This is a genomic window from uncultured Jatrophihabitans sp. (assembly GCF_964252635.1).
GTDB lineage: Bacteria > Actinomycetota > Actinomycetes > Mycobacteriales > Jatrophihabitantaceae > Jatrophihabitans.
In genome coordinates, this window is sequence record NZ_CAXUNP010000001.1 from 56820 (window position 1) to 101960 (window position 45141).

42 protein-coding genes (1 of these 42 cut by a window edge) are annotated in these 45141 nt (G+C 70.5%); 25 read left to right on the plus strand and 17 right to left on the minus strand.

Going from position 1 to position 45141, the window contains the following annotated elements; all coding sequences use genetic code 11:
* Nucleotides 1–353, minus strand: partial view of a glycosyltransferase gene (locus ACFFCA_RS00245; protein ID WP_375480901.1) — the beginning only. 886 nt of this gene lie to the left of the window's left edge; 353 of the gene's 1239 nt are visible here — the first part of the coding sequence; it begins with the start codon at nucleotides 351–353; its stop codon lies off the left edge, out of view.
* The gene (locus ACFFCA_RS00250) at nucleotides 353–1462 is read right to left on the minus strand and encodes a glycosyl hydrolase family 8 (protein ID WP_375480902.1); all 1110 of its coding nucleotides are present in this window, start codon (nucleotides 1460–1462) and stop codon (nucleotides 353–355) included. The genes ACFFCA_RS00245 and ACFFCA_RS00250 overlap by 1 nt, the downstream gene beginning before the upstream one ends.
* 324 nt (nucleotides 1463–1786) lie before the next feature.
* On the opposite strand from ACFFCA_RS00250, the gene ACFFCA_RS00255 reads away from it, so the two are divergent.
* The 12 genes from ACFFCA_RS00255 to ACFFCA_RS00310 all read left to right on the plus strand — a co-directional run bounded on the left by ACFFCA_RS00255 (nucleotide 1787) and on the right by ACFFCA_RS00310 (nucleotide 14472).
* Nucleotides 1787–3460 carry a GspE/PulE family protein gene (locus ACFFCA_RS00255; RefSeq protein WP_375480903.1) on the plus strand — a complete coding sequence of 558 codons (1674 nt, stop codon included), beginning with the start codon at nucleotides 1787–1789 and terminating at the stop codon, nucleotides 3458–3460.
* Nucleotides 3461–3714: 254 nt separating this feature from the next.
* Complete coding sequence (locus ACFFCA_RS00260) at nucleotides 3715–4848, plus strand: type IV pilus twitching motility protein PilT (protein WP_375480904.1); 1134 nt, start codon at nucleotides 3715–3717, stop codon at nucleotides 4846–4848.
* 61 nt (nucleotides 4849–4909) lie between these two features.
* Nucleotides 4910–6157 (plus strand): type II secretion system F family protein, encoded by a 1248-nt coding sequence (locus ACFFCA_RS00265; protein WP_375480905.1) that lies wholly within the window; start codon nucleotides 4910–4912, stop codon nucleotides 6155–6157.
* Nucleotides 6158–6294: 137 nt separating this feature from the next.
* Nucleotides 6295–6750: a prepilin-type N-terminal cleavage/methylation domain-containing protein gene (locus ACFFCA_RS00270; RefSeq protein ID WP_375480906.1), complete on the plus strand. Its 456-nt coding sequence runs from the start codon at nucleotides 6295–6297 to the stop codon at nucleotides 6748–6750.
* A 104-nt stretch (nucleotides 6751–6854) separates the two neighbouring features.
* Nucleotides 6855–7319, plus strand: a complete 465-nt coding sequence (locus ACFFCA_RS00275) for a prepilin-type N-terminal cleavage/methylation domain-containing protein (protein WP_375480907.1) — start codon at nucleotides 6855–6857, stop codon at nucleotides 7317–7319.
* Nucleotides 7320–7412: 93 nt separating this feature from the next.
* Nucleotides 7413–7880, plus strand: a complete 468-nt coding sequence (locus ACFFCA_RS00280; protein ID WP_375480908.1) for a prepilin-type N-terminal cleavage/methylation domain-containing protein — start codon at nucleotides 7413–7415, stop codon at nucleotides 7878–7880.
* Complete coding sequence (locus ACFFCA_RS00285; RefSeq protein WP_375480909.1) at nucleotides 7874–8587, plus strand: type II secretion system protein J; 714 nt, start codon at nucleotides 7874–7876, stop codon at nucleotides 8585–8587. Before ACFFCA_RS00280 ends, ACFFCA_RS00285 begins: the two co-directional genes overlap by 7 nt.
* 350 nt (nucleotides 8588–8937) lie before the next feature.
* Entirely contained in the window at nucleotides 8938–11337 is a 2400-nt protein-coding gene (locus ACFFCA_RS00290) for a hypothetical protein (protein ID WP_375480910.1), read from the plus strand.
* A 61-nt stretch (nucleotides 11338–11398) separates the two neighbouring features.
* The gene (gene pilM, locus ACFFCA_RS00295; protein WP_375480911.1) at nucleotides 11399–12445 is read left to right on the plus strand and encodes a type IV pilus assembly protein PilM; all 1047 of its coding nucleotides are present in this window, start codon (nucleotides 11399–11401) and stop codon (nucleotides 12443–12445) included.
* The gene (locus tag ACFFCA_RS00300) at nucleotides 12442–13290 is read left to right on the plus strand and encodes a hypothetical protein (protein ID WP_375480912.1); all 849 of its coding nucleotides are present in this window, start codon (nucleotides 12442–12444) and stop codon (nucleotides 13288–13290) included. Before pilM ends, ACFFCA_RS00300 begins: the two co-directional genes overlap by 4 nt.
* A gap of 1 nt (nucleotide 13291) precedes the next feature.
* Complete coding sequence (locus ACFFCA_RS00305; RefSeq protein WP_375480913.1) at nucleotides 13292–13933, plus strand: hypothetical protein; 642 nt, start codon at nucleotides 13292–13294, stop codon at nucleotides 13931–13933.
* Nucleotides 13934–14082: 149 nt separating this feature from the next.
* Nucleotides 14083–14472 carry a prepilin peptidase gene (locus ACFFCA_RS00310; protein WP_375480914.1) on the plus strand — a complete coding sequence of 130 codons (390 nt, stop codon included), beginning with the start codon at nucleotides 14083–14085 and terminating at the stop codon, nucleotides 14470–14472.
* Here ACFFCA_RS00310 and ACFFCA_RS00315 read toward each other — a convergent pair.
* The 3 genes from ACFFCA_RS00315 to ACFFCA_RS00325 form a co-directional block, all read right to left on the minus strand.
* Nucleotides 14459–15298, minus strand: coding sequence for an aldo/keto reductase (locus ACFFCA_RS00315; RefSeq protein WP_375481041.1), 840 nt, complete (start codon nucleotides 15296–15298; stop codon nucleotides 14459–14461). The genes ACFFCA_RS00310 and ACFFCA_RS00315 overlap by 14 nt on opposite strands.
* A gap of 47 nt (nucleotides 15299–15345) precedes the next feature.
* Nucleotides 15346–15888 (minus strand): PH domain-containing protein, encoded by a 543-nt coding sequence (locus tag ACFFCA_RS00320; RefSeq protein ID WP_375480915.1) that lies wholly within the window; start codon nucleotides 15886–15888, stop codon nucleotides 15346–15348.
* A 1422-nt stretch (nucleotides 15889–17310) separates the two neighbouring features.
* On the minus strand, nucleotides 17311–18102 hold the full coding sequence (locus ACFFCA_RS00325) for a biotin--[acetyl-CoA-carboxylase] ligase (RefSeq protein ID WP_375480916.1): 792 nt from the start codon (nucleotides 18100–18102) through the stop codon (nucleotides 17311–17313).
* Nucleotides 18103–18179: 77 nt separating this feature from the next.
* Between ACFFCA_RS00325 and ACFFCA_RS00330 the strand changes: the two genes are divergently transcribed.
* The 3 genes from ACFFCA_RS00330 to ACFFCA_RS00340 all read left to right on the plus strand — a co-directional run bounded on the left by ACFFCA_RS00330 (nucleotide 18180) and on the right by ACFFCA_RS00340 (nucleotide 21902).
* Complete coding sequence (locus ACFFCA_RS00330) at nucleotides 18180–19790, plus strand: acyl-CoA carboxylase subunit beta (protein WP_375480917.1); 1611 nt, start codon at nucleotides 18180–18182, stop codon at nucleotides 19788–19790.
* Nucleotides 19787–20017 (plus strand): acyl-CoA carboxylase subunit epsilon, encoded by a 231-nt coding sequence (locus ACFFCA_RS00335; RefSeq protein ID WP_375480918.1) that lies wholly within the window; start codon nucleotides 19787–19789, stop codon nucleotides 20015–20017. Before ACFFCA_RS00330 ends, ACFFCA_RS00335 begins: the two co-directional genes overlap by 4 nt.
* Nucleotides 20018–20303: 286 nt before the next feature.
* The gene (locus ACFFCA_RS00340) at nucleotides 20304–21902 is read left to right on the plus strand and encodes an APC family permease (RefSeq protein WP_375480919.1); all 1599 of its coding nucleotides are present in this window, start codon (nucleotides 20304–20306) and stop codon (nucleotides 21900–21902) included.
* A 97-nt stretch (nucleotides 21903–21999) separates the two neighbouring features.
* Here ACFFCA_RS00340 and ACFFCA_RS00345 read toward each other — a convergent pair whose 3' ends face one another.
* Entirely contained in the window at nucleotides 22000–22779 is a 780-nt protein-coding gene (locus ACFFCA_RS00345; protein ID WP_375480920.1) for an enoyl-CoA hydratase/isomerase family protein, read from the minus strand.
* A gap of 10 nt (nucleotides 22780–22789) precedes the next feature.
* Nucleotides 22790–23362 (minus strand): methyltransferase domain-containing protein, encoded by a 573-nt coding sequence (locus ACFFCA_RS00350; protein ID WP_375480921.1) that lies wholly within the window; start codon nucleotides 23360–23362, stop codon nucleotides 22790–22792.
* A 113-nt stretch (nucleotides 23363–23475) separates the two neighbouring features.
* Between ACFFCA_RS00350 and ACFFCA_RS00355 the strand changes: the two genes are divergently transcribed.
* Nucleotides 23476–24168 (plus strand): response regulator transcription factor, encoded by a 693-nt coding sequence (locus ACFFCA_RS00355; RefSeq protein WP_375480922.1) that lies wholly within the window; start codon nucleotides 23476–23478, stop codon nucleotides 24166–24168.
* 9 nt (nucleotides 24169–24177) lie between these two features.
* A complete protein-coding gene (locus ACFFCA_RS00360; RefSeq protein ID WP_375480923.1) occupies nucleotides 24178–25332 on the plus strand; it encodes a sensor histidine kinase in 1155 nt (384 codons plus the stop codon).
* Nucleotides 25333–25354: 22 nt separating this feature from the next.
* On the opposite strand, the gene ACFFCA_RS00365 is transcribed toward ACFFCA_RS00360, so the two are convergent.
* The gene (locus tag ACFFCA_RS00365) at nucleotides 25355–26152 is read right to left on the minus strand and encodes an S-methyl-5'-thioadenosine phosphorylase (protein ID WP_375480924.1); all 798 of its coding nucleotides are present in this window, start codon (nucleotides 26150–26152) and stop codon (nucleotides 25355–25357) included.
* Between the two features lie 43 nt (nucleotides 26153–26195).
* Between ACFFCA_RS00365 and ACFFCA_RS00370 the strand changes: the two genes are divergently transcribed.
* The 3 genes from ACFFCA_RS00370 to ACFFCA_RS00380 are packed head-to-tail and all read left to right on the plus strand — an operon-like array spanning nucleotide 26196 to nucleotide 28343.
* Nucleotides 26196–27341 (plus strand): acyl-CoA dehydrogenase family protein, encoded by a 1146-nt coding sequence (locus tag ACFFCA_RS00370; RefSeq protein WP_375480925.1) that lies wholly within the window; start codon nucleotides 26196–26198, stop codon nucleotides 27339–27341.
* 3 nt (nucleotides 27342–27344) lie between these two features.
* Nucleotides 27345–27950 carry a Maf family protein gene (locus ACFFCA_RS00375; RefSeq protein ID WP_375480926.1) on the plus strand — a complete coding sequence of 202 codons (606 nt, stop codon included), beginning with the start codon at nucleotides 27345–27347 and terminating at the stop codon, nucleotides 27948–27950.
* An 18-nt stretch (nucleotides 27951–27968) separates the two neighbouring features.
* Entirely contained in the window at nucleotides 27969–28343 is a 375-nt protein-coding gene (locus ACFFCA_RS00380; protein WP_375480927.1) for a nuclear transport factor 2 family protein, read from the plus strand.
* Between the two features lie 26 nt (nucleotides 28344–28369).
* Here ACFFCA_RS00380 and ACFFCA_RS00385 read toward each other — a convergent pair whose 3' ends face one another.
* A complete protein-coding gene (locus ACFFCA_RS00385; RefSeq protein WP_375480928.1) occupies nucleotides 28370–28585 on the minus strand; it encodes a hypothetical protein in 216 nt (71 codons plus the stop codon).
* A 209-nt stretch (nucleotides 28586–28794) separates the two neighbouring features.
* Between ACFFCA_RS00385 and ACFFCA_RS00390 the strand changes: the two genes are divergently transcribed.
* Nucleotides 28795–29862, plus strand: a complete 1068-nt coding sequence (locus ACFFCA_RS00390; RefSeq protein WP_375480929.1) for a threonine aldolase family protein — start codon at nucleotides 28795–28797, stop codon at nucleotides 29860–29862.
* Nucleotides 29863–29947: 85 nt separating this feature from the next.
* Here the strand turns inward: ACFFCA_RS00390 and ACFFCA_RS00395 are convergent, their stop codons facing one another.
* From ACFFCA_RS00395 to ACFFCA_RS00410, 4 genes are read right to left on the minus strand one after another with little or no spacing between them, the layout of a single operon-like run.
* Nucleotides 29948–31531 (minus strand): adenylate/guanylate cyclase domain-containing protein, encoded by a 1584-nt coding sequence (locus ACFFCA_RS00395; protein ID WP_375480930.1) that lies wholly within the window; start codon nucleotides 31529–31531, stop codon nucleotides 29948–29950.
* Between the two features lie 49 nt (nucleotides 31532–31580).
* The gene (locus tag ACFFCA_RS00400) at nucleotides 31581–31757 is read right to left on the minus strand and encodes a hypothetical protein (protein ID WP_375480931.1); all 177 of its coding nucleotides are present in this window, start codon (nucleotides 31755–31757) and stop codon (nucleotides 31581–31583) included.
* Nucleotides 31754–33280, minus strand: coding sequence for an acyl-CoA carboxylase subunit beta (locus ACFFCA_RS00405; protein ID WP_375480932.1), 1527 nt, complete (start codon nucleotides 33278–33280; stop codon nucleotides 31754–31756). The genes ACFFCA_RS00400 and ACFFCA_RS00405 overlap by 4 nt, the downstream gene beginning before the upstream one ends.
* Nucleotides 33277–34431, minus strand: coding sequence for an acyl-CoA dehydrogenase family protein (locus ACFFCA_RS00410; RefSeq protein WP_375480933.1), 1155 nt, complete (start codon nucleotides 34429–34431; stop codon nucleotides 33277–33279). Before ACFFCA_RS00410 ends, ACFFCA_RS00405 begins: the two co-directional genes overlap by 4 nt.
* 74 nt (nucleotides 34432–34505) lie before the next feature.
* On the opposite strand from ACFFCA_RS00410, the gene ACFFCA_RS00415 reads away from it, so the two are divergent.
* Nucleotides 34506–34925 carry a MerR family transcriptional regulator gene (locus ACFFCA_RS00415; protein ID WP_375480934.1) on the plus strand — a complete coding sequence of 140 codons (420 nt, stop codon included), beginning with the start codon at nucleotides 34506–34508 and terminating at the stop codon, nucleotides 34923–34925.
* A 79-nt stretch (nucleotides 34926–35004) separates the two neighbouring features.
* Here ACFFCA_RS00415 and ACFFCA_RS00420 read toward each other — a convergent pair whose 3' ends face one another.
* On the minus strand, nucleotides 35005–36237 hold the full coding sequence (locus tag ACFFCA_RS00420; RefSeq protein ID WP_375480935.1) for an MFS transporter: 1233 nt from the start codon (nucleotides 36235–36237) through the stop codon (nucleotides 35005–35007).
* Between the two features lie 249 nt (nucleotides 36238–36486).
* Here ACFFCA_RS00420 and ACFFCA_RS00425 point away from each other — a divergent pair, with 249 nt between their 5' ends.
* Nucleotides 36487–38247: an acetyl/propionyl/methylcrotonyl-CoA carboxylase subunit alpha gene (locus ACFFCA_RS00425; RefSeq protein ID WP_375480936.1), complete on the plus strand. Its 1761-nt coding sequence runs from the start codon at nucleotides 36487–36489 to the stop codon at nucleotides 38245–38247.
* Between the two features lie 99 nt (nucleotides 38248–38346).
* The gene (locus ACFFCA_RS00430) at nucleotides 38347–41355 is read left to right on the plus strand and encodes a peptidase (RefSeq protein ID WP_375480937.1); all 3009 of its coding nucleotides are present in this window, start codon (nucleotides 38347–38349) and stop codon (nucleotides 41353–41355) included.
* Between the two features lie 106 nt (nucleotides 41356–41461).
* Here the strand turns inward: ACFFCA_RS00430 and ACFFCA_RS00435 are convergent, their stop codons facing one another.
* Nucleotides 41462–41821 (minus strand): hypothetical protein, encoded by a 360-nt coding sequence (locus ACFFCA_RS00435; RefSeq protein ID WP_375480938.1) that lies wholly within the window; start codon nucleotides 41819–41821, stop codon nucleotides 41462–41464.
* Nucleotides 41822–41846: 25 nt separating this feature from the next.
* Nucleotides 41847–43247 (minus strand): NAD(P)H-quinone dehydrogenase, encoded by a 1401-nt coding sequence (locus tag ACFFCA_RS00440; protein WP_375480939.1) that lies wholly within the window; start codon nucleotides 43245–43247, stop codon nucleotides 41847–41849.
* A 100-nt stretch (nucleotides 43248–43347) separates the two neighbouring features.
* Here ACFFCA_RS00440 and ACFFCA_RS00445 point away from each other — a divergent pair, with 100 nt between their 5' ends.
* Complete coding sequence (locus ACFFCA_RS00445; RefSeq protein WP_375480940.1) at nucleotides 43348–43839, plus strand: gamma-glutamylcyclotransferase family protein; 492 nt, start codon at nucleotides 43348–43350, stop codon at nucleotides 43837–43839.
* A gap of 148 nt (nucleotides 43840–43987) precedes the next feature.
* Here ACFFCA_RS00445 and ACFFCA_RS00450 read toward each other — a convergent pair whose 3' ends face one another.
* Nucleotides 43988–45127: an amidohydrolase gene (locus tag ACFFCA_RS00450; RefSeq protein ID WP_375481042.1), complete on the minus strand. Its 1140-nt coding sequence runs from the start codon at nucleotides 45125–45127 to the stop codon at nucleotides 43988–43990.
* Nucleotides 45128–45141: the final 14 nt, after the last annotated feature.

Genomic DNA, 45141 nt, shown 5'->3' on the forward strand with positions numbered 1-45141 from the left:
TCGATCAGGGCGCCGACCTTCTTGTGCTTGTTGTCGGGCATGTCGACGACGTCGACGTCACCGAAGGAACGGGCGATGGCCGCGGTGCGGTCGGTCGAGTTGTTGACGATGACGACGATGCGGTCCGGCGGCAGCGTCTGGCGCTGCAGGTCGGTGATGACGTCGGCGATCCCGGCCTCCTCGTTGTGCGCCGGCACGACGGCGACCACGCCGCTCGTCGGGCGGCCGACCGGCTGCGCCGTCATCGCCTGCGGCGTCGTCTCCTCCGGCAGGGGGACTCGCACGACGCGGCGACGCGGCGTGCCGAGCCGGTTGGCGGTGCTGGGCGTGGGCCCGGGCAGGGTGGCGGTCATCAGCAGGTCTCCTTCAGCGATCCGAAAAGCTCCGGGGCGAGGGCCAGCCAGGCCGCGCCGTAGTAGGTCGGGTAGTGCCGGTCCTGCGCCGCAGCGGCGGCGAGAGCCGTGGCCGCGCCGCGGCGGTCGCCGGCGGCGGTGCGTGCGGCGTACAGCGCCACGTCGGTGAGCGGGTGCCGCCAGGTCACGAGCGGCGCGCCGCTGAGGGTGCGCTCGCCGACCGCGCCGGGCGCTCCGAGTCGGCGCGCGTACGTCGCCGCGAGAGCCCGGTCGGACGCCGAGCACGAGGCCGCCAGCCGGATGATCAGGCGCGGGGCGTCGAGCCCGTACTGCACCGGCTGCGAGCCGTCGGGTGCGCCGGTGGCGGTGGCGTCGCCGGCCTGCGCGTCGCCCGCCAGCGTTGCCCAGTCCGGCGGCAGCGGGAAGCGGGCCGCCAGGGAACGGTCGAGGCTGGCCGTGGCCGCGGCGACGGGGGTCCAGCCTGCGTTGCCGGTGAGCCGGGCCAGCAGACGGGCCTCACCGGAGACGACGTAGCTCGGGTTGAGCGTCGCCGGGTCGGCGGTGGCCCAGGTACCGGCCACCACGAGGGCGCCGGGCGACGCGGTGACGGTCTCGTAGGTCAGTACGGAGTTGGCGATCGCGGTGCCGGCGGCCGTCCACGCCGGGCGGGCGAACAGGCGGCCCGCCTGGAGCAGGGCGATCGCCGCGTCCAGGTCGGCGTCCGGCGCCGGGTTGCGGTCGACGACGTGCCCGCTCGCCCAGTGGAAGGCGAGCAGGTGGTCCGGACGCTGCAGGTGGGCCTGGGTCCACGACCAGATGACCTGGAAACGGGTGCGGTCGTGCTGGGCGACGGCGATCAGCATCGCGTAGGCCTGTCCCTCGGACACGGTGTCGCCACCCTGGTCACGACGCACGACCCGACCATCGGCGGCGACGTAACGCTGCAGGAACGTGCGTCCCGCTGCGTCCGTCGCCGCCGACGCGTGCGACGCCGGAGCGGCGCACCCGGTCGTGGCCACGACGATGCCCGCCGTCGCGGCGATGCAGGCCAGGGCCTGAACGCAGTGACGACTCCCCCGAAAAAGGGCATGCCGGGCTGACCGTGCCATCAGGGTTTCCCTCCCCCATGGAAGCCGTGATCGACGCTCGGCTGCGTTAGATCGACGTTATCTTCCGTGGAAGAGGTTGCACGAACAGACACTTGACGGCAAGTTCACACGGCCCAGGGCGCGTCGGAACCACGGGCATTCTGTCCGACTTCCTGCGCATTCGAGACGATAAATCCGGGACCATCGTCCCGTTCGGAACGGGTTGTTCGGCGTTCAGCACCACCGACCCGGCATCACAACGGTCGATCCGGCGAAACCTGGTTCGGGACTTCCGTCCCTGGGTATTCTGCGAACTAACACCGATCAACAAACGCAGGAGGACGGGTGTACCGGACACACGCACCGATCCTCGATGCCCTGCGTTCCCGCGGCTTCGACCAGGACCGCCTGTCCGCCGCGGCGGCTGCGGCCGACAGCTCCGGCCGCGCCCTGCACGACGTCCTGGTCGACGGTGGCATGATCACCGAGCTCGAACTCGCCGAGGGCCTGGCTCTCGCCTACGGCCTGCGGACCGTCGAACTCGGCGGCTACCCGATCGACCCCGCCGCCTCCGCACGCATCCCGTTGGGACTCGCCCGCCGGCATCGGGTGCTGGGCATCGCCATCGAGGCCGGCGAGCTCGTCGTCGCCGTCGCCGACCCCGGCGACGTCCTGGCCCTCGACGACGTGCGTGCCGCCTCCGGCCTGCCGGTCCGCGCCGTCGTCGCCGCCCGCGACGAGCTGGCCAAGGCCATCGAGCGGATGCAGCGCGCTGAGAACGACCTCGACGACGTCGCGGCCAGCCTCGGTGTGGACGCGTCGTCCACCCTGATGAGTGCGCTCGACTCCGTCGGGCAGGAAGCGCCGATCGTCAAGTACGTCAACCAGCTCATCGAGCGGGCGGTCGACCACCGCGCGTCCGACCTGCACCTCGAGCCCACCGAGGGCGACCTGCGCGTCCGGTTCCGCATCGACGGGGTGCTGCACGAGATCGAGACCGTGCCCAAGGGCATCCAGTCCGCGCTGATCAGCCGCCTCAAGATCATGGCGGCCATCGACATCACCGAACGTCGCATCCCGCAGAACGGCCGCATCACCCTGCAGCTCGGCGCGCGGTCCGTGGACCTGCGCGCGGCAACCCTGCCCACGGTGTGGGGCGAGAAGGTGGTCCTGCGCATCCTGGACACCGGCGGCATCGACCTCGACCTGAAGCGGCTGGGCTTCTCGGCCCACAACTACGAGCGCTTCTCGGGATCGTTCGCGAAACCGCACGGCATGCTGCTCGTCACCGGCCCCACGGGGTCCGGCAAGTCCACCACCCTGTACGCGACCCTGACCGAGATCAGCAAGCCCGAGGTCAACATCATCACCGTCGAGGACCCGGTGGAGTACCGGCTGCCGGGCGTCAACCAGGTGCAGGTGAACCCGAAGGCCGGCCTGACGTTCGCCGCTGTGCTTCCCGCGATCCTGCGGTCGGACCCGGACGTCGTGCTGATCGGCGAGATCCGCGACAGCGCCACGGCGCAGCTGGCCATCGAGGCCTCGCTCACCGGCCACCTCGTGCTGTCCACGTTGCACACCAACGACGCCCCGTCCGCGGTCACCCGCCTCGTCGAGATGGGCATCGAACCGTTCCTGGTCGGCTCGTCCCTCGACTGCGTCATGGCCCAGCGCCTCGCCCGTCGCCTGTGCCAGTGGTGCAAGCAGGAGTACGCCCCGACCGAGCACGAGCTGACCCTGGCACGCTGGCCGCACGAAACGCTGGGCACGCCCACCCGCCTGTGGCGCCCCGTCGGCTGCCGCTCGTGCGCCGGAACCGGGTACCGCGGCCGCGTCGCGCTGCACGAGGTCATGCCGGTCAGCGAGCAGATCGAGCGACTGGCCGTCGAACGGGCCTCGGCCCACGACATCCAGCGCGTCGCCCTCGCCGAGGGCATGCAGACCCTGCGGACGGACGGCCTGTCCAAGACCTTCACCGGCGACACGTCGCTGGCCGAGGTGCTGCGCGTCGCCGTCTGAGCGACGCCGCCTGACCGACGCCTGACCGACGCCGCCTGCTCCACCTCGACACCGACCCGTCGCCGGGCACGTGCACCATTCGCGTCGCTCGACCCCTTGCGCGCCCGTCCGCCTTGGGGGCTTTTGTCACACCGCGATCCAGACACTCCCGGACATAAAATTGGTGTGAACTTTCCAGCGCGAAGTCTTGCGCACGTGAGATTCGTGTGTGTAAGTTTTCTGTTAGCACGTCACACACACCTCGGGGAGAAGTCATGGAGCTGTCGCCGCTCGGCACCAGCGTCTCCGTGCTGTCCCCTGCCCACCCTGCGTCCGCGGCGCCGGCCGACCTGGACGCCATGCTGACCACGATGGTCCGCTCGGGCGGCTCCGATCTGCACATCACCGTCGGCCTCCCGCCCATGATGCGCATCCACGGCGACCTGACCCGCCTGCCGGGCTACGCCGAGCTCACCGCCGCCGACACCGAGCGCATCGTGCGGGGCGTCGTCGACGCCGAGCAGTGGGCCCGCTTCGAGACCGACCTCGAGTTCGACCTGGCCTACGACCTCCCCGGCGTCTCGCGGTTCCGGATCAACCTGTTCCAGCAGCGCAACGCCTACGGCTCGGTCATGCGCTCGATCCCGCACGAGATCAAGCAGCTGCACGACCTGGGCATGCCCGAGCAGATCGAGCGCTTCGCCGCCCTGCCCCGCGGCCTGGTCCTGGTCACCGGCCCCACCGGCTCGGGCAAGACCACCACCCTCGCCGCGCTGCTCGACCTCGCGAACCGCACGCGTCGCGACCACATCGTCACGATCGAGGACCCGATCGAGTTCATGCACACCCACAACCGGTGCGTCGTGAACCAGCGCGAGCTCGGCGTGGACACGCACAGCTTCGCCGAGGCGCTCAAGCACGTGCTGCGGCAGGACCCCGACATCATCCTGGTCGGCGAGATGCGGGACCTCGAGACCGTGTCGACGGCGCTCACCGCGGCAGAGACCGGCCACCTCGTGCTGGCCACGCTGCACACGCAGTCGGCCGCGCAGACCATCGACCGCGTCATCGACATGTTCCCGGCGCACCAGCAGCAGGAGATCCGCGCCCAGCTGTCGACGGCCCTGCAGGGTGTGGTCACGCAGTCCCTCGCCCGCCGCCCCGACGGCAGTGGCCGCACGGTCATCTGCGAGGTCATGTTCGCGACGTCAGCCATCCGCAACCTGATCCGCGAGGGCAAGAACCACCAGATCCCGTCGTTCATGCAGTCCGCCGGCGGCGACGGCATGCTCACCTTCGACGCCCACCTCGCCCAGCGCGTACGCGAGGGTCTGATCACGTACGACCAGGGCCTGTCGCTCTGCCACGCGGTCGAGGAATACCGCCGTCTCGCCGGACGTGCGGCATGAGCGACGCTTGCGGAGCGATCCGGCGGAATTGCGTCTCTGCATGCCCGAACGGAGTAAGGGCATGAGCGCCACGAAGGTCAAGGAGAAGACGTACGCCTTCGAGGCCGTCGACACCAAGGGCAAGCGGTCGAAGGGCACGATCGAGGCCACCGACGAGTCGGCCGTCACCAACGCCCTGCGCAACCAGGGCGTCACCCCGCTGTTCGTCCAGGAGACGGGCAGCGGCCTCAACCGCGAGATCACCATCCCGGGCATGGGCAACAAGATCGGCCTCAAGGACCTGGCCATCTTCGCCCGGCAGTTCGCCACCATGGCGTCGTCCGGGCTGACCCTGCTCCGCTCCTTGACCATCCTCGAGGAGCAGGCTGAGAAGCCCAAGCTCGGGGCGGCGGTGCGCGACGTGCGCCGCGACGTCGAGGGCGGGCTCTCCCTGTCGCAGGCCATGGCCAAGCAGGACGAGATCTTCCCGCCGATCATGATCTCGATGATCCGGGCCGGCGAGACGGGCGGCTTCCTTGACGCGGCGCTCGACCGCATCGCCGTGAACTTCGAGAAGGACGCCCAGCTCCGCGCCAAGATCAAGTCTGCGATGACCTACCCGGTCATCGTCATCTGCTTCAGCCTGCTGATGATCGCCGGCGTCCTCGTCTTCATCGTCCCGATCTTCGAGAAGATGTTCAAGAACCTGGGCGGCTCCCTGCCACTGCCGACCCAGATCATGGTGACCCTGAGCCACAACGCCCTGTGGGTGCTGCCGCTGATGGTCGCCGCGCTGGTCATCAGCACCAAGCTGTTCCGCGCCAAGCTCAAGCGCGACGAGGCATGGCGGCTCGGCTTCGACCGATTCAAGCTGCGCTGGCCGGTCTTCGGCACGCTGTTCACCAAGATCGCGATCAGCCGGTTCAGCCGCAACTTTGGCACTCTGCTCGCCGTCGGCGTGCCCGTCATGCAGGCCCTGGACATCGTGGGCGGCACGACCGGCAACGCGGTGATCGGCGAGGCCATGAAGGACGTGGCCGAGTCGGTGCGCGCCGGCAACACGATGTCCGCGCCGCTGGCCGAGCACAAGGTCTTCCCGCCGATGGTCGTGCAGATGATCGAGGTCGGCGAGGAGACCGGGCAGATCAGCCCGATGCTCGACAAGGTGTCGGACTTCTACGACCACGAGGTCGAGACCGCCACCGAGTCGCTGACCGCCGCGATCGAGCCGCTCATGGTGATCGTCATGGGCCTCATGGTCGGCGTGATGGTCGTCTGCCTGTACCTGCCGATGTTCACGATCTACCAGCACATCCAGGGCGCCTCGTAACCGAGCCGCGACCGACAACTCCACAACTTCCGTACTCCCCAGTACGGAGCGACCTGGACGCCCCCATGCACGACGGTCGCACCCTCCGAACCAACCCCCGGTCCGGAGTTCCCCCACCAGAGTCCCCGGAGGCTCAGATGTTCCGTAACACCCTCTCGAAGATGCTCGACATCCGTGACCTCAAGCGGACCGAGCGTGAGGACGGTGAGGCCGGCTTCACCCTCATCGAGCTCCTGGTCGTCGTCGTCATCATCGGCATCCTGATCGCCATCGCCATCCCGCTGTACCTCAACTACACCAAGGGCGCGAAGGCCAAGGGTGCCGAGTCAGACGTCCGCGCGGCCGTCTCCGCCGTGCAGCAGTGCTTCACCGACAACAACAACACCCTTCCGGCTTCGGTAGCTGCACCGACAACGGCCGGCACCGACCTGAGCCTGACGTGCGGCAGCGCGACCGAGACGTCGACGGTGTCCTCCGGGACGAAGCTGAGCTACACGAACAACGCCGACGGCACGTACACGATCGTTGGCGTTTCGGACAGCGGCAAGACCTACACCTTCTCCAGCTCCACGGGCAAGATCGCCACCACCTGAGCGACGTCCGGGCGACGACACCACTAACTGCCCGGCCTGTCGGATACATCTCACCGCAACAGTTCACAGCCCACGCCCGTCCCCTCTAAGCCCCGGAGGCTCTTATGTTTCGCAACGCACTAAGTCACCTGATCGACATCCGCAACGACAAGCGCGCCGAGCGGGAGGACGGTGAGGCCGGCTTCACCCTCATCGAGCTCCTGGTCGTCGTCGTCATCATCGGCATCCTGATCGCCATCGCCATCCCGCTGTACCTCAACTACACGCAGGGTGCGAAGAACAAGGGCGCCGAGTCCGACGTCCGCGCAGCCGTGGCTGCGGTTCAGCAGTGCTACTCGGACGGGAACAACAACTTCCCTGCTTCGGGAGCCCAGTCCGGCAGCACGTTCACCTTCACCATGCCTACGGGTGTCACCCCGGCGACCTGCACCACGACCTCCACTGTCTCCGACGGCACGACGTTGTGCTACGGGCTGGTCACCGGCGGGTACAAGATCACCGGGGCCTCCTCGAACGGCAAGACCTACAACTACGACAGCACGATCGGCAAGGTCGTCCAGGGCAGCTGACCCACTCCTACGACCCGGTCGGAGCGGGAGGCGAATCCCGCTCCGACCGGCACCAACTCCATACGCCCCTCCGAACAACGATGGAGGTGACCCATGCCCCCCAGCCGGGTCCGCCCCCCACTCCGTCGAGCACCAGGAGCGAGCACCCGGCCCGCAGTTACCCCCACTGACCGCGTCGCCGACGACGGTGGATTTACCGTCGTCGAGGCTCTCGTCTCCCTCGTCCTCCTCGCCGTGGTAGGTACGGCAGCGACCACCGCGGTCGTCGCCGCCACCAAGACGTCCAAGAACTCCAACGACCGAGTCAACGCAGCCAACCTGGCTCAGCAGGACCTGCAGGCAGCGCGCGCGCTGCGCTACCCCGCCTACCCCGCCGCGGTCAGCGCGCGCAGCGTCGTCATCGGCAAGACGAGCTACACCGTGACCCGCACGGTGTCGACCCCCTGCCCGGCCACCATCAACTACACGAGCAACCCGTTCATGACGGTCACCTCCACGGTGACGTGGAAGCCCGCGACCCCGACCCAGACCGTGGTCATGACGACGGAGCTGGCATGTTGAGCCGGCTGCAGCGGCAGGACGACACCGCCGACGACGCCGGCATGACCCTTGTCGAGCTGGTCGTGGGCATGACGCTCATGAGCATCGTCGGGGCCATCGCCATGACGTTCTTCGTCGGCATGTCGACCCAGACCGCACGTGTCGGGGCCCAGACCCAGGACGCCGCCGCGGCCCGGACCGCGCTGAACCAGATCAGCACCGTGCTGCGGCTGGCGGACACGCCCACCGCGCGTCCCGGGTACTCCACCTCGCGCTTCCAGGTGCCGTCGGGCCAGAACCAGCTGACGGGCTCCGAGATCGTGTTCTTCGCCAACATCGGGAACGGACAGACGCCGAGCCGAGCGACCGACACAGCCAACGCCACAGCTGTCCGCATCCCGCCGACCAAGGTCGACATCAAGCTGGTCAACGGCACGCTGACCGAGTACACGTACGCACCCCTGAGCCTGAGCTACGGCACCGGCTACGACTGGACCACCAACTACCCCAGCACGCCGACGACCACCTCGGTGCTGCTGTCCGGTGTCGCGAACTCCACCGTGTTCGCGTACTGCTCGGACGCCACCGACATCGCACAGACGTGCACGTCGACGACTGCACCCGACTCGGTTGCCGTCGTGCAGGTGACGCTCACGACGACGCCGCTGCGTGGCAATGCAGCACAGACCGTGCAGTCGAGCGTTGCGATCACCGGAGCTGTGTCGTGATCGCGAACCGACTGCGCCGCTTGCGTGACCGCGACGAGGGCGGGTTCGCCCTCATCTTCACGCTGTTCGTGACCACGGTCATCATGCTGGCCGTCGCCACCACCCTGGCCACGACCACGCCAAACATCACCGCCGCGAAGCAGAGCCAGGACGTCGCCGGCGCGCTGATGGCGGCGCAGTCCGGGATCGACGACGCCATCGCCTACCTGACCAGCGTTCCGCAGTGTCGCTCGCAGACACGGATCTGCTCACAGGCCTACGGCACGAGCAGCGCCGCGCTCGCCACCTCAGGCACCCCTCGACCGACGCTGGGCAGCGGCCAGTCGTTCTCGTGGCGCCTGGGATCGTCGTTGACCGCCGACGGCTACGTACGCGTCTCGTCGACCGGCACGTCGACGGGCATCAGGCGCACACTGGTCGCGGACCTGTCACTCGCGCCGAGCATCCTGTCCTACGGCTACTACACCGACTACGAAACGCTCTCGCCAGCGTTCCTCACGGACTACAACAGCAAGCACAGCATTTACCTCAGCAACAGCACCACCTACAGCAAGGTGAGCAGCACGTACCGAGGAAGCACCTCGGTTCCCCAGACTGTGTCCTGGAAAGACCCGACGGGCACCCAGCTGTGTGGCGAGCATTGGTACCGCGAATCGGCCACGATTCCGGGCCGCGCCGCAGACACCACTGTTCCCACCCAGACCGGCTCCTTGATCACCAACCGGACATCCCCGTCCGCGACCCTCGGCTGCGATCTGGTCTTCACGACCGGAATGATCGAGGACGGCAAGACCTACACACGCGACGCCATCGACGTGAGTAACGGCAGCGGAAACGGACCAATCTTCAATCAGCCGGTCTACACGTTGTGGGGTTACAACGACGGTCACGAGAACTTCACCAGCCCGTCGAACGGAGGGCAACCCTGGCGTGGAGACAGCATCAGCAGCTCCTCCCTCTACAAGCCGGTTGTTGCTCCGTACGACCTGACCCTGCCTCCGACCATCGGTTCCGACGGGCTGGCTACCAACGCATGTGTCTATTACGGCCCCACGCGCGTGGTCCTGAACGGCGACGGCACGGCGACCGTGACCAGCCCGTCGACCACGGTGCGAGACTCGGGCAGCGACGTCAACTGCTACCCCTCCGGTTCGTTGGACAATGGCATTCGCAACTTTCAGATCGACTACGCGACGGTCGGCGGCAGCACGGTCTACGTCAAGAACCTGGGAACTGCTCCTGCGACCGGCTGGCCCGACAATCCGACGAAGCTCACCAACACGCCCGCGGCCAACAACGAGGTCTTCTGGCTCCCGGTGTCCGGTGTGGCCACGCCAGACAGCTCGACATCTGCCGCACCGAGTACGTGCGCGAACACGAGCACCCAGAAGTACTCGGCCGCAGTCAACGCTCAATGCGCCTGGACGAACGTCGCCACCAGCACGGACGCCAGCTCCACGACAGGGTGGACCGCCTATACGACCTCGAGCACAACCGGGACCAACTGCGCCAAGCCACCCGCGGCGACGGACCAGCTCCTGTTCCAGTGCGAGTACAACCACTCGACGTCCACATCGGCGCCGAGCACCAATGCCTATGCCGCCGTACGCAGCACGATGCAGTCGTTCCTCAACAGCAACTCGTGTGCGACCGGCCTGGCCGCAGCGTTCAAGACGTGCTTGCAGACCCAGGCGAACTCCGCGCTGTCAACGGCAAACACCTCGCAGCACCCGTTCAACTACACGTCCCCGGCGAACGGCGACCACCAGTACGCAGCGACGGTCACGCTCGGGACCCCGGTTACCGGCAGCACGCAGAACGTCGGCAGCGCGCCCGCCAACCCGACCGCCGGCGACACCCTCTTCAGCTACACCGGTACCCCCGGACAAGAGCAGTCGACGCTGACGCCCGTCACGACCACCGTTTATCGACAGACGTACTCGTCGACCAGCAAGAGCTGGTCGGCGGGCACCGCCCAATTCACCTTCACGACCACGCACAACGACTGGGTGATGACCGCGCAGCCTTCCGGAGCCAGCTATTTCCCGCAGCTCCCCGACGTCACGGACTACAACTCGGGCACGACCTCGGGCAGCCCCTCGGTCGCGGTCGGGTCGACCGGAAACCTTCAGCCCGGGGACCTGTACATCCAGGGCCGGAACAACGGGCAGTTGAGCGTGCTGGCCCAGAACGACATCATCGCCACGGGCGACATCACCGACACCGGGACCACCGGCAGTGACACCCAGGCTGTCGACCTCGTCGCCGGCAAGGACGTACGCAATTACCACCCGGTGTCCTGCGTCGACACGAATGCGACCGACATCAACAACACCAGTCCTGGCTGGTGTCCCAATGACATCAGCGACCTGACGTCGTCGTCGCTGCAGAACTCGGACGGATCGTTCACTGCTCAAGCACCGCAACTGCAGTACCAGAACATGACGCAGACCGGCGATCACACCATCGACGCTGCCATCTTCACGCTGAGCGGTTCTTTCCGAACCGACAATTACGACCGTGCGCCGTGGGTGGGCAACGTCCTCGTGAACGGTGGTCTCTACCAGTCACATCGAGGTGGCAACGGCACGACGCACACCTACAACGGCAACACGGTACGAACCGGTCTGTCGTTGAACTACACCTACGTCGACCTCGAGCGCGCGAACCTGCCGTACGCGCCGCCCGCGTCCAACAGTGCGAACCCTCGCCCCTGGAACGTGGTCAGCATCTCGGCCGGTGGCCCATGACCCACGAGCCGCTCGCACACCCCCGCCCCCACTGCACGTCGCACGACCTAAGGAGCCCGTCATGGCAACAACACCGGTGAGCATTGGCCTGGACATCGGGTCGCATGCCGTTCGCGCCGTCGAGGTCGCGCGCACGAAGGATCGTCAGGTGATCGACGCCTTCGGTGAGACCTCTCTGCCAGACGGCGCCACCAAGCACGGCGTGGTCCAGGACCAGCGCGCCGTGACCGGAGCCGTCCGCGAACTCTGGTCGGGCAAGCGTTTCCGCGCCAAGTCCGTCCGCCTCGGTGTCACCCACCAACAGGTCGTCGTCCGCGAGGTCGAGATCACCGATCTGCAGCCGAAGGACATGCGTCGTGCGCTGCCCCACCAGGTGCGCGACGTGCTGCCGTTCCCCGCCGACCAGGCCATCCTCGACTTCCGTCCGCTGGGTCCCGGCCGCAAGCCCGAGACCGTGTCCGGGTTGCTCGTCGCCGCGCCGAAGGAAGCGATCGTCGACACGGTGCATGCGGTGGAGAAGGCCGGCTTGCACGTCGAGAGTGTCGATCTGGCCGGCTTCGCCGTGCTCCGGGCCCTCGCTGCGGCCACCGCCGGACCGGAGGCCGTCGTCGACATGGGCGCCGAGCGCACCCTGGTCGTCGTCCACACCAACGGCGTGCCGCGGGTCGTACGTACGATCCCGCGCGGCGGCGACGACGTCACCGCCATGTTGGTGAACCGGCTCGGGGTGTCCCGCGATGAGGCCGAGGCGCACAAGGCGCGTGTCGGTACCGGGGCATTCGGCGCGTCCGACGGACCCGACGTCGCGGTCAGCGAGGTCGTCAACGACGCGCTCCGCCCCCTCGTGAACGAAATCCGCAGCTCCATCAGCTTCTTCCTGTCGGCACACCCGGACCACGCGATCGGTCGCCTGTGCCTGGCCGGTGGTGGCGCGCAGCTGCCCGGTCTGGACGACCTGATCACGCGCTCGCTCGACCTGCCGGTCGTCCACGGTGACCCGTTCCAGTACGTCACCACTGCACGACACCGCGACGAGGCCGACGCGCTGCGCCGGTTCCGTACCTCCTCGGCCGTGTGCGTCGGCCTGGCCTTGGGAGCAGCGTCATGACCATCATCGACACGCCGCCCCCACCCGCAGCGATCGCCCTGGCCCTCGACGCGCACTCCGGTCCGCTCGCCCGGATCAGCGCCGACCTGCTGCCCGACGAGGTACGCGCGCGCCGGCGCCTCGCGCATGTCAAGCGACGCATGGTCTTCGGCTTCGTGGCCCTCGCGCTCGTCATCGGCCTCGGCGACACCCTCGCTCGCCAGCAGACGAGCAAGGCCGAGGATGCGCTGGCCGCTGCCAACCAGCGCAACGGTGCGCTCAACCAACAGGTGACGCGCTTCGCCGCGGTGACCGGTGTGCAGGGCGACACCCAGCAGATCACCACCCAGCTCACCCAGGCGATGGCCGGTGACGTCCCGTGGGCCAAGCTCGTCGCCACGATGCAGCGGCTCGCCCCACGGGGTCTGGCGCTGACCGGGATGAACGCCGCGACCGGCGCCGGTGGCGCATCCGGCGCACCGGCCCCGACAGCGCCGGTCGCCCCGGGCGCGACTTCGTCGACCGCAGCACCTGTCGGCACCCTGTCCCTGACCGGCCAGGCTGCGAGTTACCGCGACGTCGCTGACTACGCCGGCGCCCTGGCCGGCGTACCCGGCCTCACCGGAGTGACGCCGACGACTGCGGCGACCACCGATACGAGCCACACGATCACCTTCACGATCACCGCGTCGTTGACCGCGGCGGTCCAGGGCGGTCGCTACGCCACCACCGCTCCGCGCACGGGCACAGCAGCGGCACCAGTCGCAGCGACGTCCGGCGCACCGACGGCTTCCGCGCCGTCCAACACCGCGGCCGCGCCACCCGCGGGACCGACCACCACCGCATCCGCTCCGGTAGGGAACTGACATGCCACGCACCCAAACCGAACGACTCTGGGTCGTCGGCGCCGCTCTCGTCGCGCTGATCATGGCCGCCGTCGGTTACTTCCTGCTCATCGGGCCCGAGCGCTCGCGTGCCGCCTCGGTGCGCAGGGACGCGTCGGACACGTCGTTCCAGACCGCCACCCTGCAGTCCCGGATCGCGAGCCTGACCGCCCAGAGCAAGCAGCTGACGACGTACCGTGCTGCGCTCGCGAAAGCACAGCGCGCGCTCCCGACGGCCGACGACCGGACGGCCACGCCGCAGCTCATCCGCGATCTCGCGTCGACGGCGTCGGCGACGTCCACGGCCATCACCTCCCTGACCGTCGGCCAGCCGACGGCACTGACCCCCAGCACACCGGCCACTCCGACGGCGTCGTCACCCAGCTCGTCGGGCAGCACGTCCGCCGGCACGGCTGCACCGGCCACCCCCACGTCGACCCTGTCGTCGATCGCCGTCGGGGCCACGGTCTCGGGGGTGCCTGCCGCGCTCAACAGCTTCCTGTCGGCGGTCCAGACCACGGGCTCCCGGGCGTTGTTGGTCACTTCCGTGACACTGAGCAAGACCACCGGCCGGCTGACCACCATGACCCTGACCATGACCGCCTTCGTGCGGCCCGCCGAATAGAGCTACCGGGACGCGAGTCCCGGGACAGACGTCGCTGCGCTGGGGGGCGCGGTGACCCATGAACGGCGTCGCGGCTCGTCGCGTCGGGGGCGGCGGGACGAGCCGCGGCGCCGGTTCATGACCATCGAGACAACACGGAAAGGTCCGAGATGACACCCCTGGTTCTGCTGGCTGCACTCGTGGGCGTGTTCGGGCTGGCGATCGGCTCGTTCCTCAACGTCGTCGTCTATCGGGTTCCGCGCGGCGAGTCCGTGGTGCACCCGGGGTCGCACTGCCCACGGTGCGACACCGCCATCCGCAGCAGGCACAACGTGCCCGTGCTCGGCTGGCTGATGCTCCGTGGACGTTGTGCGACCTGCCGACTGCCGATCAGCGCGCGCTACCCGTTGGTCGAGGGCGGTACCGGCCTGCTGTTTTTCGGTTCGACTCTGCTGGCCGGCGTCACACCGGTCCTGCCCGCGCTGCTCGTGGTCTGCGCGTTCGGACTCAGCCTCGGCCTGATGGCCTTCGACCACGTACGGCGGCCTACGACGGGATGAGGTCGAACGTGTCCGGGTCGGGGCCGGTGCGCTCGTGCCGGTCCAGCCCGGTGATCATCGCCATGTCAACGTCCTCGAGCTCGAAGTCGAAGATCTCGAAGTTCTCCTTCATCCGCTCGGGTGACACCGACTTCGGGAAGACGATGTCGCCCCGCTGGATGTGCCAGCGCAGGACGACCTGGGCCGTGGACTTGCCGACCCGGCGAGCGATCTCGGTGATCGTGGGGTCGTCGAGCACTGCACCCTGAGCGATGGGCGACCAGGCCTCGACCGCGATCTCGTGCTCGTGACAGAACGCCCGCACGTCGTCCTGGGCGAGGAACGGGTGGACCTCGATCTGGTCGACGGCGGGGCGGACCGTGGTCTCCTCGTGCAACCGCCGCAGGTGGTGCGGGTTGAAGTTCGAGACACCGATCGAGCGCGACCGGCCGTCACGGTAGAACTCCTCCAGCGTCTGCCAGGTGGACACGTAGTCGCCGTCGTACCGCGTCGGCAGCGGCCAGTGGATGAGGAACAGGTCCACGTAGTCGAGCCCGAGGTCGCTCAGCGTCTGGTCGAATGCGCGACGAGCGTCGTCGGGGCGGTGGAAACCGTTGTTCAGCTTGCTCGTGATGAACAGGTCCGAGCGGTCGAGGCCGGACGAGGCAACAGCCTCACCGACCTCCTTCTCGTTCCCGTACATCTCGGCAGTGTCGATGTGGCGGTAGCCGATCTGCAGGGCCTGGGAGACGGCCTCGGCCGTGTCCTTCGGCTCGATCTGGAACACCCCGAAGCCGAGCTGCGGGATGGTCTTGCCGTCGTTGAGGTGGATGTCCGGAACAGTCATGCCGTCGAAGTACCCGACGCCGGGCGTCGTCTCACCGGTCCGTCGTCTCACCCACCCTCGGGGCCGTACCGGCCCGGGTGCGCCTGGCGGGAACGGCGCAGGTCGTCCTCCTCGATGAGCCGGTTGAGGCTCTGCTGCACCTGGTCGGAGTGCGGGACGTTCTTCAGGGCCTCCTGGCCGTGCTCACCGGCCGACTCGATCACCAACGTGCCGGCGCCGACCATCCGGTCCCATAAGGACTGGGTGAAGGCCACGTCGTTGATCCGCTGCAGCGCGATGTCGCGCCCGGTGTGCGTGAGCACGCCACGACGGATCAGCACGCGGTGCGTGGTCAGTACGAAGTGGGTGGTGCGCCAGCGGATCCACGGGCCCGCGCTGAGCCAGAGGAAGAGCAGCACCGCGACGACCGTGATGACGATGAGCACGACCGTGCGCTGGGTGCCGTGGTCGGGCGCGAAGTAGGCGCCGACGCCGGCCGCGGCACAGATCAGCAGGAACCACAGGGTGGCCGGCACCAGCGTGATCCAGTGCGGGTGCAGGTGCTCGACCACGCGCTCGTCGTCGGCGAGCAGCTTCTCCGGGTAACTCATGGTCGAGAAGATAGCGGGCGCAGCTGCGCCGACACTCTGGTCAGGGCGTTCGATCTTCGCTAGATTTTACGCGTGCTTCACACGATGCGTTCGGTCGCCGCGCGCGCCGGGGACCGGCTCGACGCCTCCCGGCGCGTCCTGTGGCTCTCGGCCTTCGCGCCGACCCTCGTGCTCTACGTCGCAACAATGCGCACCAATCCGTTCGACATGAGCTCCGACCCCACGGCCGTGTCACCGTCCGCGTGGTCCGTCGCCCACCACGGCACACCGCTGCTGCGAGCCACGTCCTGGCCGCGCTGGAACCCGTGGGTCATCGACCTCGTGCACGGCCAGGCGGTGTCGAACCGGCCGCCGGGCCTGCTGTTCCTGGCGGCGCCGGCGTACCGCCTCTTCGGCGCCGTCCCGTCCTTCAGCCCGCTGCCCGGTTCGCTCACCGCGGCCGGCGTCACCGCCGCTGCGATGGCGACCCTGGCGCTGGCGCTCACGCACGTCCTGACCCACCGTGCCGCGCTCGTCGCCGCGCTGATCGCGGCGACCGCCACTACGACGTGGGCCGTGTCCGGCACGGCTCTGTTCCCGCAGGGCCCGGACCAGCTGGCGATCGCAGTGGCCCTGTGGGCACTGGCCGCGAACCGGTACGGCCGGGCCGGCGTCGCGTACGCGGTGGCCATGACGGTCCGGCCGACCCTCGCCATCGCGGCGGCCGCGAACGGGATCATCGCGGCGTGGAAGCAGCGTCGCGTAGCCCCGCTCCTGTTCGTCGGCGGAGCGACGGCCGTCGGCGCCGCCGCGTACTGGGCCTACCTGGTCTCCCTCCCGAGCTCCCCCGCCACGCGGTCGTCGACCGACACCGTCGCGCTGGGCACCCACGGCTACGTCGGCTCCCTGTTCGACGTCGGCCCCGCGGCCTGGCCCGACCTCGCCGAGAAGATCGCAGGCACGCTGGTCTCTCCCGGGCGAGGCATCCTGGTCGGCTCGCCGTTCCTGCTCATGCTGCTGCCGGGCCTCGTCAGAGCCTGGCGGAGTGCGCCGACGTGGGTGCGTTCCAGCGCGGTGGGAGCAGCAGCCTACGAGCTGGTGCAGCTCAAGTGCGAGGTGTTCACCGGCGGGGTGTTCTTCTGGAGCTACCGGTACCCGATCGAACCGCTCACGCTGTGCGCACCGTTGCTGGCGCTGTGCTGGACGCAATGGACATCGCTTCGGGCCGGACGGCGTGCGGTGTTCGGCGGTCTCGTGGTTGTGTCCGTGACGTGGCAGGCCGTCGGCGCCCTGTTCTTCCGCGGTCCCTACGCCGACCGTCCTTGGACCTTCGACAACGCGCGCGGCGCCCTGACCCACGGTCACCCCGTGGCCGCGCCCGTCCTGCTGGCGACCGGGTTCGCCGCCGCCGCCTGTGTCACCGTGCTGCTGTACCGGACGCGGCTAACCCTGACGGTTGCGCAGATGCTCGACGTCTCCGGCGCTGACCGCATGCACCCCGTCGGGGGCGTCGACGACCACCCGACCGAGATCATCGACGTCGCGCGCCCGTCCTTCGAGGACGCGGCCGTCACCCAGCGACACCCGGACGTCGGCGCCCAGGGTGCTGCACACCGCGCGGTAGGCATCGGCCAGGCCGCTCGTCGAAGCGTCACCGTCCGCCGCTGACCAGCGCACGAGCCACGCATCGAGGCGGGCCAGCACACCGCCGAGCACCGCACTGCGGTCCAGGGTTCCAGTCGCACCCGCGAGCTGGAGGGACGTCGCGGTCGGTACCGGCAGCTCGGCCTCGGTCAGCGACACGTTGAGCCCGATGCCGAGCACGGCCATCTCGCCCGAGCTCTGCGCCAGGATGCCGGCGACCTTCCGGCCGTCGACGAGCACGTCGTTCGGCCACTTCAGCATCGCGTCGACCCCTGCGACGGAGCGCACCGCCTCGACCGTGGCCACCCCGCCGAGCAGCGGAAGCCATCCCCAGTGGCGCACCGGGACGGACGGTCGCAGCGCCACCGAAAACAGCAGAGCCGAGCGCGGGGGCGCCAACCAGGAACGGTCCAGGCGCCCACGGCCCGCGGTCTGCTCCTCCGCGGCCAGCACGGTGCGGTCCGCGATCTCGGCGTCGGCCACCAGGTCCGCGTTGGTCGACGTAGTGCGCTCGACCACGCGGACCACCGGCCACGCCGGCCCGGCAGCAGCGCGGATGCGGTCCGGGTCGAGCGGCGAACGGTCGAGCACCGGACCACCGTAGCGAGGCCGAGCGCTTCGTCACCTCCGTGCCCGCTGCAGGCCGCCTGCCGCCTAAGCTCTGGCGCATGGCAGCCGATCCCGCCGACGCAGCCGCCCCTGCGAGCGACGCCCCTGACCCGCACACCACCGCCGGTAAGCTCGCCGAGCTCGGCAAGCACCTCGACGAGGCGGTGCACGCCGGGTCCGCCCGCGCCGTGGAGAAGCAGCACGCCAAGGGCAAGATGACGGCCCGGGAGCGCATCGAGGCGCTCCTCGACGAGGGATCCTTCGCCGAGTTCGACGCGTTCGCCCGGCACCGGTCGACCTCGTTCGGGATGGAGAAGAACCGGCCCTACGGCGACGGCGTCGTCACCGGCGCCGGCACGGTCGACGGCCGGCCGGTGTGCGTCTTCAGCCAGGACGTCACCGTCTTCGGCGGCGCGCTCGGCCAGGTGTACGGCGAGAAGATCGTCAAGGTCCTCGACTTCGCCATGAAGACCGGCTGCCCGGTTATCGGGATCAACGAGGGCGGCGGCGCCCGCCTGCAGGAGGGCGTCGTCTCCCTGGGCCTCTATGGCGAGATCTTCCACCGCACGGTCCGCGCGTCCGGCGTCATCCCCCAGATCTCGCTGATCATGGGGGCGGCGGCCGGTGGCCACGTCTACTCCCCCGCGCTCACCGACTTCGTGGTCATGGTCGACAAGACCTCGCAGATGTTCATCACCGGCCCGGACGTCGTCAAGACGGTCACCGGTGAGGACGTGTCGCTGGAGGAGCTCGGCGGCGCGCGGACGCACAACACCAAGAGCGGCAACGCGCACTACCTGGGGACGGACGAGCAGGACGCCATCGACTACGTCAAGTCGCTGCTGTCCTACCTGCCGTCGAACAACCTGGACCCGCTGCCCGTGTACGACACCCAGGTCAGCGACACCACCACCGACGACGACGCGTTCCTCGACTCGTTCATCCCTGACTCGGCGAACACCCCGTACGACATGCACGAGGTGATCAACCACCTGCTCGACGACGGTGAGTTCCTCGAGGTGCACCAGCTGTTCGCGCAGAACATCCTGGTGGGCTACGGCCGCATCGAGGGTTATCCGGTGGGCGTCGTGGCCAACCAGCCCATGCAGCTGGCCGGTTGCCTCGACATCGACGCCTCGGAGAAGGCCGCGCGGTTCGTGCGCACCTGCGACGCCTTCAACATCCCGGTGCTGACGCTCGTCGACGTCCCCGGTTTCCTGCCCGGTGTCGACCAGGAACACGCGGGCATCATCCGGCGCGGCGCCAAGCTCATCTACGCCTACTCCGAGGCCACCGTCCCCAAGGTCACGGTCATCACCCGCAAGGCGTTCGGCGGCGCGTACGACGTCATGGGCTCGAAGCACCTCGGCGCCGACCTGAACATCGCGTGGCCGACGGCGCAGATCGCGGTCATGGGTGCCCAGGGCGCGGCGAACATCCTGTACCGCAAGCGGTTGGCGAAGGCCGACGACCCGGAGGCGCTGCGCGCGGATCTCGTGCAGGAGTACGAGGACGAGCTGTTCAACCCCTACATCGCCGCTGACCGCGGCTACGTCGACACCGTCATTCCCCCGTCCGAGACGCGCGCCTACGTCATCCGTGCCCTGCGGATGCTGCGCAACAAACGCGAGTCGCTGGCCCCGAAGAAGCACGGGAACATCCCGCTGTGACTGACGAACCTTCGAACGAGATGACGGCAGGGCGACCGGCGCTGCGGATCGTGCGCGGCGACGCCTCGCCCGAGGACGTCGCGGTGCTGACCGCGCTGCTGTCGGCGGCGGGCGAGCCGGACGCGCCCAGCGCGCCCACCCCGCGCGGCGGGTGGCGGGACGCGACGCGGCTGTACCGCCGTCAGCTCTATCCCGGCCCGGGGGCGTGGCGCTCGTCGGGCTGGTAGCGCTCGGGCCTCGTCGGGTTCGTAGTACCTGGCGTTCGTTGGGCTCGAAATCTGCGCGCCCCGGCCGGGGGGCTTCTGCCTCGCTGCTTGTGCTCTGCACGCACACCGGCAACCCGTGGGCTGCGGCGTTGCGGGTGTGCGTGCAGACCTCAAAGGAGCTCGGCGCAACGCCTTCCGTCCCGGACCGGAAGGGCTGGCAGTGAGAGGTCGCGGGTCACGGTCAGCTGTCCCGGGCAACCCAAACACCTCTGATTGCGGACGGAGCGCCCCGGGGACGATCCGCGTCGTGACCACCAGCTCGGCCGCGACTACCGACCTCCTCGACGCCGATCGCGCCGAGGACGCGCGCCTGCGTCGCGGGCTCGGCTTCTGGGGCCTGACGGCCATCGGGTTCTCGAACATCTTCGGCTCCGGCTGGCTGTTCGCCGCGATGTATGCCGCGCAGACGGCGGGGCCGGCCGCCCTGCTGTCCTGGGTGCTGGCCGGCGCACTGTGCCTGCTCATCGCGCTCGTCATCGTCGACCTCGGCGGCACCCGGCCCGCCGGTGGCGCCACCGTCCGCTGGCCGCGGCAGAGCAACGGCCAGCTCGTCGCCTCCGTAGTCGGCGTGTCCGTGCTACTGACCGTCGGCGGGACGGCCGCGGAGGTGTCCGCGATCCTGGGCTATGCGGACCGTTACCTGCCGTGGCTGCAGTCCGGCAGCTCGCTGACCGTGCCCGGCGTGCTCGTGGCGATGGGCCTGGCCGTCCTGCTGTCGGCGCTGAACTGGTACGGCGTGAAGCTGTTCTCGTCGTTGAACAACGTCATCACCGTGGTGAAGTTCGTGGTGCCGGCGCTGACCGTCGTCGCCCTGATCGCGTCCGGCTTCCATCCCAGCCACCTGCACGACCACGGTGGCTTCGCCCCCTACGGGTACGGCGCCGTGCTCAGCGCCCTGGCCGCCGGTGGCATCGTCTACTCGGTCAACGGGTTCCAGGCCGCGGCCGACTTCTCGGGCGAGGCGCGTGACCCTCGTCGCGACGTGCCCCGTGCGATCGTCGCCGCGATCGTGCTGTCGGTGGTCGCCTACCTCCTGCTGCAGGTGGCGTTCCTGTTCGCCGTGCCGGAGTCCGCGCTCGGCCACGGCTGGAACGGCGTGAACTTCGACTCGCCGTTCGGTCAGCTGGCCCTCGTGCTGAACCTGCAGTGGCTGTCGACCTTGCTCTACGCCGACGCGGTGGTGTCCCCGGGTGGCTCCGCGTACGTCGGGGTCGCCGTGGACGCGCGGCACACCTACGCGCTGGCCGCGAACCGGGTGCTGCCGCGCTTCTTCCTCGCCGTCGAACGCCGCTCGGGCATCCCGCGGCGCGCGCTGTTGCTCAACCTGGCGGTGATCCTGGTCTTCCTGCTGCCGTTCTCCGGTTGGCAGGACATCGTCAGCGTCGTCGGCGACCTGTACCTGCTGACGTACGCGGCCGTCGCGGTGTCGGCCGCGGTGCTCGCCGAACCGGGACGACCCCCGGTGGCACGGTGGATCCCGCCGATGCGCGTGCTCGCACCGGTCAGTTTCATCGCCGCCACCGAGTTCGTGTACTGGTCCGGGTGGCACGACCTGCGGTTGGCCTTGCCGCTCACCCTCGTCGGTGTCCCGCTGTACCTCGCGACCGCCCGCAACCGGCCCGGCATTCACGTCGCCGCCGAGCTGCGCCGGGGGGCGTGGATCGTGGTGTACCTGTTGCTGCTCGTCGTTCTCTCGGCGTTGGGCAGCTTCGGCGGCCACGACGCCGTGGGCTCCCCGTGGGACACGCTTCTCGTGGCCGCGCTCGGCGCAGGCACCTACGCCGCGGCGCTGTCGTCGGGTCGTCGGATGGTGGGCACGGGCGCGGAGAACGCGGCAACCGCATGATCGTGGTGGCCGTCGGCATCGTCATGCTGGTCTGTGCCGCCGTCCTCGCCGTGGCGCTGTTCCGGAGACGCTCGGACCGGTGGGCCGCCCCCGGCGTCTACCGACCCGTGTAGGTGGCCTTGCCCGGTCCGTCGGCGAGGAACGACGAAACGGCGCCCTGGAGATCGTCACTGGCGAACAGCGCGCCGCTGACCAGCGGGGTCAGGTCGTCGGCGGCGCGCGCACCGTCGCGGGCCGCGGTCGCGGTGATCAATTTGGTCGCCGCGTGGGCCCGGGTCGGCCCGTTCGCGAGGCGCAGTACGAAGGCATGGGCGGCCTCGCGGAAGCCGTCGTCGGGCAGGACGCGGTTGACGACGTTCCAGCGCTCGAGGGTGGCGGCGTCGAACAGCTCGCCGGTGTAGATCAGCTCCCGGGCGCGCGCGGGCCCGGCACGTTCGACGAGGCGTTGCGGGCCACCCATCGACGGCGTGAGGCCGACGACGGTCTCGACCAGGCCGAACCTCGCCGACTCGGCCGCAAGGAGCAGGTCGCAGGCCAGCGAGATCTCGAAGGCGGCGGTCAGGCACAGCGCGTGCGCGGCGAAGACGGTCGGGATCGGCAGGTCCTCGAGCGCGTGGACGACCTGCAGCCAGTCACGCCACACCGCGGCACCGGACACCGCGTCGAGGGTGGCGAAGAAGTTGACGCCGACGCCGGCGGACACGGCGCGTCCCTCGGCCTGGATCAGCAGGCCGCGCGCGCCGGAGTCCGCCACCTGGCCGAGGGCGGACGCCAGTGCGTCCATCACGGCCGGCGTGAACAGGTTCAGCGGCGGCGAGTGGAACGTGACGACGGCCAGCGGGCCGTCGTAGGACAGGTCGACCGGGGTATCGGGCACAGCGCGCAATCTAGCGAGTCAGCACCACGAAGGTGCGCCCGCCGCCGCTCCACGTCTGCCCCACGCCGTACCCGGCGGCCACGGCGTACCGCCGCAGCGCGGGCAGCCCGACCGCCGACCACGCGAACGACGGGCCCACCGGCTTGCCGTTCTCGGTGAAGCAGACGTCCACCACGTCGTCGACGTCGTCCTGCGCGGTGACCTCCACGATCACCTCCCCGCCGGCCTGCAGCAGCATCCCGATGCGGTCGAGCAGGCGACGTGGATCCCCGCCGATGCCGATGTTCCCGTCCATCAGCAGCACGGTGGGCCACCGGCCCTCCCCCGGCAGTGCGCCGAACACGCTGCGCAAGAGCGCCGGGAAACCCTGGCTACGGGCCAGCGCCACCGCCGTCTCGGAGATGTCGACGCCGAGCGAGACGACGCCCCGGAAGGCGAGCGCGGAGACGAAGCGGCCCGGGCCGCACCCGACGTCAAGCACCGGTCCGGTGCAGCGGTCGAGCACCGCGTCGTCGACGGCGTCGGTGGGGGCGAGCCACCGTTCGATGTGCAGCGCTGCCGAATCCAGGGAACACGCGGTCACCGCGCCAAGGGTATGGACCGAAACCGTCGCGAACCCTTACGAGGCGATGACGGTCCGGTCGCGGCCCAGCGCTCGACTACCCCGTTCTTCAGGCCGTCCTTAGGATGATCGCCATGGCACAGGTGATGGTCGTGGACGACGACGACACGATCGCGTCCGTTCTGGTGACCTACCTCGAGAAGGCCGGGCACACGACCCGGCGCGCGGCCGACGGCCAGGCCGCGCTGGACGCGGTCGGCGAGGACCGTCCCGACCTCATGGTGCTGGACCTCATGCTGCCCAAGGTCGACGGCCTGGAGGTGTGCCGACAGGTCCGCGCGACCTGGCCGGAGCTGCCGGTCGTCATGCTCACCGCGCTCGCCGAGCCGGACGACCGCATCGCCGGGCTCGAGGTCGGCGCCGACGACTACGTCACCAAGCCCTTCTCGCCCCGCGAGGTCGTGCTGCGCGTCGACTCGGTGCTGCGCCGGGCCGGGGCCGCCGCCCCGACCGAGGCCCGGACGGTGCTGACGGCCGGCCCCATCTCGGTCGACACGGCCGCTCGCCGCGCCACCCGCGACGGCGAGGAGCTGGCCCTCACCGTGCGCGAGCTCGACCTGCTGAGCTTCCTGCTCGCCCATCCGGGTCAGGCCTTCGACCGCAAGCAGCTGATGCAGGAGGTGTGGGGCTGGACGTTCGGCGACCAGTCCACCGTCACCGTGCACGTGCGTCGGCTGCGCGAGAAGGTCGAGCAGGACCCCACCAACCCCACGCTCATCCAGACCGTCTGGGGTATCGGGTACCGCCTCGAACTGCCTGCGGACTGAGGTCGTGCCGTGAACCTCACCGCCACCAACATCCTGCTGGCCCTGCTCTGGACGGCCGTCGCCGGCGTGGGTGTGTGGTTCCTGCTGACCCCGGTGCGCCGGCGCTCGCTCACCGGGCTGCTGGTGACCACCGTGCTCACCGGCGCGGCCGCGTCCGAGGGCGCGATGTGGGGCGGCATGCACGCCATGCTCGTGCCGGACTCGAACTGGCGCTCGATGGCCGTGCTGACCGCGTTGTCGGTCGGCGTCACCGGGGCGGTGGCCTACCTGGCCGCGCGGCACTTCAGCAAGGACGCGGACGCGCTTCGTACGGCGGTGGCCGAGCTCGGCGAGGGCCGCATCCCGGCCGCCACCGGGCGCAAGCTGTCGGCCGAGAACGAGCAGGTGCGTCGTGAGCTGTTCGCGACCGCCACCGCGCTCGCCGAGACGCGCGCACGCGAGAGTGCCCTCGAGTCGTCGCGTCGGGAACTCGTGTCCTGGGTCAGTCACGACCTGCGCACTCCGTTGGCCGGCCTGCGGGCGATGGCCGAGGCGCTCGAGGACGGCGTGGTCGACGACCCGGACGCCTACTACAAGCAGATCGGCGCCTCGGTCGAGCGGCTGAACCAGATGGTCGAGGACCTGTTCGACCTGTCCCGCATCCAGGCCGGGGTGGTGTCGCACGAGCGGCAGCGCCTCTCTCTCGACGCCCTGGTGTCGGACTGCGTCGCGGCGCTCGAGCCGGTGGCTGCGGCCAAGAACATCCACCTCAGCGGCTCGGTCCTGGGCGTGACGACCGTCAACGGCAGCAAGCCCGAGCTGAACCGCGCCCTGACCAACCTGGTGGCCAACGCCATCCGGCACACCCGGGCGCGCGGGCACGTCGACGTGCAGGTCAAGGTCACCAGCATGGGCCGCGGCCCCGTGGCCGAGCTGATCGTGCGCGACGAGTGCGGCGGCATCCCCGAGGCGCAGCTGGAGCGGGTCTTCGAGGTCGGCTACCGCGGGCAGAAGGCCCGCACGACGGGCGAGATCAACCGCACCCAGCTCAACGCGGCCGGCGCCGGCCTGGGGCTGGCGATCACCCGCGGCATCGTCGAGGCGCACGCCGGCACGGTCGACGTCGCCAACACCGAGGGCGGCTGCCGGTTCCGCGTGCTGCTGCCGCTGACCGCCGCCGCCTGACCCGTCCCCCTTCTCGGGCGCTCTACGGCAGGACGTGGGTGTCGGGGAGGCCGCTGGTGTCGCCGCACACGCAATCGCCCTGCTCGACCGGCAACCGTTCCAGCATCGAGACGAGCAGGGCCCGCAGCCGCGGCAGGTTGGCCGCGAACTGCTCGAGCACCGCGCCGTGCGTGACGCCCTCCCCCGCCTCGACGCCGGCGTCGAGATCGGTGACGAGGGCCAGCGTCGTGTAACAGAGCGCCAGCTCTCGGGCCAGGCCCGCCTCGGGCATGGCCGTCATGCCGATGATCGACCACCCGTGCGACTGGAACTCCAGCGACTCGGCACGTGAGGAGAAGCGCGGCCCGTTGACGACGACGAGCGTCCCGCCGTCATGCGCCGGCTCGTCGCTGCCGGTCGCCGCCGCGTGGCCGCGCGGGCAGTACGGGTCGGCGAAGGACACGTGCCCGACGCCGGTGCCCGCGTCGAAGAACGTGTGCGCGCGACCGTGCGTGCGATCGGCGAGCTGGTCGGGCACCACGAGCGTGCCGGTGGGCAACGCGGTGGTCAGCGACCCGACGGCCGACAGCGACACGACCTGGCGCACCCCGACGGAACGCAGCGCCCAGAGGTTCGCGCGGTAGGGCACGACGTGCGGCGCGAACCGGTGGTCGGCGCCGTGACGCGGCAGGAAGGCCACCGGCCGGCCGGCCAGCGTGCCACGGGTCAGGGCGCCGGACGGCATCCCGTAGGGCGTCTCGACGACGTGTTCCTCGGGCTCGTCGAGCAGCGAGTAGAAGCCGGAGCCGCCGATGACGCCGATCGGTTCGCCCACGCTCATGCGCCTATTGTGGCTAACGAGCATCGACCGGCGGAGGCGCCCCATGGACCGCAAGCACTACGAGCCCGAGCACCAGGCGTTCGGGGAGGCATTCCGCGCGTTCGCCGACAAGGTGGTGGTCCCGAACTACCTGGACTGGGAGCGTGACGGCATCATGCCGCGCGAGGTCTTCCAGGAGGCCGGCAAGGACGGCTTCCTCGGCATGGCCGTCCCGGACCAGTACGGCGGCGGCGGGGTCGAGGACTTCCGGTTCAACCAGATCCTCGACGAGCAGATCGCCTACGCCGGCATCGGCGGAGCAGGGCTCGGCCTCTCGCTGCACAACGACATCTGCCTGCCCTACTTCCTCGCCTACACGACCGACGAGCAGAAGCAGCGCTGGCTGCCCGGGATCGCGTCCGGCGAGCTGATCACCGCTGTGGCCATGACCGAGCCCGGTGCCGGCTCCGACCTCTCCGGCATCCGCACCAGCGCCAAGCGCGACGGTGACCACTACGTCGTCAACGGCGCGAAGACCTTCATCACCAACGGCATCAACGCCGACCTCGTCATCACCGCCGTGCGCACCGGGGAGGACCGCCACAAAGGCATCTCGCTGCTCGTCCTCGAGCGTGGCATGCCCGGCTTCGAGCGCGGACGCAACCTCGACAAGCTCGGCCTGCACTCGCAGGACACCGCGGAGCTGTCGTTCTCCGACGTCCGCGTCCCGGTCGAGAACCTGCTCGGCGACGAGGGCGAGGGGTTCACCTACCTCACCGCCAAGCTGCCGCAGGAGCGCGCGTCGATCGCGGTGGCCGGTGTCGCCGAGGCGCAGGCCGCCTTCGACGAGACCGTGCGCTACGTCAAGGAGCGCAAGGCGTTCGGCACGTCGGTCGGCGCCTTCCAGAACACCAAGTTCGTGCTGTCCGACGTCGTCACCGAGATCGACGTCGCGCAGGCCTTCCTGGACCGCTGCGTCGACCGGCTCAACGACGGCGAGCTCACCGCGGCCGACGCGTCCAAGGCGAAGTACTGGTGCACCGAGCTGCAGGGACGCGTCGTGGACCGCTGCCTGCAGCTGCACGGCGGGTACGGGTTCATGAACGAGTACCCGATCGCCCGCCGCTACGCCGACGCCCGCGTCACGCGCATCTACGGCGGCACCTCGGAGATCATGAAGACCGTCATCTCCAAGTCGATCGGCCTCTAGGGCTTGCGGTTCGTCCTGGCCTCGGCGTCGCCGGCCCGGCTGGCCACGTTGCGGGCGGCCGGCGTCGATCCCGAGGTGGTCGTCAGCGGCGTCGACGAGTCGGTCGTGACCGCGGCCGACACCGGATCGCTCGTCGCCGCCCTGGCCGACCTGAAGGCACGTGCGGTCGCGGACACGATCGACGACGCGGCGATCGTGCTGGGCTGCGACTCGATGCTGGACCTCGACGGCGTGGCCCTCGGCAAGCCGGGTTCTCCGGAGGCGGCAGCGGAGCGGTGGCAGGCCATGCGCGGGCGTACCGGCACGCTGTGGACCGGTCACTGCCTGCTCGACCTCGAGCGCGACGCCTCGGTGGTCACCGCCGAGGCCACGAACGTCGCCTTCGCCGACGTCACCGACGACGAGATCGCCCGCTACACCGCCACCGGTGAACCGTCGCCGGTGGCCGGCGCGTTCACCCTGGACGGGCTGGGTGGCTGGTTCGTCGAGCGGGTGACCGGCGACCCGCACAACGTCGTCGGTGTTTCGCTGCCTCGGCTGCGACGGATGCTCGGCGAGCTCGGGCGCGACCTCACCGACGTGGGCTGGCCCGGTCGCGAACGGCGGTAGGCCGGGTAGGCCAGGGGCATGAGCAATCCCACGCAGACCTTCGCCGACGCCCTGCAGCAGCTGGAGAGCACCCGCGACGTCGACGCGTTCGTCTCGTCCGTCTTCGCCGCCGACCCGCAGCTCATCCGTCCGGAGACCGGGCAGCAGGAGCAGGGCACGTCGGGAGCACAGCGGTTCTGGCAGCAGTACCTCGACCAGTTCCAGGACATCAGCTCCACCTTCGACCGGGTGGCCGACGGCGAGGTGGGCGTGCTCGAGTGGAGCAGCAGCGGCCACCTGAGCAACGGTTCCGACATCAGTTACCGCGGTGTCAGCCTGCTCGACGTGGACGCGGACGGCCGCGTCACCCGTTTCGCCACGTACTACGACACCCAGCCGTTCACGCCGTCCTGACCGACGGGGTCGGGCGACGGCACCGATCAGGCGGTGGCGCGGGCCAGGCGGCGCAGCTGACCGGCCACGTACGGCCGCGCGCGCCGCTGGCCGCCGCGACGCCGGATCGTCCCGTCGAGCCGTTGCAGGGCCCGGACGACACGGGAGGCGTCGCTGTCCCAGCCCCGACGCTCGCATTCGGCCAGCCACTCGGCCGGGCTGACGTGCCCACGCTCGTGGTTGCACCGAGCACACGCGGCCAACTCGTTCTCGGCCCACGACGGCCCGCCCCTTCACCCGCGGCACCACGTGGTCGGTCGTCGGCGCCACCAGCGGCCCGAAGCACCGCCCGCACCAGACGCAGGTGGGGCCGTCCCGCTCGATCGCCGCACTCAGCCGGTCGCGGCGGTTGCGCGCGTCCGCCGTCTCCATACGTCGTCACGGTAGTCCGGGCTTTGGCACAGTGTGTGTCATGGACGACGAGACCAGGGCCAGGCGCGAGCGGTGCCACACCTTCATCCACGGCGACGGCCTGGTACGTCCCGTCGACCTGCTCGCGTCGATCGGCGACGACGTCGTGCCCGACGTGTACGGCGACGGCGGTGTGGTCGCCGACCTGGAAGCCGACATCGCCGAGCTCCTGGGCTTCCCGGCCGCCGTGTTCCTGCCCAGCGGGACGATGGCCCAGGCCGCGACGCTGCGGGTGCACGCTGACCAGCGGGCGCGGCGGACCGTGCTCTGGCACCCCACCTGCCACCTCGCGACCCACGAGGGCGAGGCGTACTCCCGCGTGCACGCGTTGACCGGGCGGGCCGTCGGCGGTGCGGACCGCCTGCTGACCCGTGACGACCTCGACGGCGTGGCCGAGCCGCCGGCCGCGGTGCTCTGGGAGCTGCCGCAACGGGACCTCGGCGGTCAGCTGCCGGACTGGGACGACCTCGGCGACCAGCTGGCCTGGGCAGGCGACCGGGGTGCCGCCACCCACCTCGACGGCGCCCGCCTGTGGGAGGCGAGCGCCGGGTACGGCCGCACCCCGGCGGAGATCGCGGGCCGGTTCGACACCGCCTACGTGTCGTTCTACAAGGGCATCGGGGCGCTGCCCGGGTGCTGCGTGGTCGGTTCCGAAGCGGTCGTCGGGCAGGTCCGCGAGTGGCGCAAACGCCTCGGCGGCACGTTGTTCGCGATGTGGCCCAACGCCGCGACCGCATCGGCGCGGCTGCCCGAACGGCTGGCCGAGATGCCCGCCCGTCTCGAGCACGCACGGGCGATCGCCGCGGCCCTGGCCGCCGCCCCTGGCGTCCGGATGGTTCCCGACCCGCCGCAGACACCGATGATGCATCTGCTGTTCGGCGTGACCCGCGACCGTTTCGCCGCCAACGCGCGGCGCCTCGCCGAGGAACAAGGCGTGTGGGCGTGGCCGGAGCCGATGCCGACGGGCGACCCGGACGTCGTGCGCTGCGAGCTGTCGGTAGGGCGCGCCACCTGCCTGCTCGAGCCGGCCCGCATCGCCGAGATCCTGGACGAACTGACCGCAAGCTAGCCCCACTTCCACGTGATCAACGCACGCTCCGCAGGTCCTGAACCCTGCGCCGCGCGTGTTGATCACCGCACGGTGGGACGCAGGGCTAAGAGGTCCAGATGCGCGTCGGCTCGTCGTGCCCGCGCAGCACGACCTCGCCGGCCGGCTCCCAGGCCGACCGCTCGGCCTCGCGCGCCCGGCCCAGGACGTCCTCACTCGCGAGCAGGTGCTGCCGGACCCCCTTGGCCAGCTCGGTGAGCCGGGCCGCCTCGTTGACGGCGTCGCCGATGACCGTGAACTCCAGCCGCCGCTGGGTGCCGACCTGGCCGGCGACCACGGGGCCGGCAGCGACCCCGACGCCCACCTCGACCTCGGCCATGGCGAAGACCCGGTCGCGGATCCGCCGTGCGGCGCGCAGCGCAGCCGTGGCCGGGTCGACCAGCTCGACGGGTGCGCCGAACACGCACAGCGCCGCGTCGCCCTCGAACTTGTTCAGCAGCCCGCCGTTGGCGTCGACCTCGTCGACGACGATCTCGAAGAACCGGTTCAGCATGCCGACGAACTCGGCCGGGTCCGTCTCCCGGCTGCGCTTCGTCGACCCGGTGATGTCGACGAACACGGCGACGACGTCGCGGATCTCGCCGGACAGCGTGACGCCGTCGCGCAACGCCTCCTGCGCGACCGACGACCCCACGTGCCGGCCGAACAGGTCGGTCACCCGGTCGCGCTCGCGCAACCCGGCCACCATGTCGTTGAACCCACTCTGCAGCAGGCCGATCTCACCGGCGTCGCCGACCGGCGTGCGCACCTCGAGGTCGCCGTGCCCCACGCGGTCCAGCGCCTCGACAAGGCCGCGCAGCGGGCTGCCGATGGCTCGCGCGAGCAGCGCCGTGGACAGCGCTCCGACGAGCAGCGCCACGACGCACACCACGATGCCGACGCCGATGACGTGCGTCTTGCCGCTCGGCGCGGTGAACACGAGGATCAGGCCGAGGATCGGCAGGGCACTGGTCAGCACCCAGATGAGGAGCAGCCGCCAACGCACCCCCAGCACCGGCGCGCTGCGCGGCGGCGTCGTCTCGAGCGCGAGCGCGGCCACGGGTGCGCTGACCCGCTCGACGAGCAGGTAGGTGACACCGGCCGAGCTCAGCCCGGACAGCACGATGCCGCTGGTGATCGAGACGATCCGGGTGGCCTCGAGGTCGACGAGGGCGAAGGTGACGGCCATGACCGCCGCGCCGAGTGTCCAGAGGACGACGGTGATGACCGCGAGGTCGCGGGGCATCCGTAACGCCCGCAGCGCGTCGGTGTCGTCGGGACGATCACCGCGCAGCAACCACCGCAGGGTCCGCCGCTGGACGAGGGTGGCGGAGCTGACGCCGAGCAGGACAGTGCTCGCGAGCAGCGCCAGCACCACGACGAGGATGACGTTCTGCTGGTGCGTGGTCACCTGCGAGTTGATGGCCGCGATGATCAGCGCCAGCACCACGACGCCGGCGACGTTGGCCCCGACGGCCAGCGCCGAGATCCCGCCGACGGTGCGCAGCACGAAGGGCAGGTTCGCGCCGATCTGGGCGACGTCGAGCCGGTCGTCGTCCGAACGGCGGACGTAGAGCCGGCCCGAGCGTGCTTTCACGACGTCACCGGACTCCGGGGGGCGCCCGGCGTCGGCGTCGGGAGGCGCAACCACGCGGTGATTGTTCCGCACCGCGCGGCCGGCGGCGAGCAGGACCGGCCCGCTACGGCGCCGACACGGCCTGACGCAGCCGCCGCCAGCGCTGCAGAGCGTCCTCGCGGTCGGGTTCGACGCGCCGGGTGACGACAGCCATCACGGCCGCGACCTCCTCGACCGAGGCCACGCCGCGGATGCGCACGCCGTCCGTCGCGGCAGCGGAGCGATCTCGTGGGGTGGTCATACCGGTGGGACGCCGTGCCGCTTGTCGGCGAAGCGGCGGTCCTTGCCCGCGAGCACCGCGTACCGGCGCGACAGCTCGTCGCGCAGCTCCGGGGCCTCGATGACGACGTCGAGCACCAGGTCCGCCGCGAGCCGCAAGATGTCGACGTCCTGCTCGAACTCGGCGCGACGCTCGGCCACGAAGGCCGCCCGCTCGTCCTCGTCGTCGAAGGCGGCGATGGTGTTGGCGTAGACGGCGTTCACCGCGGCCTGCGGCCCCATCACCGCGATCTTGGCCGTGGGCAGCGCGATACACACGTCGGGCATGAACCCGGGACCGTCCATCGCGTACAGCCCGGCGCCGTAGGCCTTGCGGACGATCACCGAGATTTGCGGGACGGTGGCCTCGGACACCGCGGTGATCATCTTGGCGCCGTGCCGGATGATGCCCTGCCGCTCGACCTCGCTGCCGATCATGAAGCCGGGCACGTCGGCGAGGTACAGCAGCGGGATGTTGAACGCGTCGCACAGCCAGATGAAGCGCGCACACTTGTCGGCCGAATCGACGAACAGCACGCCCCCGCGTACCGCCGAGTTGTTGGCGACGACGCCGACCGGGCGCCCGTCGATGCGGCCGAACCCGACCACGACCTCGGCGGCGAACAGCGGCTTGATCTCGAAGAACGAGTCGTCGTCGACCAGCCCGTCGATGACGCCGCGGATGTCGAAGGGCACCGACTCGTCTGCGGGCACGGTGTCGTCGGTCAGGGCGACGGCGGGAGCCCATGCCTCGAGCTCGGGCGCCGGCTCGCGCCAGCACGTCGGCAGGTAGGAGAAGAACAGCCGCGCCTGCTCGATCGCGTCCTCGTCATCGACGGCCAGGTTGTCGCCGCAACCCGAGACGGTGGCGTGCATGCGAGCGCCGCCCATCTCGTCGAGTGTGACCTTCTCGCCGACGACCATCTCGGCCATGCGCGGTGAACCGAGGTACATCGACGCGTTGCCCTCGACCATGATCACGATGTCGCAGAACGACGGGATGTACGCACCACCCGCGGCCGACGGGCCGAACAGGCAGCACATCTGGGGCACCTTGCCGGACAGCGCGACCTGGTTGCGGAAGATCCGCCCCGCGCCCCGGCGCCCCGGGAACAACGCCACCTGGTCGGTGATGCGCGCGCCGGCCGAGTCGATGAGCCAGAAGATCGGCAGCTCCTCGGACAGTGCCCGCTCGGTGACGCGGATGATCTTCTCGACGGTGCGGGCGCCCCAGGACCCGGCCTTGACCGTCGGGTCGTTGGCGACGATCAGGGCCGGACGCCCGTCCACGATGCCCTGCCCCGTGACGACGCCGTCGGCGGGCAGGCCGGTCGCGAGTGCGTTCGCCAGCTGCCCGTCCTCGACGAAGCTGCCCTCGTCGACGAGCAGCGCGATGCGGTCGCGGACATAGAGCTTGTGCTGCGCGGCGAGCTTCGCGGCCGCCTTCTCCGGCGGCGCGAGAGTCGCGTCGCGAGCAGCGGCGACGTCCTTGCTGCTGCTGGTCACTGGACGGGCAGGCCGAGGCCGCGGGCGATCAGCATGCGCTGCACCTCGGAGGTGCCCTCGCCGATCTCCAGGATCTTGGCGTCACGGTAGAAGCGGGCCACCGGGTACTCCTCCATGAACCCGTTGCCGCCGAACACCTGCGTCGCGGTGCGCGTCGCGGTCACCGCGGCCTCGGTAGCGTAGAGCTTGGCGATCGAGGCGGCCTGCTTGAGCTGGGCCGGCGGCGCGCTGGCGTCCTTCATCGCGGCGGCCTTGTAGGTCAGCAGTCGCGCGGCCTCGACGGACACGGCGAGGTCCGACAGCGCGAACGCAACGCCCTGCCGGGAGCCGATGGGGGTGCCGAACGTCGTGCGGCCCTTCGCGTAGTCGACCGAGAGGTCCAGGCAGGCCTGGGCCAGCCCGACGGCCAGCGCGGCGATGGCGATGCGGCCGTCGTCGAGCACGGCGAGGAACTGGCGGAACCCGTCGCCGCGGCGGCCGAGCAGGTTCTCCTCGGGCACCCGGCAGTCGTCGAAGGTCAGGCCGTGGGTGTCGGAGATGTGCCAGCCGAGCTTCTCGTAGGGCGGCTCGACGACGAACCCGGGCGTGCCGGACGGCACGATGATGGAGCTGATCTCGTTCTCGCCGGTGCGGGCCGTGACGGTGACGAGCGACGTCATGTCGGTGCCGGAGTTGGTGATGAACGCCTTGGCGCCGTTGAGCGTCCACTGCCCGTCGGCGAGCACGGCCCGGGTGCGGGTGGCGCCGGCGTCGGAGCCCGCTTCGGGCTCGGTGAGGCCGAACCCGGCCAGGGCCCGGCCGGCGACGAGGTCGGGGAGCCACGTCTGCTTCTGCTCGTCCGTGCCGTAGGTGAGGATCGGGTTGATGCCGAGCCCGACGCCCGCCTCGAGGGTGATGCCGATCGACTGATCCACGCGGCCGAGCTCCTCGATCGCCACGCAGAGGCTGGTGAAGTCGCCACCCGCGCCGCCGAACTCCTCGGGCACGACCAGGCCGAACAGGCCGAGCTCGCCCATCTGCCGCACGACGTCCAGCGGCAGGTACTTGTCGCGGTCCCACCGGGCCACGTGCGGGGCGACCTCGCGCTCGGCGAAGTCGCGCACGACCTTGCGGAAGTTCTCGTGGTCGTCGCTCAGTGCGAAGCTCGTCATGCCCGGCTCCTTCGTGCGGCGGCCCTGCCGGCGCCGCCTTGACGTTCACGTAAAGGTAAGGCCACCATAACGGCATGACCGCCACCGGCACCAGCCACAGCCCGATCGAGGGCGACACCCGGACCTGGACGGTCGGGCAGCTGGCCGACGAGCTCGGCGTCACCACGCGCACGCTGCGGCACTGGGAGGCCGAGGGCCTGCTGTCCCCGTCCCGGGTGGGCGCGAACCGGGTCTACGGGGTGCGGGACCGCGCCCGGCTACGGCTGATCCTGCGTGGACGGCGCTTCGGGATGACGGTGGCCGAGTGCCGCGAGATCGTCGACATGTACGACGGCGCCACGTCCTCGGAACGGCGGCAGCTGACCACGCTGCTCGGCCGGCTCGACGAGATCGCCGACGACCTCACCCGCCGTCGCGCCGACCTCGACCGCACCCTCGCCGAGGTGACCGACGTGGCCGCCCAGTGCCGCGACCGCCTCGCCGAGCTGGCCTGACACCGCCCACCCATCCCGAGTTGTCCGCGCCAGCGCTCGTTCTGACTCCTCGTAGCGCGGACAACTCGGGGACGCGCGCCTACGTGTCCGCGCTCAGACCTGCCGGGACCCGACCGGGCGCGGACAACTCGGGAACGGGCAGGCGGTGCCGGCGGTCGTAACCGACCGACAGCGCGGCGACGCCCAGCCCCAGCAGGGCCATGAGGACCGCGACCCCGTTCGGTGACGAGTAGCCCCACCCGAAGCCGATGGCCAGTCCGCCGAGCCAGGCGCCGATCGAGTTGGCGATATTGAACGCGGCGTGGATCGACGCCGCCGCGAGGTTGGGCGCTCCGCCGGCGAGGGTGACGATGCGTGACTGGATGGCCGGCAGCACGGCCAGGCTCGTGAACGGGAACGCGAAGATGGTGAACGCCGCCGCGATCTTGTTGTGCGAGGTCACCAGGAAGATTGCGGCGACCACGGCCTCGGCGCTGAGCGCACCGAAGATCGTCGGCATCAGCGCGCGGTCGGCCAGCCGCGCCCCGACGATGTTGCCGGCCGTCATACCCAACCCGAACAGCACGAGCAGCCAGGTCACCGACGACTCCGCGTAACCCGCGACGTGCGTCATCATCGGCGTGATGTAGCTGAAGGTCGCGAACATGGCCCCGCCGCCGATGGTGGCCACGCCGAGCGCCAGCCACACCGGCGGCGTCGCGAAGACGGCGACCTCGCGGCGCAGCGCGTCGCGGCCGTGGTGCTCGACCGGCACCCTGGTGACGAACAGGGCGATGAGCACGACGGACAGCAGCTCGACCACGGCGACGCCGACGAACACGACGCGCCAGCTGGCCTGCTGGCCGACGTAGGTCGTGACCGGGACGCCGACGATGTTCGCGGTGGTCAGGCCGGCGAACACGACGGCCATGGCCTGGCTGCGCCGTTCCGGGGTGACGAGGCGGGAGGCCACCACCGAGGCCACGCCGAAGAACGCCCCGTGCGGCAGCCCGGCCAGGAAGCGCAGGACCAGCACCGACGCGAAGTTCGGGGCGAGCGCGGAGCCCAGGTTGCCCACGGCCAGCGCCACGGCCAGCCCGATCAACAGGCCCTTGCGCGGCAGGTGCGAGGTGAACGCGGTGACGGCCGGTGCGCCGACGACGACGCCCAGGGCGTAGGCGGAGATGAGGTAGCCGCCGTGCGGGATGGACGTGTGCAGGTCGCCCGCCACGTTCGGCAGCAGGCCGAGCATGACGAACTCACCGGTGCCGATGCCGAAGCCGGCGAGCGCCAGCGACAGCAGGGCGCGGCGGGTCGGGCTGAGGACGGGCATGGCGGACCTTCGGTGGACGGCTCGGACGGACCAGTACAACCGTAAGCGGTTACGGCGATGTTCCCGAACGGTGCCGATGCGCGCCAGGTCACGAACGCGGGCAGCCGCGTGACCCATCTCGCCGACAAGGCCCGTCCGGCGGGGCCGGCGCGCCCGGTAATCTCCGGCCCGAGGCGTTGTGAGCCTGCCCGGACGGGCAGGGCCAGGCGGGAGCATCACCGTCCCGCACCGAGAACTGGAGGCTGGACCGTGCAGAAGGTGCTCATCGCGAACCGGGGCGAGATCGCGGTCCGGGTCATCCGGGCCTGCCGCGACGCCGGCTACACCTCGGTGGCCGTCTACGCCGAGCCCGACCGCGACGCCCTGCACGTCCGCGAGGCCGACGAGGCCTTCGCCCTGGGCGGCACCACGCCCGGCGACTCCTACCTCGTCATCGACAAGATCATCGAGGCCTGCACGAAGTCCGGCGCCGACGCCGTGCACCCCGGCTACGGCTTCCTGAGCGAGAACGCCGACTTCGCCCAGGCGGTCCTGGACACCGGGCTGACCTGGATCGGGCCGTCGCCGCAGTCCATCCGCGACCTCGGCGACAAGGCCGTGGCCCGGCACATCGCCGCCCGCGCCGGCGCCCCGCTCGTGGCCGGCACCAAGGACCCGGTGGCCGGCGCCGACGAGGTCGTCGCCTTCGCCGAGGAGCACGGCCTGCCCATCGCCATCAAGGCCGTCTACGGCGGTGGCGGACGCGGCATGAAGATCGCCCGCGAGATGGACGAGGTCGAGGAGCTGTACAACTCCGCCGTCCGCGAGGCCGTCTCCGCGTTCGGGCGCGGCGAGTGCTTCGTCGAGCGCTACCTCGACCGTTCGCGCCACGTCGAGGCCCAGGTGCTGGCCGACCAGCACGGCAACGTGATCGTCGTCGGCACCCGCGACTGCTCGTTGCAGCGCCGCAACCAGAAGCTGGTCGAGGAGGCGCCCGCCCCGTACCTCACCGACGACCAGCGCGCCCGCATCCACGAGAGCGCCAAGGCCATCTGCCGCGAGGCCGACTACTACGGCGCCGGCACGGTCGAGTACCTCGTCGGCAACGACGGCGTCATCAGCTTCCTCGAGGTCAACACCCGCCTGCAGGTCGAGCACCCCGTCACCGAGGAGACGTCGGGCATCGACCTCGTCCGCGAGCAGTTCCGCATCGCCGACGGCGAGAAGCTGCGCATCACCGAGGACCCGACGCCCCGCGGCCACGCCTTCGAGTTCCGGATCAACGGCGAGGACCCGGGCCGCAACTTCCTGCCCGCACCCGGAACGGTCACCAAGTACGTCGAGCCCGGCGGCCCCGGCGTGCGCGTCGATTCCGGCATCGACGGGACGTCGGTCATCGGCGGGGCGTTCGACTCGCTGCTGGCCAAGCTGATCGTCACCGGCGAGAACCGCCTCGAGGCCCTGGAACGGGCCCGCCGCGCGCTCGACGAGTTCGTCGTCGAAGGCATGGCCACCGCGTTGCCCTTCCACCGTGCCGCGGTGCGCGACCCCGCCTTCGCCACGCCCGACGACGAACCGTTCACGATCTTCACGCAGTGGATCGAGAAGGAGTTCGACAACCGCATCGAGCCCTTCGCCGGCGGCGCCGGCGCCGAGGACGACGCGGCCGAGCGCGAGACCGTCGTCGTGGAGGTCGGCGGCAAACGCCTCGAGGTGTCGCTGCCCGCGGGCTTCGGCGGCGGCGGTGGCGCAGGCGGCGCACGGAAGGCGGCACCGAAGCGCTCGGCCGGCAAGAAGTCCGGCGCGGCCGCGTCCGGCGACTCGCTCACCGCCCCCATGCAGGGCACGATCGTCAAGGTCGCGGTCTCCGACGGCGACACCGTCGAGGCCGGTCAAGCGATCGTCGTGCTCGAGGCCATGAAGATGGAACAGCCCATCAACGCGCACAAGGCCGGCACCGTCACCGGTCTGCAGGCCGAGGTCGGCGCGGTGGTCACGTCCGGCTCGGTGCTCTGCGAGATCAAGGACTGACGCGAGTCTCGTCAGGATCTTGTTAGCCAGCATTTCGTGAGGTAAACAAACGATGGCACATGCCCCGGTGTGCCCCATTCCCCCCTTTTGGGAGTTCCGTTGACCTCTCGTCGACTCCTCGGTTGGGCTGCCCTGCTCACCGTCCCCGCCACCTCGATCGCCTTCGCGAGTGCCGCGTTCGCCGCGCCCGCGAGCCCGACCACGTCCGACACCCCCGCGCACAGCGCACCCGCCCCGGCCGTGAGCGGAGCAGCGTCGGGCGGCGCCGTCATCGTCGAGCTCCGCAACCAGTACCCGGGCCTCAAGCTGCGCGCGCAGGGCCCGGCCCGGCGTGCGGCCACTCGGGCCGACCAGAAGTCGATCGTCGCCGACATCAGGAGTCACGGCGGCTCGGGAGTCACCCAGCTGGTCAGCGTCAACGCGGTGGCCGCGACCATGAGCGCCGCGGAGGTGGCGCGCCTGCGGACGAACCCGGCCGTCAAGCAGATCACCCCCGACTCGACCGAGTCGGTCCAGCTGGTCGCGTCTACGCCGACCGAACCCACCCCACCCAAGCTGTCGTCCAAGCTGTGCCCGACGAACCCGAAGAAGCCGCTGCTCGAGCCCGAGGCACTGGCCGACACCCACGACTACACGGGCAAGGCCAACGACCCCGACCAGGCCGCGTCCATCGCCACGGGCAAGGGCGTGATCGTCGCCAACGACGGCATCAACGAGCTGGCCGGCAACCCGAACTTCCAGCGCGCCGACGGCTCGCACGTCGTCCTGGACGCCCCCGACTACACCGCGGACGACAGTGACGGCGAGTACTACGGCGACGCGTCCTCCATCGCCGCGCAGGGCCTCGTCACCTACGACTACTCCAAGGAGCTGCCGTACTCCGGCCTGCCGGCCGGTTGCACGTTCCGGATCAAGGGCCTTGCCCCGGACGCCTCGCTGGTCGACACCACCGGGATCGACACCCCGACCAACGCGTCCGGCTTCCGCGTCGAGAGCGAGTCGCAGATCGTCGCCGGCATCGACCGCGCGGTGATCGTCGAGTACGCCGACATCATCAGCGAGTCCTACGGTTACTCGCAGCGCCCGGGCAACTACGCCATCCACTACGCCGCGAACGACGCCGCGATCGCGGCCGGCGTCACGGTCACGGTGTCCTCGGGTGACAGCGGCGTGTCCGGAACGGTGTCCTCGCCGGCCACCGACCCACAGGTGATCGCCGTCGGCGCGACCAACACGTTGCGGCTCAACGCCCAGGCCTACGGCTACACCAAGTGGACGAACGACAACATCACCCCGCTGTCGTCCGGCGGCACCGCGCCGAACAACCGGGTCGTCGACCTGGTGGCCCCGGGTTACGGCGGTGAGGCCGCGTGCAGTCCGAGCGGCAGCGACTGCCCCGAGAACACGATCACCGAGGCGTTCGGCGGTACGAGTGAGGCCTGCCCGATCGTGGCGGCCGCGGCCGCCGACGTCATCCAGGCCTACGCCGACACCCACGGCGGCACCAAGCCCACCCCGGCGCTGGTCAAGCAGCTGCTGACCGGCACGGCCACCGACATCGGCGCGCCCGCCGACGAGCAGGGCGCCGGACTGGTCGACGTCTACCGCGCGGTGCGCGCGGCCCAGCAGACGGCGGGCAGCACCGCTCCGGCCCAGAAGTCGGACGCGAACAGCCTGGTGGCGACGCCGACGCAGCTGGACACGGTCGGCACGGGCGGCTCGTCGAGCACGCAGCACGTCAGCCTGTACAACGCGAGCACCAAGGCCACCAAGGTCACGCCGACGACCCGCACCCTGGGCGCGGCGTCGCAACTCGGCAAGACGGTCACCGAGGCGGTCAGCGCGCCGGACCCGAGTGCCGCCGTCCCCGCCGAGGGCGCCACCGCGGCGCCGGCGGTGACCTTCACCGTCCCGAAGGGCCTGGACCGGCTCAACGCCGACATGATCGTCCCCGACCCGACGAACTCGGCGATCCTGTCGTTCACGCTCGTCGACCCGAAGGGACGACTGACCCAGGTGTCCTACGACTACGGCACCGGGCCCACCAGGACGGGACAGACGATCGGCACCACGCCGAACATCCAGCACGTGGAGGTGACCGCCCCCGCCGCCGGGAAGTGGACGGCCAAGATTCTCTGGGCCAACGGACGCGCCCACCTGCAGGACCTGCCGAACGTGCCGGGCACCTACCGTGGCGACGTCTCGTTCCGCACCACGGGCCAGCACTACGTCCTGACGTCGGCCGGGCCCGCGGTGCGGATCCCGGCGCATTCCAGCGCCGATGTCGCGGTGCCGGTGACGTTCCCGAAGGCCCCGGGTGACCACCCCGAGACCGTCCAGTTCATCGGCAGCACGGGTGCGGCGCTGGCCTACCCGGTCGCCCGTCGCACGCTCGTCCCGTCGACGGGAGGGACGTTCACCACCAAGATCACCAGCACGGTGGGTCGTGGCGTAGGACAGATCAGCACCTACGACCTCGACGTCCCGGCCGGCAAGAAGGACCTCGACGTCGACTTCCGCACCGCCGACGCGAGCCCGGACAACAAGTACACGTTCTACCTGCTGAGCCCGAGCGGGACGGTGGTCGCGCAGGACAGCACGCCCACCACGACGCTGCAGGGCATCGGGTCCGACGCCCCCAAGGCGATGGCCTCGTTGTTCGCCGCCGCCCCGGTGGCCGGGCGGTGGGAGATCGACGTCGAGCTCAATCTGACGGTGTCGGGCAAGGAGTTCGAGCAGACGGTCAAGGGCGACGTGGGGTACGACCAGGGCTCGGTGTCGGTGTACTCGCTGCCGACCACGGCGTCCACCACGATCGCGTCGAACGCCACCCGGGCGGTAAGTCTCGGCGTCAAGAACCCGACCGGGACCGGTCGCTCGTTCAGCCTGGTCTCGTCGAACGGCGAGCTGACCAGCACCCCCGTGTACATCCCGGCCGGGGCGACCGCCCTGGTCACGGGCACGATCACGCCGAAGGCCGCGGTCGGCACCACGGTCACGGGCACGATTTCGGTCGTGAGCAACACCAGCTCGACGGCGCGAGGGTTCACCACCCAGACGATCGCGTCACTGCCCTACAGCTACACCGTCGTCAGCCCTCCGGCCTGACGTTCGCGGTATCGGTGGTGACAGCGCCGGAACGTCCCACGGGGCGTTCCGGCGCTGTTCGTCGTGCGGGGCCGGCGTTCGGTTCTCGCGCTCGGCCCGGCTCGTGCTACTTCGCTCGCTTCGCGAGAATGCGGTCGATCATCTCGCCGCGACGACGGGCCAGCGTGGCCATCTCGTCGGTGCGCCGGCGCACGTCGTCCGCGTCGGCGGAGCCGGTGAACACCATCGCCCAACCGCCGTCGCCCTCGAGCTCGGGAATGCGTTCGACGAGCCGTTCCTGCTCGACGTGGTGGGTGCCCGAGAACGCGTGACCGTCGTCGACCACCGCGACCAGCACGTGGCCGTCGGGCAGGTCGGGCAGCGCCTGCACGATGTGCTCGGCGTGCTCGGCGAACACCGCTGCCGCGTCCACGGTCCGACCGGCCCGCGAGCGGGCCTCGGGTGACGTATCGCCGTGCATGGCCATGGGGAGCTCCTTCGGGATCGCAGGGTCAGGTGAGGTCGTCGTGCAGCATGAGCCGACGCGCGGCCTCGGCGATCGAGCCCGTCAACGCCGGATAGACGCCGATCGTTCCCGCCAGGTCGTTGACGGTGAGCCCGCGCTGCACGGCCAGGGTGAGCGGGTAGATCAGCTCCGAGGCTCCCGGTGCCACCACGACGGCTCCGATCACCGCGCCGGTCGCGTGCCGGCAGTAGATCTTCACGAAGCCTTCCTGGTGGCCCTGCATCTTGGCGCGCGCGTTGGTGCCCAGCGGCAGCGTCACCGAACGAGCAGGAACCTCGCCGGACGCGATCGCCGCGGAACCGATGCCCACCGTCGCGATCTCGGGGTTGGTGAAGATGTTGGCCGCCACCGTCTTCAGGCGCAGCGGGGAGACGGCCTCGCCGAGCGCGTGCCACATCGCGATGCGGCCCTGCATGCCGGCCACCGAGGCCAGCAGCAGCACGCCGGTGCAGTCGCCGGCGGCGTAGATCGACGGCACGCTCGTGCGCGAGACCCGGTCGACGCCGATGTAGCCGCGCTCGTCGAGGTCGACGCCGACGTGGTCGAGGCCGAGGCCGTCGGTGTTCGGCACCGAGCCGACGCACATGAGCGCGTGCGAACCGATGACCTCGCGACCGTCGAGGAGCGACACGACGACACCGTCGTCGGTGCGCCGCACCCCTGCCGCACGTGCCTGCTTGACCAGCGTGCCGCCACGCTGGGTGAAGACCTTCTCGATGACGTCGGCGGCGTCGGCGTCCTCGTTGGGCAGCACGCGGTCGCGGCTGGACACCAGCGTCACCGGCACGCCGATCTCGCTGTAGCCGCTGGCGAACTCGGCACCGGTGACGCCGGACCCGACGACGATCAGGTGCTCGGGCACGTCGGCGAGGTCGTACATATCGCGCCACGACAGGATGCGCTCGCCGTCGGGCACCGCGGTGGGCAGGACGCGCGGGGTGCCGCCGGTGGCCAGCAGCACCACGTCGGCGTCGAGCGTGTCGACCACCGCGCCGCCGTCGTCGAGCACCTCGAGGCGGTGGGCGCGCGACGTCTGCTCCGCGGCGAAGCGCCCGCGGCCGGGCAGGACGGTGACGCCCTCACGGACCAGGCGCTTGGCGATGTCGTCGGACTGCTGGCGAGCCAGGTCCTTGATGCGTCCGTCGACGGTGGTGATGTCGACGAGCACGTCGCCCGAGCTGCCCACCCCGACCCGCGGGGCGTCCCGGAGGGCCGTGACCCGGTCGCTCGTGGCGATGAGGGTCTTGCTGGGCACGCAGTCGGTGAGCACGCAGGCCCCGCCGATGCCGTCGCGGTCGACGACCGTGACCTGGGCACCGAGCTGGGCCGCGACCAGGGCCGACTCGTACCCGGCCGGGCCGCCGCCGACGATCACGATGCGCATCACCAGACCATTGTCCCCGTACACCCCGCCAGGTCGGTACGCTCCCCCGGACTGGTCCGCCGTACGAGCTGTCCGGGCTCGGCGCGACGGGGTGAGGAGCACGGTGAGCGGTTCGTCCGGCGGGCTGTACGCGGCGTACGGCTCCAACATGGACCCCGAGCAGATGCTCGAGCGGTGCCCGCACTCACCCGCCGCCGGCACCGGGTGGCTCACTGGTTGGCGCCTGACCTTCGGCGCCGAGGAGCACGGGTGGGACGGCGCGCTGCCGATGATCGTCCCGGACGCCGGCGACCCGGGCGGTGACGAGCCTCCCGGTCAGGTCTTCGTCGCGCTGTACGAGGTGTCGACCCAGGATCTCGCCGTCCTGGACTCCTGGGAGGGCGCCGACACCGGGCTGTACAGCCGGATCAAGATCCGTGTGTCGACGCTGGAGGGCGATGTGCTGGCGTCCGCCTACATCCTGGACGGCTACGAGGGCGGCCTGCCCTCGGCCCGCATGATCGGGCTGATGGCCGACGCCGCGGAGGCCGCGGGCGCGCCCGACACCTACGTCGCCGACCTGCGGGCACGACCCTGCCGCTCGCTCGGCGAGTAGGCGCCCACGTTCCCGCCCGAGTTGTCCGCGTCCGCACGAGTCAGGACGCGACGACGCGCGGACAAGTCGATGAGGTGCGAGAAGTTGTCCGCGGTTACCCGAGCCAGGACGCGACGAAGCGCGGACAACCCGGGGTGTGGCAGTTGGCTCAGAGCGCCGCGAGCGCGGTGTGCGCCAGCGCCACCGTGTAGTCGACGCCGGCCGCCAAGGCCCGTTCGTCGATGTCGAACGTGCCCTGGTGCAGGTCGAAGGACGCGCCACCCGGCGGGCAGACGCCGAGGCGGGCGAGGGCTCCCGGCACCTTGTCCAGGTACCAGGCGAAGTCCTCGCCGCCCATGCTCTGCTCGGTACCGGTGAGCGCATCCTCGCCGAGGGCGGTGAGGACCGCGGTCCGTTGCACGGCGACGGCGGGCGGGTCGTTGATGACGGGCGGCACGCCGCGGGTGTACGTGGTCACGGCCTGCACCCCGGACGGTGCGACCACCTGTGCCACCAGGCTCTCCAGCAGCGGCTTGGCGTCGTCCCAGGCGTCGCGGTCGAAGACGCGCAGGGTGCCGCGCAGCCGCCCGGACATCGGTATGGCGTTGGCGGCCCGGCCGGCCTCGACGGCACCCCACACCAGCGACAGTGCCGACCGGGGATCGACGCGGCGGGACAGCACGGCGGGCAGCTCGGTGATCAGCAGGCCCAGCGCGAACACGACGTCCTGGGTCAGGTGCGGCCGCGCCGTGTGGCCACCGGTGCCGCTGAGCTGCACCTCGACCTGGTCGCAGGCGGCGGTGATCGGCCCGACGCGGAGCCCGATCTGCCCCGTCGCGATGCGCGGGTCGCAGTGCAGGGCGAAGATCTGCGCGACGTCGTCCAGCACGCCCGCGGCCATGGCCACCGGCGCGCCCCCGGGCACCGTCTCCTCGGCGGGCTGGAAGACCAGACGCACCCGACCCGCCGGCGGCTCGGCGGCGAGGGCGGCCGCGGCGCCGAGCAGGATCGCCGTGTGCGCGTCGTGCCCGCACCCGTGACACACCCCGTCGACCGTCGAGCGGTAGGGCACGTCCTTCTCGTCGGGGATGGGCAGCGCGTCGATGTCGGCCCGCAGCGCGACGACCGGCCCGCCGTTGTTCTCACCCACCTCGCACACGACGCCCGTTCCGCGCGGCAACACCTCCGGCCGCAGCCCGGCGTCGCGGAGCACGTCGACGATCAGCCCGGTGGTGCGGTGCTCGGCGAAGGCGAGCTCGGGGTGACGATGCAGATCGCGCCGCAACCCCACGACGTCGATCCCTGTCACAGCCTCGCTCCGCT

What these genes read in the sequence shown, in the direction of transcription:
- ACFFCA_RS00250 (WP_375480902.1), bottom strand. Translation starts at nt 1,462, where the DNA reads ATGGCACGGTCAGCCCGGCATGCCCTTTTTCGGGGGAGTCGTCACTGC.
- ACFFCA_RS00260 (WP_375480904.1), top strand. Translation starts at nt 3,715, where the DNA reads ATGGAGCTGTCGCCGCTCGGCACCAGCGTCTCCGTGCTGTCCCCTGCC.
- ACFFCA_RS00265 (WP_375480905.1), top strand. Translation starts at nt 4,910, where the DNA reads ATGAGCGCCACGAAGGTCAAGGAGAAGACGTACGCCTTCGAGGCCGTC.
- ACFFCA_RS00270 (WP_375480906.1), top strand. Translation starts at nt 6,295, where the DNA reads ATGTTCCGTAACACCCTCTCGAAGATGCTCGACATCCGTGACCTCAAG.
- ACFFCA_RS00275 (WP_375480907.1), top strand. Translation starts at nt 6,855, where the DNA reads ATGTTTCGCAACGCACTAAGTCACCTGATCGACATCCGCAACGACAAG.
- ACFFCA_RS00280 (WP_375480908.1), top strand. Translation starts at nt 7,413, where the DNA reads ATGCCCCCCAGCCGGGTCCGCCCCCCACTCCGTCGAGCACCAGGAGCG.
- ACFFCA_RS00285 (WP_375480909.1), top strand. Translation starts at nt 7,874, where the DNA reads ATGTTGAGCCGGCTGCAGCGGCAGGACGACACCGCCGACGACGCCGGC.
- pilM (WP_375480911.1), top strand. Translation starts at nt 11,399, where the DNA reads ATGGCAACAACACCGGTGAGCATTGGCCTGGACATCGGGTCGCATGCC.
- ACFFCA_RS00300 (WP_375480912.1), top strand. Translation starts at nt 12,442, where the DNA reads ATGACCATCATCGACACGCCGCCCCCACCCGCAGCGATCGCCCTGGCC.
- ACFFCA_RS00305 (WP_375480913.1), top strand. Translation starts at nt 13,292, where the DNA reads ATGCCACGCACCCAAACCGAACGACTCTGGGTCGTCGGCGCCGCTCTC.
- ACFFCA_RS00310 (WP_375480914.1), top strand. Translation starts at nt 14,083, where the DNA reads ATGACACCCCTGGTTCTGCTGGCTGCACTCGTGGGCGTGTTCGGGCTG.
- ACFFCA_RS00315 (WP_375481041.1), bottom strand. Translation starts at nt 15,298, where the DNA reads ATGACTGTTCCGGACATCCACCTCAACGACGGCAAGACCATCCCGCAG.
- ACFFCA_RS00320 (WP_375480915.1), bottom strand. Translation starts at nt 15,888, where the DNA reads ATGAGTTACCCGGAGAAGCTGCTCGCCGACGACGAGCGCGTGGTCGAG.
- ACFFCA_RS00330 (WP_375480917.1), top strand. Translation starts at nt 18,180, where the DNA reads ATGGCAGCCGATCCCGCCGACGCAGCCGCCCCTGCGAGCGACGCCCCT.
- ACFFCA_RS00355 (WP_375480922.1), top strand. Translation starts at nt 23,476, where the DNA reads ATGGCACAGGTGATGGTCGTGGACGACGACGACACGATCGCGTCCGTT.
- ACFFCA_RS00365 (WP_375480924.1), bottom strand. Translation starts at nt 26,152, where the DNA reads ATGAGCGTGGGCGAACCGATCGGCGTCATCGGCGGCTCCGGCTTCTAC.
- ACFFCA_RS00370 (WP_375480925.1), top strand. Translation starts at nt 26,196, where the DNA reads ATGGACCGCAAGCACTACGAGCCCGAGCACCAGGCGTTCGGGGAGGCA.
- ACFFCA_RS00380 (WP_375480927.1), top strand. Translation starts at nt 27,969, where the DNA reads ATGAGCAATCCCACGCAGACCTTCGCCGACGCCCTGCAGCAGCTGGAG.
- ACFFCA_RS00390 (WP_375480929.1), top strand. Translation starts at nt 28,795, where the DNA reads ATGGACGACGAGACCAGGGCCAGGCGCGAGCGGTGCCACACCTTCATC.
- ACFFCA_RS00400 (WP_375480931.1), bottom strand. Translation starts at nt 31,757, where the DNA reads ATGACCACCCCACGAGATCGCTCCGCTGCCGCGACGGACGGCGTGCGC.
- ACFFCA_RS00410 (WP_375480933.1), bottom strand. Translation starts at nt 34,431, where the DNA reads ATGACGAGCTTCGCACTGAGCGACGACCACGAGAACTTCCGCAAGGTC.
- ACFFCA_RS00415 (WP_375480934.1), top strand. Translation starts at nt 34,506, where the DNA reads ATGACCGCCACCGGCACCAGCCACAGCCCGATCGAGGGCGACACCCGG.
- ACFFCA_RS00420 (WP_375480935.1), bottom strand. Translation starts at nt 36,237, where the DNA reads ATGCCCGTCCTCAGCCCGACCCGCCGCGCCCTGCTGTCGCTGGCGCTC.
- ACFFCA_RS00435 (WP_375480938.1), bottom strand. Translation starts at nt 41,821, where the DNA reads ATGGCCATGCACGGCGATACGTCACCCGAGGCCCGCTCGCGGGCCGGT.